Here is a 57,671-nt window from a genome sequence, read left to right as displayed (position 1 = left end):
CTGAGCCAACTCAACAAACCCTTGTACATCGTACCTGGAAACCACGATACCAAGTGGTCGGAGAGTGGTTGCAACAGTTTTCGAGCCATTTTTGGCGCTGATCGTTTTGTTTTTGACCATGCCGGATACCGCTTCATTGGATGCAGCAGTGGTCCCAATATGCGTATGGCGCCAGGTTTAGTGCCTCGGGAAGACCTGGTTTGGTTGGATTCCATCCTTAGTGCGACCCCTGCGACTCGGCCCATCGTTTTTGTCAACCATTATCCCCTCGATTCAGGTTTGGCCAATTGGTATCAAGTGTTGGAGAAATTGAAAAAACGCAATACCCAGGTAGCCCTTTGTGGGCATGGGCATCGCAACAAATTCCTGGACGCAGCCGGGATTCCCAACGTGATGGGGCGCTCCAATTTGCGCGCCAAGGATCCCGTGGGCGGGTACAACCTGGTCAATATCCAGTTTGATACCCTGTATTACGCTGAACGTCGCCCACTGCGCGCTCAGGCACCCGAAGGCATTCATGTGGTGGAAGCAGAAGGCGAAACCTTGCCCGTCTGGCACAAAGTATTCCTCTACAAACACCGCTACGAAAATACCGACCAGCCTCAGCCCGATTTTTCCATCAATGAAAAATTCTCCCAGGTCAAAACCATCTGGAAGTTTCAGGACAAAAGTGATGTGGGTGCAGGTATTGTAGCCAATGCTGAACTAGCCGTTTACCCCAACAGTGCTGGCCAAATAGTGGCGCTGGATGTAAAAACGGGCAAAAAACTCTGGCACTACACTACCCGTGGAAAAATCTTCTCCACTCCAGCCCTGGCTACTGATCGGGTGGTGGTGGCCTCTACCGATAGCACTGTGTATTGTTTGAACCTCAAAACAGGTAAGCTCCTTTGGAAAACTAAAACCGGGAAATCGATCGTTGCCTCACCTTTAATCGATGGAGACCTGGTGTATTTAGGGAGTTCTGAAGGCAAGTTTCGGGCATTAAACCTTAAAGACGGCAGTATCCGCTGGGCTTTTAACGGTGTCGTTGGTTTTGTGGAAAGCACTCCTTGTGTAGACGCAGAACGCGTGTACTTCGGCGACTGGGGTACCTTCTTTTATGCTTTGGATAAAAAAACGGGCAAATTCCTCTGGCGTTGGAGCAATGGGCAAAGTTCTCGCTTGTATTCACCTGCTGCCTGTACACCTGTTGTAGCGGATGGCAAGGTGTTCATCGCCGCACCTGATCGCTATTTTACGGCCCTGGATGCAGCTACCGGGAAAGAAATATGGCGGAGCAATTACGCCAAAGGCCGCGAGTCGATCGGCATTTCCAGCGACCAACAGGAGCTATACAGCAAAACCATGCAAGACTCACTGGTTGTTTTTGACTTAAAAGGAGAAAAAATCTGGAGCCTCAACCTGAAATTTGGTTACGAAATTGGCCCTTCACCCACCGTGGAAAAGGATGGTAAAATTTACATCGCCAGCGATAAGGGTGTGGTTTATGTAGTGGATCGGGAAAAACGACAACTGCTCTGGGCGCATAAATTGTCGAATGCCTTGGTCAATAACATCGTTCCCCTGGGCAATGGCGAAATTTTAACCACCACAATGGACGGTTGGGTAGCAAGATTGAAAGAATAATGAGCCAGGGGCAACAATTCCAAGGCATAAGTTCTATTTGCTGAGGTGCCTCTTCAGTGCCTTTGGTTTCTTAGGTGGTGAAAAAGAGAATCGTTTCTTCGTAGAAGGGACTTATTTTCACCACCTAAGAAACCGAAGGCACCGAAGAGGCACCTTAGGTTAAAACTTTACGGTGCGGGATCCGGTATCGCTGCATGTACCGCCTCAATCTCCCTCAACACCTCCGCCGACAAATTCACCTCAATGCTGTCGATATTCTCCTTCAACTGTTCCATGGTGGTTGCCCCAATGATATTGCTGGTCAAAAAAGGTCGGCTGTTGACAAAACCCAATGCCAACTGGGTCAGGCTGAGCCCATGGTTCTCAGCAATCTGCAAGTACTTTTCCACCGCCTCCAAGCACTGCGGACTATTGTAACGGGTATACTGCTTGAAGAGGTTGATCCGAGCTTTGCTTAAATCCTCGTCGGGGCGATTGAACTTGCCCGATAAACGACCAAATCCAAGTGGAGAATAGGCCAATAAACCCACTTTTTCCCGAATCGCCATCTCAGCCAAACCTACTTCAAACAGCCGATTCAGCAAATTATACGGATTTTGAATACTTGCTACCCGTGGCAGATTGTGCCGTTCTGATTCCTGCAAAAAGCGCATCAGGCCCCAGGGTGCTTCGTTGGAAAGCCCGACATGGCGGATTTTTCCAGCTTTGACCAATTCATCCAATGCATGCAATACTTCGTTGAAATTGTCAACCCAGGGATCGGTAGGGTCGTAGGCAAAGCCCCGTTTGCCAAACATATTCATTTTGCGCTCCGGCCAGTGCAGTTGGTACAAGTCGATGTAATCCGTTTGCAGGCGCTGCAAACTGCCCTCCAGAGCGGCATTGATTTGTTCCTTTGAAAAATTAAAAGGGCCGCGCTCCAATTGATACAGGCCAAAAGGGCCAGTTACTTTTGAGGCAAGGATAATTTTGTCCCGATTGCCGGTTTTTTTGAACCAGGTACCAATGATACGTTCGGTACTACCCTGGGTTTCTTTGCGGGCAGGAACGGAGTACATTTCGGCGGTGTCAAAAAAATTGATGCCGCGTTCCAGCGCGTAATCCATTTGTGCGTGGCCTTCGGCTTCGGTGTTTTGTTCTCCAAAAGTCATGGTGCCCAGGCAGATGGCACTTACCTGGAGTTCGGTTTTTCCCAGTTGTCGGTATTGCATAGTAGCTGTAGTGAATGGTTTTGTCGTAAAATTAGGCTTGAAAAGCCCTTATCAAACGCATCAATAAGAAAAAAGGATTAATTTAGTAGTGGGGCAAAAATAAGTGTTCATTTTTTTTGAGCCAAAGGATTAGATAAGGCACTTTAAATGAATCGTTTACTTATCTAATCCTTTGGCAAAATGAACACTTATTTTTTTATCGCCCCGAACATCTTTTTTAGTCCAGACACCTATATATAGTCCGATTCACTTGATCAACACCAAAGCCTATGTCCAACCAATTGAACTGTGTTACTTGCGGGCAACTCATTCTTGCTGAGGATGTCAATTTGCAAAACATGGTGGCCAAATGTCGCAATTGCAATGCTGTTTTTTCCTTTGCTCCTGCCAATGCAGATGCCTCTAGGTCGAGTATTTTAGAAACGGTTCAGGAATTGGTGAAGGAAGCCAATCGAGAGCAAAGCAGTACTCTGGGAAGACCCACCGATGGCCGAAAAATAGAAATGCCCAAAGGGGTAATTGCCGAGCACGATTTTGGAGAATTGCGCTTTATTATCCCCTGGCGGAATACGCGGCGTTGGGGCTTTTTTTTATTGTTTACGATTGTTTGGAATGCCATTCTCACGCCTTTCATTATAGTGGGCGTTGCTACCGGCGAATGGCGCATCTTGTTGTTTGCCAGTTTACACATCATTGTTGGTGTGTCTTTTTTACTTTATACACTGGGTTTGATGTTCAATAAAACCAGCATTGTGGTAACCAGCCAGGGGGTTGAGATCAAAAACGGGCCAATTCCTATCCCTTTTAACCCCAACCGCTTCATGGCTGTTCGGGATATCGAGCAGTTGTTTGTAGAGGAATACGTCCCTAGTAAAACCAATGGTCGGCCCGATTACACCTATGCGGTCACCGCATTGACCACCAGTGCCGAACGTCAGCGTTTGGTTGGGGGCTTTTCACAACCTGGGCATGCCTTGTATCTGGAGCAGGAGATGGAGACTTTTTTGAACATAAAAGACAAACCTGTTTATTGAACCCACAACTTTCGGTCGATCACCGTACTGCAATTGTCGATGCAATTTTTGGAATACCCTTGCTTTTCCACTATATTTAGCCTGTCTTTCCCAAAAATTTAACCAACTCAAAAATCCAAATTGCTATGGGATTTTTTAATGAAATCAAAAAAGTGTTGTTTGGCGCACAATCTTTAGGCAAATCAGCAGCCAACAAAGCTGTCGAAACTGCCAAAGAGGCTGGACAAGAAATAAAAGACCGCTCGGGAGAATTCGTCCATAAAGCAGAAGACTTCTTCAATGATGCCCTGGATAAAGTAGAAGACCTGGGCGCCAAAGTGATCGACAAAGCACAGGATGTGATGGGCACCAAAAAGGAACCAGAAACACCTCCAGTAGCTTCCACTCCTCCACCAACAAGTCCGCCTGTAGAAAGCATCAATGACTTGTTTGAAGAAACGCAAAAACAAACGACGCCTCCACCACCACCTCCAGTGACCAATCCAATTGTGGAGGATCGGCCCCTCAATTTCGATACCCTCGACAGCGCCGACCCTGCGGCTCCTCGGGAAAAAACTACTGCTGAAAAAATTGGTGCCAAAGTATTGGATACCACTCTGGAAGCGGGTAAAAAGGTAGAAGAAGTAGCTGCCAAGGCTGGTGAAAAAATACTGGACGTAGGTAGCTCCGTTTTTGAAACCATGAAAGAAGTGGCCGGAACGGTAGGGGAGAAGGTGATGGAAAAAGGCGGTGAAGTATGGGAAAAGGTGAAAGAAATGCAAGGCGAGGTCATCACCAGAACCGATGAGCTCTACGAAAAAGCCAAAAAAGAAGCCTCCTCGGAAAAACACCAAAACAGCATGGACGACCTCATCCAAAAAGCCAAAGAAATGGGCGACAAAATTGAGGAAAAGGCCAAAGACAAAGACCGCACTTTTATGGACGTAATGGACGACGCCAAAAAGAACGACCTCGGCAAACACGATGACTTTTTTGATAAAGCCAAACGTTGGGCCGATGGTGACAGTGCCGCTTTTTCAAACGAAACCAAAATCAGCAAAGACCCAGACTTTCAATCTACCAAAGGGAATAAAACCCATGGATTTGATGATGGGGACAATGATGGCAACGATCTGATCGATGATGCCATTATTGATGACGCAAAATAGTAAGGGCGCCCCCTTGTGGGCACCCCTGTCTGCAAAGAGCCCCCTGTGTGGGCGCCCATATCTGCAAAAGGGCGCCCACACAGGGGCGCCCCAACAACCATACCCATGCCTTCCAATCCTACTTCCTGGCAACTCCAACACTCCGAACCAGGCCCCGATCTCAAACTCTTCCAGGCGCGCTTCGATCACCTGACCAACCCGCGCAATGGCATCACCGAACGGATGATCATCCTCAACTCGCCCGATGCTGCCAATGTGGTTGCCATTACGCCCAATCAGGAATTGATACTGGTCCGCCAGTACCGGGTGGGCATCCGTTTTGAAACCCTGGAATTACCCGGAGGAATAGTTGACCCCGGTGAAGAACACCATTTTTCGGCCCAGCGTGAATTGCGCGAAGAAACGGGTTATGCCAGTGAAAATTGGACCTTTTTGGGCAGTATCCCTTCCAATCCCGTCTTTATGGATTCCTACATCCACCATTGGTTGGCCACCGATTGTGAGCCCAAGCATGCCATCGACTTGGATACCGGTGAAGCCGTCGACCTCGAACTCATGCCACTCGAAGAAGCCTTTCAGCGCTGGAAATCAGGCTTTTTTCAACATCCTCATACCGTAAACGGACTATTGTTGTATTTTCGTGACAGGTTTTAGGCAGCGAATCAGACCGCTGTCGGCTCTATTCAATCAGACCTGTTAAACTTGTGACTGAAAAAGAAATCATCGAAGGTTGTTTGCGGCAAAAACGAGAATGCCAACAGGAACTTTTTAAGCGTTACGCTGGAAAGATGTTGTCGGTATGTATGCGTTATGCCCGCCATCAGATGGAAGCGGAAGATGTTTTGCAAGACGCTTTCATCAAAATCTTCGATCATTTGCATCAATTTCAGAATAAAGGTTCCTTTGAGGGCTGGATTCGTCGGGTAGTGGTGAATACGGCACTAAAGACCTTTGACCGCAAAAGTTTTACACATGAGCAATATGGCCTGGACATTCGGGAGGATTTTTCCGCTGCCGAGCCCAGTGTTTTTTCCCAGCTCAGTGAAGAAGAGCTTCTGGGGCTGATTGCCCGCCTACCCGAAGGGTACCGCATCGTGTTCAATCTGTATGCCATCGAAGGTTACAGTCACGCCGAAATAGCGGACACCTTGGGGGTTCAAGAGAGTACTTCCCGGTCACAATTGGTGAAAGCCCGCAAGATGCTGCAGGCAATGGTCATGGAATTAGAGCATGTACAAAAAGTTACGGTATGAGTGAGCACAATCCACTGGATGATCTTTTTCGGGACAAGTTGTACCACCACAGCATGGAAACGCCTATGCACTTGTGGGTTGCACTGGACGCCCGAAAAACTGCTCAAGCGAAAGAATCCCGCCGCCGTTTGTTGGTCTGGTACCTGACTGCAGCTGTGCTGCTGCTCAGTTTGACCGGGGCCATTTGGATGTGGGCCGAGCAAATGGACAAGCAGCCAGAACGGTCCAAACCGCTGAAGCAGACCAATTCGAATGAGCCAATTGCTGCCATAAACCCCGCGTTGGAAACCCCGCAAGCGGAGATTCAACTTCAACCTGGTTCAGAAAAACAGCAACTGGAAGAAAAACTGTTGGAACAAAGTTTTGGCAATTATAAAACGGCGGTATTGATGCCCAACCTGGATAACCGGGCTGCTGCACAACTCAATAAGGCATCTAAGGAGCATGAGCATACCCCTTCAACTGCACCTGCTTTGAATCAGGATTTGAAAAACCAGGTTCCGGGAGAAAATCCTTCTACAATTTCGGTTACACCAAATTTGAATACCACTGCTTCAGCAGAACTTCCTGGGGAGCTTCAGGCAAAAAACACAGCCTCATTCGCAACTGAAGCAACAGAAAATATAGAAAATTTCAATCTCCTGGATTCACGCAACGCCATTGTAGCCTACCAGCCTGAACTTGGCCTGGATGGGGGCAAACCCTTGTACATGCCTAAAACCCGCGGCTGGCGAGTATACGGGGAGTTAATGGCAGGTATGGATGTGCCTACCAGAACTTTGGAGGCACGCGAACCAGAATTTGAATTGTACCGCCAGGCTCGTGAGCAAAGTGAGGCGGTCCAGAATGGCTATCGAGCCGCACTGCGCTTTTCCATGATTTCCATCGATGGCATCGCGGTGCGCAGTGGTTTGAGCTACAGCAAGCACCAGGAAACTTTTACCTACCAGCAACAAGCACAGCAGAATAATTTTCAAACCATTGATATTCCAGTTGTGCTTGGTTACGAGCGTAACAATGTGGGCAAGTTTACCCTTTCTGCCAATGCTGGAGTTTATCTGAATATGGCCTTCAATCAAAAGGGTAACTTTTTGTCGCCTGATCTGAACAAGGTGCTGGATTTTTCAAGCAGGACACCCGATGCTTATCCGGCTTTTCGCAATAATTTAGGCGTAGCCCTGTATGGAAGCATTGCGGCAAGTTATCCCATTACCCCCCGCTTGCGATTGGTGCTGGAACCTTATGTATTGCACCACACTGGTTCGTTTACGGCCAATGATTACGCCATTGATCAACGCTACCAAAACTGGGGCATCCAGGTAGGTTTGCGCAAAAAGATCAACAAGTACATTTATTTTGCTAAACCTTAAAAAAAGATTGGATCGGCGGGCAGCACATTTAAAGCATGCCGGGTCTTATTGTTGAAATGACCAGAAATCCACGTTCTTCGTGGTCTCATGAATCTGCTCATGGGTTTGTATTGATCTGACACCGAGATTTTTCTTCAACATGCAGCGGGCCGCCGATTCAGGGAACTGGATCGGCGGCCTTTTTTGTTGGAAAAAGACGGCAATGATTTTGACTTCCACTGAGAAAAGGAAACCAAAAGGACTTTTTTTTGTATATTTAGAGCATAAAATGTCCAACAATGCAACAAATAGTGCTGAATATCAAAGACAACTCTAAGCGGGAGTTTTTTAGGGAGTTGCTCAAGCAATTGGACTTCGTCGAAGTGGTAAGTGTCAAGGAGGAACCTTTTGAAAGTAGCAATCTGCTTGAAGGGATTAAAGCTTCATTGGTAGAAGTCGATGCTCATCTCAAAGGCGAAATTAAGTTGCAAACCGCAAAAGAGTTTTTGGATGAATTATGAAATTATTGTCACTGAAAATTTCAGAAAGCTGGCAAAATCTTTATCCAAAAAGCATCATTCTCTGAAGGTTGATTTAAGCAGGCTGATTGAAAGTTTAGAAAAGGAACCAAGTCAAGGTGTTTATCTTGGTAAAGATTGTTATAAAATTCGGATGGCTATTTCTTCAAAAGGAAAAGGGAAAAGCGGAGGAGCCCGGATAATTACCTGTGTAAAAATAGTATCGAATTCTGTCTTTCTGCTTACCATCTATGACAAATCTGCAACAGACAGTGTAACTGAGAAAGAAATTGACGATTTGTTAGCAGAAGAAGGCCTTACAGATGAAGCCTAACCAGATATAACTTGCCTATTATGCTAAAGCCTTTGATTACCATCTTTTCGATTTGGCTAGTATATATGTTGTATTCCATCTTGACTATTCCATTTTTAGTCAGGTTTGGAGGAGAAAGAACCATACGCGAGAAAATCACAATTTTTCTAATTAATGCACCATTGGAAACTTCTGATTCTAAATGGGTTTTCCCATTTTTAGCCATCAATGGCTTGTTTTGGGCACTTATCTCCTGGGCTGGCTTTATGCTGATTAAATGGATTATTGGCAATAAAAAGTGACCTAAATACCAACCTAAACCATTGTATTCGACTCTGATTTAGGTTGATATTCAAAGTTATACCTCCTCCCAAAACATCTCAATCTGTCGTCTCTGCAAATTCGTGCTCACGATTCGCACCTGAATCTCCTGACCCATCGTGAACTCCTTCTTGCTGTACACCCCGCGAATCCGCAAGCGGCCAGGGTCAATTTCAAAGGGTTCGTTCATCGTTTCAAAGCTCACCATACCTTCACAGCGGTTACCGCGTAGTTCCACGAAGATGCCCCGGTCGCCAATGCCGGAGATGAAGCCAGGGAAAACCTCGCCCAGGTGTTTGGACATGAATTCCACCTGTTTGTATTTGATAGATTCCCGTTCAGCGTCGGCGGCGCGGCGTTCTTGTTTGGATACATGTTGGCACATTTCCTCCAATTTCTCCTTGTTGACGCGGTGGGTGGCTTTCAAGTTTTGGAACAAAATGCGGTGCGCCAGTACATCCGAGTAGCGGCGAATCGGCGAAGTGAAATGGCTGTAAAAATCAAAGGCCAGACCGTAGTGCCCGATGTTGTCGCTCGAATATTCAGCTTTGGCCATGGTCCGGATGGCGATAGGCCCGAGGATACTCAAGGCTTCGTTTTCTTCGGCTAGCTGTGCCAGTTTGTTGAAGGAGCGGGCGATGTCTTTGGGCGTAGCCACGTTCATCTCGACACCCATTTGGCGAGCAAAACGAGCCAGTTCCTCCACCTTGTCGAGGTTGGGTTCGTCGTGTACGCGGTAGACGAAGGGGATTTCAGCGCCTTCTTTGGTTCCTTTTTCGGAAACATAAGTGGCCACCTCGCGGTTAGCCAGCAACATGAAGTCTTCGATCAACATGTGTGCATCCTTGCGCTCTTTGGTGAACACCTCGATGGGCACACCCGCATCGTCTAGGCGGAAGCGGACTTCTTCGGATTCAAAATTGATGGCGCCTTTTTTGAAGCGCTCTTTGCGGAGTTTGTGCGCAATTTTATTGAGCACTTTTAACTCATTGGCAAAGTCGCCTTCCACAGTGTCCAACACCTCTTGTGCTTCTTCGTAAGAAAAGCGGCGGTTGGAGTGGATCACCGTTTTGCCAAACCAACGCTCCACAATTTTTTCATCCTTGTCAAATGTAAACACGGCGGAGAAGGTCAACTTATCCTCGTGCGGGCGCAAGGAGCAAAGCTCGTTGGACAATTTTTCGGGCAACATCGGACAAACACGATCGACCAGGTACACCGAGGTGGAACGGGCCAACGCTTCTTTGTCCAGTGCCGTATTTTCATGCACGTAATGCGTCACATCGGCAATATGTACACCTACTTCCAGGTTGCCGTTGGGCAGGTAGAGGAAGGAGAGTGCGTCGTCAAAGTCGCGGGCATTTTCCGGGTCAATGGTGAAAGTGGGCGTTTGGCGCATGTCGCGGCGAATGGCGATTTCCACTTCCGGAATTTCTGTGCCCAGTTCCTCAGATTCTTTGATGACTTCGGGTGGAAACTCCAGGTTAAAGCCATTGTTGATCAGGATGCCCTTCATCTCGATGTCGTGCGATCCAGCCTTACCCAGCACGTAGGTCAATACGCCGATGGGTTGGCGGTATTGCCCGCCAGTCCAACTTTCGATTTTGACCACTACGCGGTCTTCGTCTACAGCATTCATGATTTTGGCGGGATCGACAAGAATCTCCAAGGAAGATGGTGGATCGGTGACCACTACGGCGTAACGGGGATGAATCCAGATGGTGCCCACAAAATGTTCGCGGGCGCGCTCCAAAACTTCCAAAACCTCTCCCTCTGGGCGGTTGCGCCCCCGGGGTACCCAGGCTTTGATTTTAACTTTGTCGCCGTGCAGGGCGGTATTCATGTTTTTGGCGGCCACAAAAATGTCGTCTTTTTGGCCTTCTACAGTCACGTAACCAGCACCCGAGCGGGTCATGTCCATGATGCCATTCAGCACTTTGCGGTCTTGCCCCAATAGTGCACCGCTGCTGCCGCGCAATTTGTATTTGAAGTCTTCTAACTCAATGATGTAGCCGAGCTTGACCAATTCCTGACAAGCATGAAGAACGGAATCCTTATTGTTGTCGATGTTGAGTTTTTTGGCAATTTGCTTGGGGTTCAAGCGTCTTTTTGGGTCTTTTTGAAAGAGAAGCAATACGTTTTTTTGCAAGTCTTTAGCGCTTAGTTTACGGGTGTCTTCTTTCCCTCTTTTAGGGTGTCTTTTTCTCATTTGGTTAAAGGGTTATAATCTGCCCTTCCGGCAGCAATTCTAGTTTTTGAGTGCGGGTACCGGAAGCGTCATAGTTGGTGTCACTTGTAGATTGTCCAGACACCATTAAAATCGTCCAATCTTCATCAATTGTAGCTACGGTGGTAGTCAACGCTTTTCCGTCGTAGAAAGTTCCAGCGATGACTTTTTTGTCAATGAGCTGAGCATCTTTACCCACAGTCAGTAATATGAATTGGTAGTTCATCAAGTGGGCAACCCAGTACACCACCGCATGAAAATCGTAGGTTTCCGGGATGCGAAAACAAGGAACGAATTCGGTGAACTCATCCACTTCATCTTCTTCAAGCGGGATCAGGTACTGCTCGATCATGCGTTGCGGGAAAGGCTCATTGCTTTGACTGAAAATGCGACTACTTTCATCGGTCAAAGTGATGGGCAATTTTACTTCCGGAAACTGTTCCAGAAAACCTGCAAGCGATATGTTTATTTCTTCTGCCATGTTAAAAATCGCGAGTTGATGCGACAAAAGTCAAAAAAAACAATTAAACATTTTGAATGCGTGTCTATTATTTAGACTCGTTCAAAATTAAAGTCAATGGGGTAACTTGCGTCACTCACTTTTGTGCATCTTGCCTCAAATATATAGCTTTGTAGATGTTTTAGGGGCGATAAAAAAATAAGTGTTCATTTTGCCAAAGGATTAGATGAGCAAACGGTTCATTTCAAGTGCTTCGTCTAATCCTTTGGCTCAAAAAAAATGAACGCTTATTTTCGCCCACTATTACGGCACAACACTTGAAAATCTTCATTGGTTGTTGCCGCCGCAAAAATACACAAAACACAAAACGAAAACACATGAGTTGGCTGACAAACACGCTTTCGCCAGTAGGACTGGGCTGGTTTGGCGGGTTCCTGACTTCTTCCATTGGTAAAAAAGTACTAATGGCGCTGACGGGGCTTTTCCTGATTTCTTTTTTACCCATTCACCTATTAGGCAATTTGTACTTGATGAGCAATGATGGTGGACGTGATTTTAATCTTTATGCGGAATTCATGACGCACAATAAAATCATTAAAACGGTTTCTTACACCCTTTACCTGTCCATTGTATTGCATGCCATTCAAGGTCTGCTCCTGTGGAGACAAAACGCCAGCGCACGTGGGCAAAATTACGCAGTAAAAGTTACCCGTGCTGTAGGTACCAATGCCCGTGCTGCTACGAGGATGGGCTGGTTAGGAACCATTCTGCTGGTATTTATCCTCTTGCACATGTACCAATTTTGGCTGCAGATGAAATTGGGCAACGTACCGATGGCTTCTTATGGTGGTGAAGTAGTAAAAGACCTCTACACGCCGGTGATGGTCGCTTTTGCTGACCCGATTTTTGTGGCCATCTATGTGGTTTCCATGGTTGTCATTGCTTTTCACCTATGGCATGGTTTCCAAAGTGCTTTCCAGACATTGGGTCTGAACCACAGCAAATACACACCTTTCATCAAGGCATTGGGACAAGTCTATTCGATTTTGATTCCGGCAGGTTTTGCGATCATTCCCATTTATGTATACGGAGACACCATGGGATGGTGGTAAAAACGGGTTTGAATGTGATGGTGTGAATGTGTGGGACTTTACGGAACTCAAAATTTCATCATCACCTGGAATGTTTTTGAACTGAATTTTTCCAATATAAATTAATACATCATGGCTCTTAATGGTAAAGTTCCAGCGGGAAATTTAACGGAAAAGTGGACAAAGTACCGCGCTTCCATGCCACTGGTAGCTCCCAACAATAAAAGACGCCTTGACATCATCGTAGTTGGTTCAGGTTTGGCGGGTGCTGCGGCTGCGGCTTCGCTGGGCGAACTGGGTTACAACGTCAAGTGCTTCACCTTTCACGATAGTCCACGCCGGGCGCACTCCATTGCGGCGCAAGGGGGGATCAACGCGGCAAAAAACTACCGCAACGACGGCGATAGTACCTACCGCCTCTTTTACGATACCATCAAAGGAGGAGATTACCGGGCACGCGAAGCCAACGTTTACCGTTTGGCCGAAGTGAGTGCCAGTATCATCGACCAGGCTGTTGCACAGGGTGTTCCTTTTGCCCGTGAATACGGTGGTTTGTTGGACAACCGTTCTTTCGGTGGGGTTCAAGTAAGCCGTACCTTTTACGCCCGTGGCCAAACTGGACAGCAGCTGTTGATTGGTGCTTACCAGTCATTGTCGCGCCAGATTTCCCTGGGCTCTGTGGAAATGTACAACCGCCACGAAATGCTTGACGTAGTATTGGTTGATGGCAAAGCCCGCGGCATCATTGCCCGTAACCTGCTCACAGGTGAGTTGGAGCGCCACGCTGCCCATGCGGTGGTTTTGGCAACGGGTGGTTACGGCAACGTATTCTACTTGTCTACCAACGCCATGATGTGTAACGTGACAGCCGCCTGGCGTTCGGTGCGTCGGGGTGCGCTGATGGCGAACCCTTGTTTTACTCAAATTCACCCTACTTGTATTCCGGTAAGTGGTGATTATCAATCCAAGTTGACCCTGATGTCAGAGTCGTTGCGGAACGATGGTCGGGTTTGGGTACCCAAAAAGCAGGAAGATGCGGCAGCGATCCGCTCTGGCCATAAAAACGCCCTGGACATCCCTGAAGAAGACCGCGATTACTTCCTCGAACGCCGCTATCCAGCTTTTGGAAACCTCGTACCTCGGGACGTAGCTTCCCGCGCAGCCAAAGTTGCTTGCGACGAAGGTTTGGGGGTTGCACCTACTGGCTTGGCCGTTTACCTGGATTTCTCCGCTGCCATCGAACGTTACGGTCGCTCCAAGGCCAACGTGATGGGTCTCCACAATGCTGATCACAAAACCGTGATCGAATTGGGTGAAAATGTGGTGGAAGAAAAATACGGCAACCTCTTCGCCATGTATGAAAAGATTACTGGCGAGAATCCGTACAAAATGCCGATGAAAATTTACCCCGCAGTGCACTACACCATGGGTGGCTTGTGGGTAGATTATAACCTGGAAACCAATATCCCGGGCTTGTTTGCAGCGGGCGAGTGCAACTTCTCCGATCACGGTGCGAACCGCCTTGGTGCCTCCGCCTTGATGCAAGGCTTGGCTGACGGCTACTTTGTATTGCCTTATACCATTGGTAACTTCCTGTCCAACGACATTCGTACGCCAAGGTTTGATCCTAATTCATCAGAATTTTTGCAGGCTGAAGCAGACGTAAAAGGCCGCATCGACAAATTGATGGACGTACAAGGCAAACAATCGGTAGAAAGTTTCCACCGCCGCCTGGGCAAAATCATGTGGGAAAAGTGTGGAATGGCGCGCAATGCCGAAGGCCTGACCGCTGCCCGTCGCCAAATCCAGGAGCTGCGCGAAGAGTTCTACAAAGACGTTTTTGTGCCAGGTAGCGCTACCGGGGATTACAATCCAGAACTGGAAAAAGCCCTGCGGGTAGCCGACTTCTTCGAAATGGGTGAACTGATGGTCATCGATGCTCTCAACCGCGAGGAATCCTGCGGCGGCCACTTCCGCGAGGAACACCAAACCGAGGAAGGGGAAGCCCTGCGCGACGATGCCAACTTCGCTTACGTTGCTGCCTGGGCCTACAATGGCTGGGATTCCGATCCCGTGCTGCACAAAGAAGAATTGGTCTTTGAAAATGTAGAGCTCAAGAGCAGAAGCTACAAGTAAAGTTGAGAAGGTTGAGGAGTTGAGAGGTTTAGAATGATATAACTCAATATCCTCCTTTTGTCTTTAACCTAAGCCAACCCACGGATTTATCCGTGGGAGGCCACCACCTCGCCCCACCCCACGAATTTATTCGTGGGACATGCGGGAGGGCGACAAAAAGATATTCCAATGGAAAACATGCATTTAAAACTTAAAATATGGCGCCAGGGCGGCAAATTCTCTAAAAAAGGAGAATTCGTCACTTATGAACTGGACAACGTCAGCGAGCACATGTCCTTTTTGGAAATGTTGGACGTGCTCAATGAAAAACTCATTGCCCAGCGCGAAGAACCCGTAGCATTTGAACACGACTGCCGTGAAGGCATTTGTGGTACCTGTTCAATGGTCATCAACGGCCATCCTCACGGACCTAACTCAGGAACGACCACCTGCCAACTGCACATGCGTTTCTTCCGCGACGGAGACACTGTAACCGTGGAGCCTTTCCGTGCGAAGTCTTTCCCGGTCATCAAAGACCTGGTCGTTGATCGCGCCGCTTTTGACCGCATCATCCAGGCAGGCGGCTTTGTATCGGTCAATACTGGCCAGGCTCAAGATGCCAACGCCATTCCGGTCTCCAAAGAATCTGCAACGGCTTCATTTGATGCAGCGGCCTGTATCGGTTGTGGTGCTTGTGTAGCTGCTTGTCCGAATGCCTCGGCCATGTTGTTTGTGAGTGCTAAGGTATCCCACCTGGCCTTGTTGCCACAAGGTAAGGTAGAGGCCAAACGCCGTGCCCTGGCCATGGTGAAACAAATGGACTTGGAAGGCTTTGGCAACTGCTCCAACGTAACAGCTTGTGAAGCAGAGTGCCCAAAGGAAATTTCGGTAGAAAACATCGCCCGCCTCAACCGCGAATACATCTCAGCAGCTTTTGCTTATGATGAAAAAGAGGAAAAAGGCGGCGGTGCAGGATAGCAAAATCTAAGCAAAGGTAGTTTTTTGACCGTAGATTGACAGAATTGCACCGTTTACCGAAAAAAAACTACCGTTCCTTTTGAAAAAGGGATTGCATTTAAAAAAATAAGGGTGTACATTTGTACTTTACAGTTGCCCTTCAGATATACGAATATCTGGTGATGCCCGGAGTTATCCCCTCCGGGTATTTTTATTTTACGGGTATTTTCAACACGATTGGCATTATTTTTTCCTTTACTTCCATACTGGAAAATTAGTCGGTCAGCTCCCAAATAGCTTCAACTTTTTATAGCCTTAAAGGAGCACTACCACTTCTTGGGATTTTCATTGACCGGCCTTGACATCTGGAACAACTGTTCCGGGTTTTACATCTACATTGTGATACACTGTGATTTTCCAGCCGTCTTTGTTTTTTACCATCACTTGCAAGAGCCGGGTACACAGTCGGCCTTTAGTGTCCAGATGGGTTCCTGGCGGCGCACCCTCCTTCGAAAATCCGGTGATCCACGTAAGCGTCTCCACTATGGCAACATCCGGACGCACAAACCGCAGCGACACTATGTTTTGACTCAATGTTGTTTTGTGAAATTTCCCTTTGAAAATTTCTACGTGTCTGTCCAGAAATGCTTGGTGTCCGGTGAAGAACATGCCCAGAATGTTGGTGAACGTGCCGTTCTCGGCAAACCGTTGCGAGTAAGTGACGGCATCTCCGTTGTTCCACGAAAAGACTTCTTCACGTAGAATTTCCTTGATAGCCGTTGTGTCTTCGTTATTTTGTGCCTTTGCCGCTGCTGAAAGCAAAGCCAGAAAAATGAAAATATATTTCTTGCAAAAAGTTAGTTGCATAAACCTGTTACATTAGATGGATAATGGAAAAAAAGTACGCTCACTCAATAACTTTTTACTGCCCCGGCAACGGCGGTATAATTTCGGTATTCTGAGACGCAATAATCAACCATTTACCGTTTTGTTTCTCCAGCACCCAGGTGAAGATGCCAAATCGTGGTGTACCATGTTTTATATGCCGGACTTTGTCGCCCGTTGTTTCCCATTCCACCCGTGCAGTGGCCAGATCGGGCCGGATAAACTTTACGTGTGTTGCTCTGGTTGTCCACACGCTTTCGGTGAACAAACTCTTATGCATCGCGGTATGCGCTTCCTTGAAGATGGCTTTTCCTTTCAGCCAGCCTCTGGGTCCTAAAACTGTAACGAAATCGACGTCTTCGGCCAACAGATCGGTCAGTGCGTCCATATCGTGCCGGTTCCAGGCATCCTGCCAGGCAGTTCCAAGGGCTTTAATGGCTTGTTCGTCGCCGGTCTGGCCAATTGCGTTTAGCACGCTGGTTGCCATAAAGAAAGAAATTAGTAAGTATTTCATAAGTTGAGAAGTTGTCAAATTTAAAATCCTTAAAAGAAATAGCAATCTATTTTTCGCATACGGTGTTGGCGTGCCGCCCAATCAGGAGCCACTTGTCGTTTTTTTTCATCCATACATTGGTAAACCGACGCTGAATCGTCTTTCCTGCATCGGGCGAATTACCTTTAGGTACCACCGATTCCGTTCCCATGACGAGAACCGTGTTGCCATGGATGATGACTTTTTGTACATCGCGGACAAACGAGGAATAGGTAAGCAAGCCTTGCCGAATAGTACCTTCGCTGGCTTTCACGATCTGATTGAATGGATTGTTGACCGTATGGTCAGCATCCCAGTTTTTTTCCATCGCGTCCAGATCACCGCGTAGCAGGTAATCCACCTGATCCTGCTCGAGTTTGCGGATTTCTTTTTCAATGGTTTCGTTGTTGGACGAAGTTGTATTTTGTGCAACAACCGTATTTGTCTGGCCGATTGTGTTGAGGGCGCTGGTTGCTACAAAGAAGGAAATGAGTAAGTATTTCATAAGTTGATTGGTTTTTGTAATTAATTGGTATTCAATAGAAAAAATAAAAAACCTTGCCGATCATCGAGTTAAAGCGATTGCTTTGTTTCACTAAAGCTATTGAACTTGGAAAGCCCCAAAAAGCTATATTGAGCCGTTGGGCCTGTCGGGCTACCAAGTGGGTGGGTTTGTTGAGCAAACGAGGAGAAAGTACACGAATCTGTAAATGAAGTTGGCTGTATTGCCTGGGTATCGCCAGCAAAAGGATTTAATCGTGTCCGAACAAACCCTTAAGTGCCAAATTATTGCCAGCGCAAGCGTCTAGAAAACTTTTTTACAAAAGTATCATGCTCAGTCTGGTTCGGCAATACTGATTTTTCATTAAATTGCTTCTGTAAGTTCAGGCAATCAACTCTCTTTGCAAAACAACTAAATACCAATTACAAAGCTAAAGCTATGGAAACCAACAATATGCCTGACGTGCCTCAACGCTGGTGGGACTATTGGCAGAGTCGTGCTGAATTGGCAAAAGATGAGGAATTAGCCGGGGTGTTAAAAAGATATTTCAACCCCGATATAATTTTTTGTACTGGGCAGTACTTTTTCGCGGTTATAGAAGGAACCCCTACGCTTAAAATAAAGCATCTCCAAGGCAATTTGGAGCAAATGACCGGCCAAGCGAAAGAACAATTCATAGGAAAATCCCTTATGGAAATACACCGGGTGTTGATTCCATCTGAAGATAGCCCGATTCTGTTGAGTTTCTCCCAATTTTGCATCAACTTTTTAAGTACTATACCCTCCGAAAGGCACAATCAAGTCAAGTTCAGTTTTTACTTCAATATTTTGCACAAAACTGGAAAATTGGTCCCGGTTATTCAACAGGATAGCATCTATACCAATGCCGAGGGTATACCCGAATATTGTTTTTCGTTTATCACGGACGTTTCGCATCTCAAAGCAAGGAACGACCTCGTGTTCACCATTTTGATCATTGATGAGCAAGGCAATCAGCAGTTCAAATGTTTTTCACCCAAGCAACTGGGTTTACAACTAGAAGTAAACGGATCGCTTACCGTCCGTGAACGCCAAATCATCAGTGGACTAGCCGAAGGCTTGACTAGCAAACAAATTGCAGTTAATTTGGGCATTTCTTTTCACACCGTCAATACCCACCGCCAGAATATGTTAGCCAAAACTGGTTGCAAAAGTTCGGCTGAATTGATCAAGTATGCCCTAGAGCATATGTTGATATAACCGTTCATTAGCTTATTCAAAGCCTTTTTATTTTATTGCGAATCAACGATTTTTTAACGGATGTTAAATGTTTTAATACTGCGTATTGCAATTGAAATTCGACGTTATTAGTACAAACCTTCACAAAAAAATCTCAATATGTCGAATCGAATTGCACTTACGAGTTTATGCTTGTTCATTGTCCTGACTGTTTTTGCTCAAAATGGCTCAAAATGGAAAATTGGGGTAAAGGCGGGATGGAACTACAGCGACCAACTGATGAGTGGCTCTCCTGAGGGAAATGATGAAACATTTAACAAATCAACGGATTGGTTATCGGGAATTCATGCTGGCTTAAGAAGCGAGTTGTTGCTTAAAGAATCCATTGCGTTGAATGCTGATCTGTTGTACAATCAAAGAGGATTAAAGACAATAATAAAGTACCCAACTGGGGGGACTTCATCCTTTAGCTCTAGCTCACATTATCTGAGTTTACCCCTTACCGCAGGTTTTAAGTTGATTGATCAATTATGGGTCGAAGCAGGTGGAGAAATAAGTGCCTGGTTGGATCAAACAGCACTTCTTGATGGGGAAAAAATTAATTTTTTTGATGATTCCGGGTATGCTGCAACCGATGTGGGCCTGATCGGAGGTCTTTCCTACCAATTTGGAAAGTGGATCAAACTCAGTAGCAGATATTACCGCGGATTGGGCAATGTGCAGGACATTACTTTTACCGATGCAAATGGCCAACCCATTGAAGATAAGGCCAAGTTAAATTACCACGGTGTTCAATTGTCGCTTACGGTTTTTCCTTTTTAATAAACCCTTTGGGAAACGCTCTCTCATTTTTGAATCAGGGGGGAATTTTTCTCCCCTGAATTAAACCATACAACAAACGGCCACAGCAATCAAACCGAAGTTTGATCACTTGGCCGTAAGTCGTGTGCATGGAATATATGACTGAAAATCCTCCCGGGTTACTCCTGCACAATGTGGAGTAAGCGGGCTATATTTTTGCAAGGTTTTCGTTTAACGGTACAAACTGCCACTATTTAGCGGTTTTGCTGGCTGGGCTGCCGCTGTTGGCCGAACGCCACCAAAATAGTAACGAATCCCTACCGAAAAATCCAAAGCATTGGTCCAGGTAACAGAAGTCCTGCTGATTTCCCCCACATTAATCTGGCTGTCACTTTTGGCGAAATTGTATTTTACCAGCGCTTCGAGCGCAATCCCGTCGCTGGCAAAAATGGTGAAGCCAGGTCCTACCCCAATCGACAACAAACTATTGTCGATGATTTGTGCCTCGTTGTTTTCTACAAATTGATTTCTCGAATTGCCAAAACCAACCGTGGCATCCAAGAAGTACGCCTTGTTTTCACCAGAAGGGATGTAATAGCGCATAAACGGGCCAAAAAGCAGATTGTCGTTTTCAGAGCGCACGGGAGCGGCGGCTACATCTCCTCCCAGATCCACGCCTGCCGTGCTGGTGGTTCTGAGCCAATCCATGCCAATACCCATTACAAAGTTTTGCCCCAGAAAATAACCAATACTGGGGGAAAGGTTGAATTGGGAAGCCCTGCCACCATCTCCCTGAACGGAGCCAGTGTTGGATTGAATATCAATGGATGATTTGGAGATAGAAAATCCCATGCTTGAACCAATCATAAAATTGCCCCGTTGAGTAGGATAAAAGTTTGATTGTTGTGCCAATAAGCCTCCAAATGCGATCAAGATCATAAAGAGGATGGCTGCGATAGTTTTCATTGTAAAATTTTTCATAGTATGAAATAGGAAGTTTGATTGCCCTTAAGGGGATTGATCTTAGCTGTAAAGGGCAAATACAATTTTAAGTTAGTTGCATTGTCCAAGTACCACCCAGATGATGATGAACACAACAATGGTCCCTAAGCAACCTCCGCCTAGTTTCATGGCACCATAGCCTGCGATGAGGCCTTTGAAAAGATTGTTCATAATTTGTATTTTTTGGGATTGTGAAACAGGCCTGCCCAATTCCTGAAACTTCACCATTCTGATGGGTTACAAGAAGAGGAAAAAGAGGGAGAGAAATCCCCTCCCTCTCTTTGGTACGTATTAACCTTTGGATTAGTCTTCTTCCGCACGTGTTGGTGCGATCAAGAAAAGTTTAGGCTACCGCGTTTTTGAGGCAGAGGGCAATGCCCATTCTTCTCTCTCTTCTTTTTTAGGGGTATGCACGTTTTTGTTTTCGAGATTCAGGGTATGGCCTGTTTCTTCTTTACTTCCAGAAGCACCATAGAGGCTCCCTACAATTCCAGTGATGGCGCTGCCCACTTCGCCAGCGTGCTGGCTACTAAAGTCAGCGATTTTTTTGCGCAGTTCAGCTCCTTTTTTGGTGCCATACAAAGCTGCTACTGCAGAGCCAACAGCTACACCGGCTGCTACGCGCCATGCGATTTTTCTTGCATTCATGTCATTCGTTTTTAAGGTGATGAGATAGTAAAATAGGCGTTAGCGCATGTTCAAGTTTTTGCGGAGGGAGGATGAACTCAAGAAGCTTAAACATGCGCTTGGGGCTAAATAAGCTTTCAGATGCAGTAAGATTTTAACCATTGCTATTGGCCGTGCTTTTGCTGCTTACCAGCACAACCACTCCGCCGATTAGTAGCACCAAACCTACTACGGGTGACCAGCGCACGGGATTGTTTTCTTTCTTTTCAATCTCCAGCGGACCAATGTCCACTACTTTTTCGCGCGTCACAAAATTGAATCCGGTGTACGCCATCATCACTATGCCAAGGATGACGAGGATAATTCCTAAGGGTCTTGATCTCATATGCTTTTGGTTTTTCGTTGGTGGTAAAAAAAGTTGGTTTTTTGGAGTTGGGGGTTTTCTCATAGTATGTTGCATCTATAGGATTAAAAAAACCTTGCCATAGGGTTTGGGGGAAAAACGGGAACTCTTTTCCCCAACTGAGGGACTATTTGTCCTTATTCGAGGTTTGAGCCTGGGACTTTGGGCCTTTTTCTATTTTAACTTCATCGCGATTCTTTTCTGCAAGGCTAACCGTCTGATCCTGGGTTTGAATTTCTTTTTTCTCAACAAAAACAGCATACTGATTGGGGCGAATCCGGCTTCCGTGTTTGTTGGCGTATACTTTGGTGAATTCTGCGCCGAAATAAAGGATGGCTGCCGAATAATATACCCACAAGATGATCAGGACCATAGCACCGGCTGCACCATATACCGATAGGGTAGAAGAGCGACTCAGGTAATAGTTGATCAACCATTTGCCCAACAAAAACAGCAGGGCAGTTAATACAGCTCCTACCATCACATCACGCCAATGAATAGTAGCGTCGGGAAGCACTTTAAAAATGATGGCAAAAAGCAAGACGACGGCTGCCATGTTGATGACATTGGAGATGATCCAACTCAACCAGGCAACGTCACCAAAATGCTGATTGACAAAATTATAGACTACTGACAACAAAGCGCTGAGCACTAAAGACACCAACAACAAAAAGCCAATGCCAATGATCAAGGAAAAAGAAAGCAAACGATTTTGGATGAATTTCAACCAGCTGCGTTTGGGCTTGGCTCGAATGCTCCAAATGGAATTGATGGAGTCCTGAATTTCCAAAAAGACACCTGTGGCACCAATTACCAGCGTGGCAATTCCGATGATGGTAGCCAGTGGAGTATTGCCCGAGAAATGGGCGTTGCTGATCATTTCCTGGAGTTGGATTGCTCCTGTAGTGCCCAGAAGGTCCTCAAATTGTGTGTACAAATACCCTTCAGCAGCCTCCTTGCCAAACCATAGGCTGCTGACTGCGATGACAATGATCAGCATGGGTGCCAGTGAAAACAAGGTATAGTACGCCAGTGAAGCGCTTAACTTCAGCGCATTGTCATTGCTGAATTCATAAAAAGACTGGTAGAGCAAATGAAAAAAATCCCGCAGGTTGAGCCAGAATCTCCGGATGACTTTGCTCAGGTATGAAGTAAGGCTGTTCATGTTGCTTGGTTAAATAAAAAACGCCCGAACGAGGGCATATACCGCGTATGGTTTATGTCCTCGTTTGAGCATTTTACAGTGGGGATTGAGCGGTTTATTTGTCCACTACCTCCTGCAGGCGGGCTGCTTCCTGAATGGCACGGTGAGCTGAGGTTAACGTTTGTTTGTGCTCCGCAATGCTTACCCGAATGTTGTCGGGCAGGTGGGCTTCCGTCTGCAATGCTTCATCGTAAGCTTTCAGCGCGGCTTCTTCACCATACGCACAGGAATCCAGAACAGATTTACGGTCTTTTCCCATTAACGTGGATTTGAAATCCATCCACACGCGAAACAGTTTGCCGCGCGTGGTCGAATCCGTTACAGGTTCGCCGCCCAAACCACGGATGGTCTGCTGCAGATCGCTGACGTACTTGCGGCTTTGACTGGCGTTTCGGTTAAACAGGGTACGCAAATCAATATCGTTGCCGCCTACTTCCTCGCTGGCTTTTTCATAACCAAAGACGCGGTCGTAGTTGATACTCACTAGTTCGTTAAGGGCCTGAACCAATTTTTCATTGTTTTGCATGATGGTTGATTTTAAATTGATCAATTGCGAAATACAATCACTCATTTAAATAGTCATGCACAAAAAGTAAGCCACCGGGTTGTGCGTAGTTTATGGGCAAAAAGCAGGTGCTTTTTCTACGCTATGGGCAAAAGTGGGTAAGCTGGATTCAAAAAAGAGAGGCTGTCCCCTTCCTTTCGTATGGAGACAGCCTCTTGCATCAAAAAAAATCCTGATTAAGCCTGTTCTTCTTTTTTCTCACTTTTGAGCATATCCAGCAATCTCAAGCCCAGCATGCCGCCGATGGCACCGTTGGCACCACCACCTTCGCCAGTGATGAGTACATCCGGGATGATTTTGACTTTTTCTTGCCCAATCGTTTCCATCACTTTCATTTTGGTAAAGTTGTCACCACCCATCGCTTCTACGGCGAGGCGGTAAGCTTCGGCACTGGACTGACCCACTGCCAGGGTCTTTTCAGCTTCCGCTTTACCCGTGATTTCAATTTTTTCGGCTTCGGCCTGGGCCATCAGCCTTACCTTTTCAGATTCGGCGGCGGCACTCATTTTGGTGCGCTCAGCATCGGCCGAGGCGATCATCTTGGTGCGTTCCGCTTCAGCCGAGGCGGCAATTTTTACTCCATTCGCTTCACCCGTCGACTTTTTTACGGCGGCGTCGGCGATGCGTTCGGCGATCAATACACCCTGATCGGCTTGTACGATCTGCTTTTGGATGTCGGCGATGGCGGTCTCTTTTTCGAGCGCCTGCCGCGTTTCCTGGGCCATTTTCTGGGTGTCGTAGGTCACCTTTTGTTCTTCGGCCAACTTACGGTCGGTCAGCGTTTTCATCAGCGAATCGGGCGGTACGATGTCACCAATCAGGGTATCTACCCCGTGTACGTTGTATTCCGAAAGCACCTGACCAATGTGCCTTTTGGCCGAATCCTGCCGCTCTTTACGCGAGGTCAGGAACGAAATCACATCAGCATCTTGCGCCGAGTTACGGAAGTAGTTACCAATGGTTGGCTCCAAAACCTGGCTGACCAGGTTGTGCATGCTACCAAAGCGGGCGATTACCTTGGGTGCCTCGGTGGCCGGGATGTGGATGATCTGCGACACGTCGAGGTTGAAGGGGAAACCGTCCTTCGAACGTACAGTGATGGTAGACAGGTGCTTGTCCAACATGTGTGACTCGGTGCGGGCGCTGGCCCAGTTGAGCACAAGGTTGGTGGTAGGCACCAATTCCACTTTATACAAATACTTATTAACGGGGTATTTACCAGGGCCGAAGGGTTCTGCCCAAACGCCTTTCTGGCCTCTGGACACAATGTTACCGTGACGGAATTCGTCGCCACTGAGGTCGACACCTTCTTTACCGTAGAAAGAGATGACTACCCCCACGTGACCGATCGGAATTTGCGTCATTTCATGTTCTTCAATTTGTGCAAACCAGGGGTTGAGGTTGTACGAACCGGCCAGGAGCACCTGCGGTTGTAAACCTTTGTTGCCACCGCCGCGCAAAAAGGCATCGGCGTCCTGGAAGTTGTTGTGGTCAGCCACTTCACGACCAGCGATTTGCCCAACCTCAATCGGCGCACCATCCAGGGTTGTGATGATGCCCAACATGTTTTCCTTGATTTGAGTCATCGGCGCGAGCACGATGTCAAACAGGAAGGTGTTGATCCGGTACACCCCGGTGGTGATGTAGGCAGTTTGACGGCCTTTTTGTCCACCGTTGCGGATGAAGGCGGCAGCATCCTGGTAGGCGTCGCAGTCGACGCGTTTACCCAAAATCGAGTTGGTCGGCAACTCATCACCGTCCTTGGCAATCAGCAAGCCGATCTGGCCGGGAGGAATGATTGTCAAAGGCTGCAATTCGATGTGGTATTGCCAAATCCAGTACCAGAAGTGAATCCCCGGGGCCAGGGTTTGAGCCTGGAAACCCGCTTCGCCATCCACCGCGATGATCCGGTTGGGCGGTAGTTCTTTCTTTTCGCCAAAAAGCGAAAACTTCAGGGTTACGAGTCCGATTTTGTCTTCCGGCACCAGAATAATCCCCAGTAGCCTGAACCAAAAACGGTAAGTGAGCAAAAAAATCAGTATGGCGAGGAAGATACTACCCCACCATAGTGCAACGATACCAATAGGGTTCATGTTAAAAATTTGAGTTTGTTGATTTTTGGTTTTGATGTCGTTGTAATTAGCAACGATCACAGGGCAAGTATGGGGGTGGAAAGGGTGGATTTGCTATTTTATTCGATGACGCGGGATTGGAAAGCGATGAAGGTGGGGGAAATGGGGGCTAGGGGATTTGGGTTTGTATATAGATTTGAAAGGATCGATTTATGATAGGCTGAAATTCTTGTTCTATTAATGGCAAAAGAATAGAATCAAAATTGGATATGATGTTGATGTATACGAATGAGTATTCAACACTAGGCTTTCTTCCTGCAAATAACTTTTTAAAAACAAGGTTCATTTGGCGTTGAAATTGATCAGGCGTAAGCGGTTCCAGAGGATTAAAAAGCTCAATCAATTGGTTGTTGAGTGCACGGAAAAATTGATTGATGATTGTTTGCCGCCGAGTTCTCAGTCCCTCACGGTTTAAATTGTAAACTTCAATGCTTATGTCACCACAATCACTTTTTCCATGCATGAATCCATCCTGATCCAGATATAGATGGTCTAAAGGATCTACTAATTCTGGATTCAATAAGAGAGGCATCTCGGCAAGCATGGCCTCGTGTAAAATCGAATAATGAGCGACATCGTTTGGATGGTTCAAAAGTCGAACTCCTGCAATTGGAAAGCGATTCCCTTTGGCACCTTTCCCATTACAATTTTGACAAGCTAAAAGGAGATTTGACCATTCATTTCCCAACCAATAGTAACCCTTGTGGATTTCGCCGATCTGCAAATCTTTTTTGTCCACATCCGCTTTAGGGCGATAATGTTCTACTTGTAATGGGGCGCTGTGGGTAATGGTTGATTCACAATAGGCGCATTTATGGTGATAAATCTCGGATAAGGCTGTTTTGACCGAGCTGTGTTTGTAATTCCTAACGTACATATTTCCGTCTTGTGCTGCAATGGCGGCAAGTGTTTGCTTTTTAGCACTCTTTTGGTTTAGATGACGTGGGATTGCTTCGAAATCCTTATGTACTTTGATCATTTCAATGCTTGCGCGAGCTTTTTTAAACGATTTTTGATTTTTTCATTTGCCATCGCTTCTTCGAAAGAGTCTTCAGTGAGTAAATCTTTCGGGCCAGCATTTGCCGTGGGGATAATCTCCTCAAAATCAAAAATTGGTGAAGTGAGCAAACTATTTGGAAGCAGTCTGGTTAAGTCAATATCTAATTTTTCAACCGTAATACCTGCCTCACTACTTTGATGTACCTTCAAAACCACACTCTCTTTGGGCGCACCTAAAAGTGGGATTGGGCTATGAGTGCTGGCGATGAACTGGATTTTTGGGAAGATTTCGGATAAAAGATTGGGCAGAGCTTTTTGCCAGGTGGGGTGTAGGTGGACGTCAAGTTCGTCGATGAGGGCAATGCCTTCGAGGTCGGATGGGTCTGATATTTCCAGTTGGCCTTCTAACAAACGAATCACCATGTCTCCTATCATGGCAATGATACTACGATTACCGGAAGCAAGTTGATTGAATGACTTAGGCGTTTCTATTTTATCTCCATTATCATCCTTTTCCCAATAGATAACCCTGTCTTTGACAACATCAATTTCGATTTCAAAAAGATTAGGCATTAAATTCAAAAGCAATTTCTTTAGGCTATGGACTATGGTTTTAAGCCGCTCAGCTAAATCTTTGTCTTTGGCAATTAATTCTTGTGAATTTGCACGATACGACCAGTTTTTGAATTCCGCTTCAATATTTAAAAGAGTAGCATCTGTTCCAAAAATGCTTTTTGAACGATAATACTTTTGTTCTATATTATCACCTGATTGCAAATTTTGAATAAGAGTTCGATTAGCACCATAAGCAACTACAGGTCTAAGTATTACTTGATAACCTGCAGAGGTTTCTGATACTGTTAGGTCGGGCAAAAATGATCTCACAAAGCCCCCTTGAATGAAAGAAAATTTATTATGTCCTGGAGCTATTTTTCCATTCTCTATAGGAAGTGTTTGTCCATCTTTAGTTTTAAGGCTAATACTTGACTTGAATTTACTCGCTTCCAAAATTGTATTTCCTTCTTTTTCACTCATTAACCCCACAAACAAAGCCTGCAACACGCTCGTCTTACCTCCTCCATTTTTCCCAGTCAAAAAAATCCATTTGGTATCAGCAGGAATACCTTCCACGGAAGCATTTTTGATGCCTCGAAAGCCTTCGATGTTGAAAGAGGTGATGCCAAAGCTGGGCCCGCTGTTCATACTGGTCAAATTTTCCACCAAAATACAGGCTTTTCTGGAAAAAGGAAATGGGTTAGGGTAGGGATGAGGAAAGTTGAGTTCCAAAATGAACTTATTCGGCCGAGCACTTCGGTTAATTTCTACCGAGGAATAGCTATTTTTTCCTCATCCATACATCATACTCCCCATCCAATTCATACCAAGGAATATCATCCGGGCCGCTCACATTTTTTAATTTCCACAAGCTGAGGGTATTGCCCTTTTTTTGCCAGACCAGGGGCATTTCTCCTTGATCCGAAATAAAATAAACCATATTGCCCTGGTCGGTTGCGTTGAGATTGCCACCTACGGCGGTTTCAAATTTGGTGTATTTGCCAAGGCCACTTACTTCGCCATTCCCCTTCAGGGCGATGGGGGTGGCAGGGTCCGACTTGCTGCGGTAAGTCCCCGCCAGGTATTCTGCGAGATAACGTACAGAAAGCCCCCGTGGATCGCGGCTGGGGTGCTTTATGGGTTTGAAACGAACTTTTTGATTGTCGAAAATACCCGATAATTCAATCTCATCCTTCCCAACTAAACGAATACTCAGTCGGGCATCGTCCCCAAATCCGCTGGTGATTTCGATGGTTTTGTCGTCAACGATTTGGTAGGCACAAAGCATGGCATCACTTTCACAATTGACAATCAACACAGAGTCTTTGAAGCGAAAGTGCAACTCCATACATTGTGCCCGCCCAATGGAGTCGCTGTCGCTGGCAACCGCATTGAGGAAGGCATTGGATAGCCAGTAGGTCTGTTGTAGGAAGGCTGGAGAGGCCGTTTTGTCTCCAGGCTTAGCACTTGGTTGACAAGCCGAGAAGAGCACCAAGCTAAGCAGGCTCAGCAAAAGGTACCATTTTGTTTTGACCATCATTAAAAGCTTAAAGGGTTAATACTTCCTCCTCTTCCGCCACTCCTCCAGAATATTCAAATCCTGTTCGTTTTTGATTAGACTATGCAAATGAGGAGGAAGTTGCTCTTTAAGGTCAGTTTCTGCCAAAGCACTGGCGGGCAATTGTTCAAACAGCAAAAGACTGATCCAGTCCAATAACTCGCTGGTGGAAGGCCGCTTTTTTAACCCTGTCACTTCGCGGAGGGCATAAAATAGTTGCAGGGCATTGTTGAGCAGTTCCTCGCGGATATTGGGAAAATGGACATGGACGATGTCCTGCATGGTGGCCTTATCGGGAAATCGGATGTAGTGAAAAAGGCAACGCCGCAGGAAGGCATCGGGTAATTCCTTTTCATTGTTGGATGTGATGATGACGATGGGGCGGTTGACGGCTTTGATGGTTTTTTGCAACTCGTACACATAAAACTCCATCCGATCCAGCTCCAGCAACAAGTCATTGGGGAATTCGATGTCCGCTTTGTCAATTTCGTCGATGAGCAACACCACGGATTCCTCGGCGGTAAACGCTTCCCAGAGTTTGCCTTTTTTGATGTAATGGCTGATGTCGTCTACCCCTTCCTTGCCCAATTGGGAGTCGCGCAGGCGTGATACTGCGTCGTACTCGTACAAACCCTGTTGAGCCAAGGTAGTCGATTTGATGTGCCAGGTGAGCAATTTTTTGCCCAGGGCATTGGCGATCTCGTGCGCCAGGAGGGTTTTACCCGTGCCCGGCTCCCCCTTTACCAACAAAGGCCGCTGGAGGTAAATGGCTGCATTGACCGCAATTTGTAATTCGGAGGTGGCGACGTAAGTGGATGTTCCTTGAAAAGACATAGCAGTTTGTTTGAGGTTCCCAGTTTCCATGGTTTCTGACTTTCAGGGTTTTGGACACCCTTAGAATGCAGGAGACTAGGAACCCTAAAAATAAGTGCAGTTGGTGACTTACACGAAAATATTTTATGTGCACTAGGAAAGAATATTTTTTTTACATTTGGAATGAATTGAGATTTTTCATTTGTTTTGTTGCACTGCGCAAAATGCTAACCGAAAGACCAAATAGCACATGGAAAGTAGAATAGCAGAAGCTCCAACTGCAGTCAGTCCTGAAGGAGAGCCACTTGTTGTGAAGCTGAGACGCGGCTTCGATGTTCACTTGTATGGGGAGGCCCCCAAAAAAGTCCATGCTGAGGTATCCGTAAATCGATTTGCTGTACAGGCACCCAACTACCTGGGCTTGGCACCTATGCCCAAGTTGATGGTAGAAGTGGGGCAGCATGTTTTGGCGGGTGAAGCTTTGTTTTTTGACAAAAATCGACCGAATGTGCTTTTTGTCGCGCCAGTAAGTGGCGAATTGATTGCCGTCAACCGAGGCGAGCGACGAGCGATTCAAGAACTGGTGATTCTGGCGGATAAAGCCATCCAATACCACACTTACGACAAGATTCCGAGCCTGGACGCTTCACGCGAGGAGCTCTTTGCTTTTTTGCAGGAAAGTGGGGCATGGCCCCTATTTCGCCAGCGACCGTACAACCTTCTGGCCGACCCTGATGCGGTACCTAGAGATATTTTTATCTCCACTTTTGATACTGCTCCTCTGGCACCTGACCTCAATTTGGTGGTGAGTGGCCGTGAAGCTGCTTTTCAAAAAGGCCTGGACGTATTGGGCAAACTGACCACTGGCAAAGTTTACCTGGGTTTGGATGCACGTGGCAACGCGGTGTCCAGCGCTTTTAGCCAGGCAAGAGGGGTGCAAAAGGTGGGTTTCAAAGGCAAACACCCCGCTGGAAATGTAGGGGTTCAAATCCACCACATCCGCCCAATTCGCTCCAAAGAAAAGGTTTGGACTTTGGGCGTACAGGAAGTGATCACCCTGGGAACCCTGTTCCTGGAAGGCAAATACGACGCCTCCCGGATTGTCGCTCTGACGGGCTCTGCGCTCGAAAAACCCACTTACGTATCCACCTATGCGGGGGCAAATATTGGCGATCTGCTCAAAAACCAGGGTGTAGCTGAAAATTCCCGCATCATTTCGGGAGATGTGCTTTCGGGCAAAACCAAAACTGTTGAGCAGTTCCTGGATGTTTACGACGATCAAGTCAGTGTCATTCCGGAAGGCAATGAATATGAAATGTTTGGCTGGCTGGCACCACAAAGTGCAAGACCCTCTACTTCCCGCACCTTTTTTAGTGGTATTTTTCCCTTCGGCTGGATTTACAATGCCACCACCAATACCCGTGGCGAAAAGCGCGCCTTTGTCGTTACCGGGCAGTATGAAGAGGTATTGCCGATGGACATTTATCCTCAACACTTACTGAAGGCCATCATTACCAACGATATTGAGAAGATCGAAGGCTTGGGCATTCACGAAGTAGTAGAAGAGGATTTGGCACTCTGCGAGTTTGCTTGTACCTCCAAACAACCCTTGCAAAAGATTCTGCGCGAGGGTATTGACATGATGATTAAAGAAGGGCTATAGTCATGAAAGAAAAAATAATCAGTCTTTTCAAACGTATGGAGCCGGACAAGGAGAAATCTCCCCTGTTGCACACGGCTTACGACGCATTTTTTACCTTTGCTTTCACCCCGAACCACGTCACCAAAGATGGAGTACACATCCGCGATGGGATGGACCTCAAGCGGACGATGGTTACAGTGGTGATTGCTTTGCAACTCTGCTACCTCTGGGGAACCTTGAACATTGGTCACCAGCATTTCGCCGCATTGGGCATGTACCAAAACCTGATCCTGGAAGGTTTTCACCTGAAGTTGTTCTACGGTTTGGTACAATTGTTGCCGATCTGGATCGTATCACACGTGGTGGGTCTGGGGATTGAATTTTATTTTGCGGCACGCAAAAAACATGCGGTGGAAGAAGGTTTCCTGGTGACAGGTGCCTTGATCCCATTGATCATGCCTCCCGATATTCCTCTGTGGATTCTGGCTTTTTCCATTGCCTTCGCCGTCATCATCGGCAAAGAAGCCTTTGGCGGAACGGGAATGAACGTGGTCAACATTGCTTTGCTGGCGCGGGTTTTTGTGTTTTTTGCCTACCCTGGTACCATTTCTGGCGACGAAGTATGGGTGTCTGGCCTGACCAAGGCTGGCCCTGGTGGAGTGGCCGATTATGGCTGGTTCCACCTTAGTGTACTCAATCCCATTTTTGAATCCTTTGGTTGGGACACCTTTCAACAAGGATATGCCGTTATAGATGGGTATTCCGGGGCTACCCCGATGGCTCTGGCTGCCAAAGGTGGCTGGGCTGCGGTGATGGAACATTACACGCCTGGACAAATGTTTTGGGGCTTGATTCCCGGATCAATTGGTGAAACCAGCAAACCCTTTATCATTATCGGTGCCTTAATGTTGATTGGTGCAGGTATTGCCAGCTGGCGCATTATGGTATCCATGGTTTTGGGGATGGTGACAATGGCTCTGGTTTTCAATATGTGGGGATTCAATGCCTACATGGAAATTCCCTGGTATTACCATTTCTCAATGGGCAGCTTTTTGTTTGCCATGGCTTTTATGGCGACAGATCCCGTTACTGCTGCTTCGACCAATCGAGGTAAGTGGATTTACGGGTTTATGATCGGCGTCATTGGCTTGATCGTGAGGGTGATGAACCCGGCTTATCCCGAAGGCTGGATGTTGGCCATCCTGTTGCTCAACGTATTTGCACCGCTGATCGATCATTTTGTATTGCAGTCCAACATCAATAAACGAATGAAGCATGTACAGTAACCGCTATATCACGATCTATACCCTGATCATGACTCTGGTCGTATCGGTGGTACTCGCTTTTACCGTTACGGGGTTAAAACCTTTTCACGATGAAGCTGAGGCCATCTTTAAAAAACGCGATATCCTTGGTGCAATTGAAGGGCAATTGCCTAAAAAACTCGCGGACATGAGCGACGAAGAGGTGTTGAGCTTGTTTGACTCTAAAGTGGAACAAGTGGTGATCGATGCCAAAGGAAAGAAGCAAGAAGGTGTTAAAGCTGAGTCGGTGGATATGGCCGCTGAGGAAAAAAAACCTGAAGCAGCGCGTCAATACCCATTGTTTATATTCAATGGCGAACAAGGGAAAATTTACCTGACTTCGGTACGAGGGAACGGACTTTGGGATAAAATCTGGGCATACGTGGCCATCAAAGACGATTTGAACACCATCGTGGGTGCCGCCTTTGGACACGTAGGCGAGACGCCGGGTTTGGGTGCTGAAATCAAGGACAATCCCAATTTTCCGAAACAGTTTGAAGGAAAACAATTACTGAATGACCAAGGAGATTACGTTTCAGTCAAAGTGGTAAAAGGTGGTGCCAAAGATCCATTGCATGAAGTGGACGGTATTTCAGGTGCAACCATTACTTCTGTAGGCGTATCCGAAATGATGGTACGCGGCCTGGAAGTATATCTCCCTTATTTGCAAGCGCAAAAAAAATAAAGACCTATGGCTGAGACGATGACCAAAGAGGTCAAAGAAAAAGAAGAGCTGGAATGGTTTGGGCCCAAGGAGCGCAAGCTGATCACCGACCCGCTCAACGATGACAACCCGGTAACCGTACAAATCCTGGGCGTTTGCTCGGCATTGGCGGTAACCACCATGGTCAAACCTGCTTTGATCATGGCTGTATCGGTAACCTTGGTGACGGGTTTTTCCAATCTCGTTATCTCGCTGATGCGCAATGGCATTCCCAAACAAATCCGCATGATTGTCCAATTGGTAGTCATTGCATTTTTGGTAACGGTGGTTGAACAGGTACTCAAAGCCTACAGCTATCCAGTATGGAAACAATTATCGGTTTTCATCGGCCTGATCATCACCAACTGTATTGTGATGGGGCGTTTGGAGGCCTATGCCATGGCGAATCCACCCTGGCGTTCCTTTCTGGATGGCATCGGCAATGGAGCAGGGTATGGCTTTATCCTGATCGTCATTTCAGTGATTCGGGAGTTTTTTGGACGTGGTGCCATTCTAGGCTTTAAAATCCTGGGTGCAACGGACGAATTTTTACTCAATACCACCAAACATTGGTGGCTGAGTTGGTACCAGCCAAATGGCTTGATGGTACTGCCAGCTTCTGCTATCTTTTTGGTGGGCATCATTATTTGGATTCAACGTGCGCGCAATCCAAAACTGGTTGATGTATCTTGATCAATTAGTTGAGAAGTTGAGAAGTTGAGAAATTTAGGCTACCGCAGCGACTGATGCACTGGCCATCCCTCAACTCCTCAACTCCTCAACCCCTCAACTTTTTCGATATGGACAATCTATTAAATGTCTTCATCAAGTCCGCCTTCATTGAAAATATGGTTTTGGCCTATTTCATTGGGATGTGTTCCTTTTTGGCGGTTTCTAAGTCGGTAAAAACGGCGATAGGTTTGGGTGCAGCGGTAATCTTTGTACTGGCGCTCACCGTGCCCATTAACTGGGTGATCAGCGAATTGATCCTAGGCCCCAACGGAATTTTTAAAACCGACCTGACCTTTTTGCGCTTTATCCTGTTCATTGCCAGTATTGCTGCTTCGGTTCAATTGGTGGAAATGGCGGTGGAAAAGTATTCACCTTCCTTGTACAATGCTTTGGGGATCTTCTTGCCACTCATTACGGTGAACTGTGCAATTTTGGGCGCAGCCTTGTTTATGGTGGCCCGGTCTTATAACTTTTCTGAATCGGTGGTGTATGGCATCGGTTCGGGGGTTGGTTGGGCCTTGGCGATTGTGGCTATGGCGGCCATTCGGGAAAAAATCCGTTACTCCAATGTTCCTGCACCACTTCGGGGCTTGGGGATTGCCTTCATCCTGACTGGATTAATGGGGATGGCCTTTATGGCGCTGATGGGGATTAACCCGGCAACGTATATGCAATAGGTAATCAGCTGTCAGCTATGAGCTATCAGCATGTAACCTTCAAATTTTTACTAAAATGATCCTACTTTTCAACATACTACCGATCGTTTACGGTGCCATTGCGTTCACTGCCGTGATCATGTTGCTGACTTTTGGGTTGATTTATGCTCAAATGAAGTTGGTGCCACAGGGGAATGTCAAAATCATCATCAATGGGGATGACGAAAATCCGGTATTGGTTTCACCGGGTTCTTCCTTGTTGTCCACTTTGTCGAACCAAAACCTGTTTTTGCCTTCCGCATGTGGAGGCGGGGGCACTTGCGCCATGTGCAAATGCTGGGTAGACGATGGCGGTGGCGACGTTTTGGCGACGGAATTGAACCACCTCTCCCGGCGTGATGTAGCGGAACACAAACGCCTGGCCTGCCAGGTGAAAGTGCGCCAGGATATGAAAATCCGGGTGCCAGAAGAGGTGTTTGGCATCAAAAAATGGGAATGTGAGGTGATTTCCAATTACAATGTGGCCACTTTTATCAAGGAGTTTGTGGTGAAATTGCCAGAGGGAGAACACATGGAGTTCGAATCAGGTGGTTACATCCAAATTGATGTGCCAGAGATCGAGTGTGATTTCAAAGACATGGAAATCACTGCCCATCCACGTTTGACCGACCGCGCTCCGGATTGTTACCAACCGGATTGGGATAAGTTCAAATTGTGGGACTTGAAAATGAAAAACCGTGAGGAACAATTCCGGGCTTATTCGATGGCCAATCACCCGGCGGAAGGCAACATCATCATGCTCAATATCCGGATTGCAACGCCACCTTGGGATCGGGCAGCAAACAACTGGATGAAAGTGAATCCAGGGGTTTGTTCTTCCTACATCTTTACCCGCAAACCGGGCGATAAGGTAATGGTTTCTGGCCCTTACGGCGAATTCCACATCAAACCGACCAAAAAGGAAATGGTATACATCGGCGGCGGGGCAGGTATGGCTCCGCTGCGCTCGCATATTTTCCACATGTTCCACACCGAAAAAATGCGGGATCGGAAGGTGTCGTATTGGTACGGTGGTCGTTCGGGAAAGGAATTGTTCTATCAGGATGATTTTGAAGCGATTGAGAAGGAATTTGACAATTTTAAATTCCATATCGCTTTGTCTGAGCCGCTTCCCGATGAAAACTGGACGGGCTACAAGGGCTTCATCCACCAGGTATTGTATGAAAACTACCTGAAGAGCCACCCCGAACCTGAAGAAATTGAATACTACATCTGCGGCCCTCCCATGATGCTTTCGGCAGTGCAAAAAATGCTGGGGGATTTGGGGGTTCCAGATGAGAATATTGCTTATGATGATTTTGGGGGGTAGGAGTTGCAGAAGCGACCTATTTTCACAAAGAACACAAAGGACACAAAGGCGGCACAAGGGCACAAAGTTGGACGTTGACGACGTTTCACTGAGTGTACTTGGTGCTGCCTTTTTTTGGGCTAACTAAGGTTAAAAAGAGTTGGCTTTTTGAAATATTATTGTTTTTTTTGTAAGACAAACAACCCACTGTAATGATAAAATTTAAAACTCCACAGCCTATCCAGGCCATTTTTTTTTACGCTCTTCTTTCCTTTTTAGGCTCTTGCTCAAATGACAAAACACCAATTACAGCGTCAACTGATCCCACGATCAATTCTGCTCAACTTTGGCTAACAAATCAAATTGAGCAAAACGACCAGATGAAGAGTTGGCATCGTACTTTTTCTCCCCAATTTGAATGGGGTAAGGCGCAGCTGGTGGTTTCTCCAACCCAAGACAGTATCATTGAAATCCCCTATCAAACCCAGCAAAAATACAAATATGGGGTTGGCCCGGCGGGCAACAAAGGGGAATATGGTATTTCCAAATACATTGAAGCACATGCTACCAGAATGGCCATTTCAGTGCATCACAATAAGTATTCGGCGCGTTTGATGCATTTGTTTGCGGATACGATGATGCTTGGAGACCAGAAAACTTTTTACCCAGTTGATTCTTTGCAAAAAATCAATTTTGCCAATTCCTTTCAAGCTAATCCAAATTTTGCGGTTTTGATTGGCTACGCAAACTTTAAAGCAGCGCTTAAAACTTTGAAATATTTTGAGTTAGGGGAATTAAAGCTGCGAGGTAGAACAATGTCCAAATACATTGCAGAAGAATACCCACAGCGGACGGAATGTACACAGATTGAAATAATGGTGGTTGAAACGCCTCAATGGAGTGCGAAAGGATGGGGGAATGGGGTAGATTGGGACTTACCGCCTGTACACGAATTTATGGTTTCTTTTGGAAAGTGTGAGATAGATTATTCAGATTGTAAACCATCCAAGGAATCAGTTGAGACGCATAAATATTACCAGCGTTTAGCAAAAAAAACGCCAAAGGGCTGTGATTTTGTGCCGAATTGCTGCGACAAATTACTAGCTGAAGTCCTATTTCAAAAGCCTGATGAATTGTTTCCCACTCAGGTAATGCTTAGTGTTGATCTATGTATCAATGAGGTGGGTGCAAAAAAGAGGGAACCTATAGTGATGATAGCCTATGCTAAAGGGAACATTAGTATTGAGAATCAACGTATAGAACTCATTGAACAGAAAAAAATAGGTGCTTGTGGTGTTGAGTTCACCTATCGAATTGCTGTAATGGTAGTCCGTAAAATCAAGGGTTTAAGTGAAGAGCGAAAAGAAGTGGTCAAAGAGGTTTCTTTTTTATTTGAAGCTGAATAAAATATCTAATAAATATTCCCAAATATGCTGAAAGAGATTGGTATTCTTTTTGTGGCTTCTTTCTACCTTATTGCTTGCCAGCACAAAGAGGCAGTACCTAAGTTTCCATCAGATGACAGGGCCTTTTTTTTTGACTATTCAGCACTTAGTCATTTGAATTCCAGTATAGTGCAAGTTTATTCAAAACGAACAATGACGGCGAATAAATATGTCCAACCAGGCCTAATCTTTACCAAGGTTCAGCAAGATACCATCAAAAAAATCATCAGGCTTTCCCGTCAAAAACTTCCTGAAACTTACATTGACACCATAATGCATAGCTATGGTTTTCCAGCATGGGACAAGGGCTGTTTATTGGCTTCTATTGACTCGGGTAGTTGGTTGTATTATGTCCCCCTGATCAGAAAGAATGGCCGCCGAATGAATGGTTTTTTGGGTCTTCGTTTTGAAAACTACCGTCTTTTATCCTCTAGAGTATGCGATAGAGACCTGCTAGAACAGTTCAACTTTTCTGATACCGATGAAGAGGAAGCTAGATTTAGCGTACTGTTGCATGTTTTGACCAATGCGCTAAACTTTAAAGCCTTTGAAAGCCCAGTATTTCGATGGGAAGAGCATTTTTCAGAGCAAGAACTACCGAGAATGAAAAATAGCCTATTGAGAGATGGATTTGACCTGAGTAGGCCTATGTTTGTATTTATTCATGTTACAAATGCATGTTATGCCATGCACTTTTTTCAAGGCAAGCTCAATGGGGGCTTAAACCTGAGTTGCGTGAATTATGAAGATTGGCAGCAAATTATTTCTGCGGATGGCTCAAGTGCTCCGTTTCTAGTCTTGCCTCTTTCTGACTATGAAATGTTACAATAAATTAACACTACGATGCCCTATTTCTAATGTCGCCAATCAGGTAAACCGTCGAAAAAAAATAGTAAATCTATGATTTATGCAAGCTAGATTGCATATTTGTGTCGCATTTTTGAAACCGGCTAAAAATCAAGTCCAACCTACACTGCCATCAGGCTGCCCCAAATGGAGGAAAGCGGTAAACACATTCTGTAAACTTGTTTTGTCCCAAAACCTAAAATGGTCTGTAACAACACAGACTAATTCTACGACTGTTATTTTATCAACCAAATAAATCATTTATGAAGCTTTTGCATTTTACACTCACAGGAATGCTGTTGTTCGTAGGGCTTTGCCTTGGGGCGCAGACCACAGTCCGAGGGGTCATTACCTCGGCTAAAGGCGGTGAGCCATTGATTGGCGCAACCGTGGTAGTCAAAGGCACTACAGTAGGTACCACTACTGATGTTGATGGAAAGTTTGAGTTGCAAGCTGACCCATCCAAGGATGTGCTTTCGTTGAGTTATACGGGCTTCACTTCGCAGGAGGTTGTGCTGAATGGTCGCACCACTGTTAACCTTCAGATGGAAGAATCCATTGCGCTATTGGGCGAAGTCATCGTAACTGCTTTTGGTGAATCGACTCGTGAGAAATTTACGGGATCAGCAACGACCGTAGGTGCTGAGCAAATTGCCAAACGCCCGATCACAAACATTAGTCAGGCGATAGCAGGGGCTGGTTCCGGAATTCAAACTACCGTTGGTGGTGGTCAACCAGGTTCTACTCCGGCCATTCGTATCCGCGGTTTTGGATCAATTTCCGCATCCAACGCCCCATTGTACGTAGTAGATGGTATCCCTTATGATGGAGCGATTGCCAACATCAACCCAGATGACATTGAAAACATTTCTATCCTGAAGGATGCAGCCTCTACGTCTTTGTACGGCTCCAGAGCGGCCAACGGGGTGGTGATGATTACGACTAAAAAAGGAACTGCAGGGAAATCACAAATCAATGTGAAGTATACCCGTGGTACTTCCGAGCGTGGTTTGCCGGAATACGACCGCTTGAATGCTGCACAGTACTATCCCTACATGTGGGAATCTTACCGCAACAGTTTGATGTCGCGTACGGCAAGTCCATTGACATTGGAAGCAGCCAGTGCGGACGCTAGTGCTAAGATTGTAGGATTGTTAGGTTACAATGCTTACAATGTACCTGCTGCTGATTTGGTGAGCACTGCTGGGGTGTTGAACCCTAGCGCACAACTGATCTTCAAAGAAGAAGACCTGAACTGGGAAACGCCAATTATCCGGGAAGGTGTACGTAATGAATTGAATGTCAACCTCAGTGGCGGGGATGCGAACTCTAATTATTATGCCTCTTTTGGCTACCTGGACGACAAAGGCTTTTTGATTCGTTCGGATTATAAGCGCTACAATGCACGTTTGCAATACAACAACCGTTTGAAATCCTGGGTTTCATTTGGGGTGAATTTAGCCTATAACAATACCACTTCTAACCAGGATGATGCCGGCGGAAATACCTCGTTCGTGAACCCCTTCTTCTTTTCCAGAGGGATGGGACCCATTTATCCAGTTTATGCCTATGACCCGAAAAATCCAGGTCAGTATTTGCTGGATGCCAATGGCAAGCGCCAGTACGATTTTGGGAACTTGACTGCTTTGGGTTTGCCCAGCCGCCCGCAATACGGTGGCCGCCATGCTCCTGCTGAAACGGAGTTGAACCAGAATTTTTTCCGCCGCAACTTTTTCAGCGGACGTACCAATGCTGAAATTTCCTTCCTGAAGGATTTCAAATTCAAGGTTAATTTCGGTGCTGACTACAGCAACACCAACGGTAATACTTATGGTAACCCAATCATTGGTGATGGTGCTCCAGCAGGACGTGCAACCATTGACTTTACCAATCAGTTGACCCTTAACCTGAATGAGCAGCTGACGTACAAAAAAACGATTGGAGTACACAGCATCGATGTTTTGGTGGGTCATGAGAACTATGACTACCGCGACAACTTCCTGACTGGTTCCAGATCACAGCAAATCCTGGACGGAAACATTCAATTGGTCAACTTCACCACCACGACCGACCTGAATTCAGGTGCAGACTTCAACCGCCAGGAAGGATACTTTGCCCGCATCAACTACGACTTCAACAACAAATACTTCTTCACCCTTTCTGGACGCAGAGATGCGAGCAGTAAATTTGAAAAAGAAGTACGCTGGGGAACCTTCTTTGGGGCCAGTGCGGCTTGGCAAATCCACAATGAAGCGTTTTTAGATGGATTAAACTTCATCAGTAAACTTAAATTGCGGGCTTCCTACGGTCAAACGGGTAACAATGGTGGCATCAGCTTTTATGCCTGGCAACCCTTGTACAACCTGGGCTGGAACAATGCGACTGAAGCGGGTATCCTGCAAGGTAGTTTAGGAAACCGTGTATTAAGCTGGGAGTCAAACAATCAAACGGATGTCGCTTTGGAGTTTGGATTCTTCAAAAACCGTATTTCAGGTACGGTGGAGTACTTCAACCGTGAGTCGGATGACTTGTTGTTTGCTGTACCTCTACCCCTCTCTTCCGGTACTGCTTCACAGACCCGTAACATTGGTGCCATGTTCAACCGTGGATACGAATTGGAGCTCAACATTGTTCCAGTTGAAACGAAAGATTTTTCTTGGGAAATCAGTTTCAACTCTACTACTTACAAGAACCAAATTACCCGGATGCCAGAGAGCACCAAAGAAATCATTTCTGGCACCAAAAAATTGAAAGTTGGGACATCCATTTATGATTACTGGTTGCGCGAATGGGTTGGTGTCAACCCAGCCAATGGTAACGCTGAGTACCGGGCCATCAACTTTGTCGCGACTAACTCACGGATCACCGAAACTGGCGATACCCTTACGACCAGTATCAACAATGCTCGTTTCCGTTACAATGGTTCTGCAATTCCTGATTTTACAGGCGGTTTGACCAATACGATTGAGTACAAAGGTTTTTCTTTGTCGGTATTGTTCATCTACCAGATTGGTGGTTTGATTTATGATGCTGCTTATGCGGGTTTGATGTCCTCCTCTGGTTATGGTGCTTCCAAACACGTAGACGTATTGAAGCGCTGGCAAAAACCTGGCGACATCACCGATGTACCACGTGCGGATTTGGGTCGTTCGGTTGATTTTGACGGTGGATCAGACCGTTGGTTGACTGATGCTACTTCACTGAACTTGCGGAATATCTCTCTGACCTACTCCATCCCTTCTAGCCTTGCCAAAAAGGTTAAAATTCAAGGCGCACAAATTTTTGCGAGTGCCGAAAACCTGGCCTTGTGGAACAAGCGCAAAGGCATGAATGGTTTGGATAGCTTTGATGGTGTTACGGCCAATACCTATTCTTTCTACCGCAACTTTGTAGGCGGTATTAACTTAACTTTCTAAAACCAGCTAAATATGAAAAACTATAAATTTCTCTTCATATCGGCATTGTTCCTGAGCATCGCTTTGAATTCCTGCAAGGAGGATTATTTGGACACAAAACCTACGGGTAGTGTTGATGCGGGCTCAGCTTATGCGACTACCAAAAACGCCAAGGCTGCCATCAATGGCATTTATCGCGCCATGATGGTGCGTTACCAGGGCTCTCAGGGGCATTCCGGTTACCCTGCGCTCATGATCATCAATGATGTAATGGGTGAAGATTTGGTATTCCCCAATGCTTCAAACAACTGGCACTTTGCGGAGCAACGCTGGTTGTCGCACCGCAGTGAGACCGGAACGATGGCGATTTTTCCATACGAAATGTACTACCGCCTGATTGGCAATGCCAACGTGGCAATTGCCAATATCGACAATGCCGTAGGTACTCCTGCTGAACGTGATCAGATCAAAGGTGAGGCACTCGCGATTCGTGGGTTTTCCTATTTCCATTTGATTCAGTACTATGGCAAACGTTACGATGCGACTGCCAAACCAAATAGCACACTGGGCGTTCCATTGGTATTGGAGCCAACTCAGGAAGGTTTGCCTCGCTCAACGGTAGAAGAAGTATATGCACAAATCAACAAGGATTTGGCCGATGCTTATGCCCTGTTGACTACTGCTCGTGCGGCAAAATCACACTTCAACAAAAACGTGGTACGTGGTGTACAGGCTCGGGTGGCTTTGGTACAACAAAACTGGGCTACTGCTGCTACTTATGCTGCCGAAGCACGCCAAGGCTTTGCATTGATGTCTATCGCGCAGTACCAGGAAGGTTTCCAAGATGTATCAAATCCAGAATGGATGTGGGGTTTTGACCACTTGGAGGACCAATCCGAGTTTTTTGGTGGCTACCACTCTTACATCTCTTGTAACTACAACTCTACCAACATTCGTGCGACACCTAAGACGATCAATAAGTTAATTTATGATCTAATTCCAGCTACTGATGTACGCTCCAAAATGTGGGTAAAAGCGCCAACTGCTACCAACTCTATCGCACCTCCTGGAGGCATTAGAGTGCCATACATGACGCAAAAATTCCGTTTGCCGGGTACACCAAGTACGAGTGTGATGGGTGATGTACCATTCATGCGTTCTGGGGAAATGTACCTGATCGAAGCAGAGGCCAAAGCGCGTGGTGGCGATGATGCTGGCGCGGCAAAGGCATTGTTCGAAATGGTAAGCAAGCGGGATCCATCTTATGTATTGTCTACCAAAACGGGTGCCGAACTGATCGACGAAATCATGTTCCAACGTCGGATTGAGTTGTGGGGCGAAGGTCACCGCTGGCTAGATTTGAAGCGTCTGAACTTGCCATTGAACAGAAATGGAATCGGTCACCTGCCTGCTGTAGCTATTTTGTTTGAGGTTCCTGCTGGCGATGTACAGTGGCAGTTTCTGCTGCCACGTCGGGAGTTGGATTCAAATCCGGCTGCGGTGCAGAACCCATTGTAAGTTTAACTATTCTCCTGGTATTCCTGGATTAGCCAATCACGGTTGATCCGGGAATACCACCACGAAAAAAGCCAGGTTGAACATTCAGCCTGGCTTTTTTCGTTTATATAAACTGAGATTAACTCCAGTTGAATATCAACTCGACTTCCGCCGTTCAATCTCATCCCGAATCTGGGCGGCCTTCTCATAATTTTCTTCATCCAGCACTTCATCCAACATCCGCGTCAGTGCCTCGGTGGAGTAGGAGGCTAGTGGGTTGTCGGACATTCCGGTGGAAGGAGCGGCAGCAAACAATTCTTCATCCTCGTCACTGCCTTCAGTATCTTCTAGGACTACCCCGGCAGCATCCAAAATAAACTCGTAAGTATAGATTGGGCAGTTGAACCGAACGGCCATGGCCAGGGCATCGGAAGTGCGAGAGTCGACCTCGGTTACATCTCCATCGCGCTCACACACCAGACGAGCATAAAAAATGCCATCGAGCAAGTTGTTGATGATGATTTCTTTGAGGTTGATGTTGAACGTCTCCAGGGCATTTTTGAACAGGTCGTGGGTGAGTGGGCGGTTGGGGGTCATTCTCTCCATGGCCACAGCGATGGCCTGCGCCTCAAAACTGCCAATGACAATCGGTAAACGGCGGGCACCTTTTTTTTCTCCCAGCACTACTGCGTAATTGTGGGACTGGGTAACGCTATGGGAAAGTGCAACTATGTCCAACTCAATTTTTCTCATCGTTTGGGCTTAAATACAAGATACCTGTTCAACAATGTAACCTAGCCTAAAGTTGATTTTAAGGCTAAAGCGGCGCGAAGATAGGAAATCGATGGGAAAAATCCAAATGGGTTTTTGGGGGTCACAATTGTTGGAACAAAAAAGGGATCCAATTGTAGCGAAAACAAAATCAATGAAAAAACCGCTACATTTGAACCCCTTTGTGAATAATACAACACTAAAAGCACAGTGCCATATTGTGAACAAAATCAGATGGAATAATGCGTACTATCATTGTGCAAAATCAATAAACTTGGGAAAAAGTGCAGCCCGGAGGCTGCACTTCGGATTTACGGCAACAAGTATTAAGATGGAACTTACATGGAAGGATCTTCTTCCTTTTCTGTTTGTTCTTATGACAAAGTAAGGGGAAAAAATAGGCGCAATAGATGTCATTTTGTAAACAAAAAATACATATTAGAATCTGAGGTTTAATTGGATGTAAAAATAGCAAACAATTGATTTGTAGGTTTTTGGAAGGACAATGGCTGTCTCTTAAAATACTTTTCCTCATTGCCTCATAAGCAAGACTCTTTTTATCACTATCCCATCCAAAAACTCAATTTTAACAAAATAAATTCCAGCGCCCACTTCTTGGAGCGTCGTTTGGATGTTACCCTTCAACATTTGCTGAGCTGGCATTTTTTGGATAAGCGCTCCATACGCATTAAGGATTTCAGGGAATACCTCCATACTTTGGGGAAGGTCAAAAGTAATGTTAATCACCCCATTCGTCGGATTGGGGGACACCCTAATCTGTGCTGCCAAAGGATGTTCACTAATCGAACTCAAAACCACCTTTGGAACAGCAACAACCGAACTAAGCCTTACACATTGATTTTGATCCGTTACTTCCAATTGGTAATTGCCACTTCCAGCCTTGACCAAATTTTGAGCGGTACTCAACGCTTGCCCTTCCCGTATCCACTTATAGCGGTAGGGGGGAGTACCGCCATTTACGGTAACTTCTATGGCACCGGTATTTTTTGAACTGGTGTCGGCTTTGATGCTTTTTACCTCAATTTTAATGGAATCGGGTTCTGTCAAGAGGGCGGAAAACTCCTGAGCACAGCCTGATCCTGAATTCAGCGTGACTTTGTAAGACCCTGCCTTCAGGTCTGTTCTGCGGCTGCCTGTTCCGCCGTCTGACCAGCGATAGCTGAGGTTGCTGTAACCCGTTTCGATGATTTGGATGTTTACAATGCCATCACTTCCTCCTTTGCAGGAAACATTTTTTTCCACCGGATTAGCAGCCAGACTGAATGCCGGGTATACAGACAAAGTGATGGGCGTACGATTTTCGCTGACACATCCAGCACTGCTTTGTGCTTCCACATAATAAGTGTACACCCCAGGCTGGCTTACTTTGGGTAAAAACCGGGTTGCATCAACGGCGGACAACAATTCATTGGCACTATTGTACCAATTGGTCGTTACGCCTGCTTGAGGCAGCACCGATAGGAGCGGTGCCAATTGACCAAAACAAACCCCCACTTCGGATTTGACAGGAACTGGTGCGCTGGGCCGAGCGAGAACTGTGATGGTTTGAGTCAGTGGTTTTACTTCACAAACGCTTTCATTTTTGGGCGTAACCGTAAGGGTATACTGGCTTGAACCCGTTTTTAACTCTTTCACCTCGATTGCCGAAGCCGATGAACCATTGCTCCAAGAATAAATGTAGTCGGATAAACTCCCGTTGTTGACGCTGGCACTCAGGGTAATGGAGCTACCTGGACACAAAGTGGTGGCTTGACTGGCCACAATGCTGGCTGCAAATGGAACACATTGTTTCTCCTGCAGGAGGACTTCGCTGCGGTATTCTGGAGTGCCGACGGAGGTTAAAATCAATTTCACCGGATCGCGAGGTTTTCCACTGCTGTTTTTGGTGATGGATAGTTTAAGCTCGCTTGCTTCAGCCGGGTAGCTACTTTTGGGGTCAATGATCTTGATGTAATCTACGGCTGGTTCTACTTTGACCCTGAATCGAACATTGGTCTTTATTGAGATCGATTGGGTGATGTTTTCATTGGGGTTGATGATCAATTGGCGGATATTCGGCGAAAAATGCCGGGGCCGAATAAAGCGGAATGCCTGGATCAGGCTTGCTCCGCCAGGTTTGTAAAGCCCTTTGGCGTTGACTGCGTTACTGGGCGATGGAGCTGCATAATCTGGCAGGACCTCCTGGATGAATTGTTGGTCTTTGTCATTGGTTTCAAGCACGATAAAGATGGAGTCCCGGTCTCTGAAGCCACATTTTTGGGCGTCGCCCAAAGAATCCATTTTTAGCTCATCCATTTTCATTTTTTCCTCAACAGAGTTGGGATCCCAATTCTTTTCAACCGCGCGGGCCTGTGGACTCAATTGTTCAGGAAAAATGTAGAAGCGATCACTTGCCGTTAGCAGATTGGCGGTGGCTTTTTTAACGATTTCCAGGCTATGCCCTTTCCTTTTGCTGGGTACACAATTGGAATTGAGCAGATCGTAGGCCAGGAAAAAAGGCGGAACGCTTGCCTGGCGGGTATTGATGCTGAGGCTGAATTCAGCGTTTTCGGCGGCAAGGTCGTTTTTGTCCACAATCAAAAAATAGGTGCCGGGGCTGAGCGGAAAATCTTTAATTTCTCCACTTCCGCCCTCAATTGAGGTTTGGGTGTAGTCCAGGCAGCCTTTTCCACACCTATAGCCATAGAGGAATAGCCCCATCGCCGCTTTGGAACTAAAGGATATGTTGACTAAAACATTGGATGACACCGTAAATTGGAATTCCACATCCTCACCCTGATAGGTACGTGCACCGCTGTAACAGTTGCTATACCCATTGAAACCATTGCCCCCGATGCTGAAATCGTTCTTTTTGCCGCTTACTGAGCGGGTAATGTTCGTGTTCAGTGGAATAGATTCAGGGTTGGATTCGCACACGCCCCTGGGCGTAATGCTGAAGGTATAAGGCGTGTTTTGGGCATCCAGGATGACGACATAATAAAACCCTGCGGCACTTGGGCCTAAGTCCAGGGAGCCATTTTGGGTAAAACCCAGACAACTTGTCTTTGCGGTAGAATCACAACGCAGGATAAAGCCACGAATGCTTGAGGTGCCGTTGCTGGCGTTCAAGGTCAACACAATTGGGCTTTGCTCCTCTTCATTGTTGAATAAAAAAACATCGGCATACAGTCTCTTTCCCCCCGATGTAAAATTGTTAAACGCCTCTTTTACACATGGATCCTCATAGAGCAAAATGGGCGCGACCTCTGAACGCGACAATTCATTGGAAAAAGTAGTCCCCCTAGAGATAAAAGCCCCACCGTAATCACAAATATGGGTGCAAGCCTGGGTAAATTGAATGTCCAACGAAAACTTATAGGCATCGGCCCCCAAAAACTGATCCACCACGGCGTAATAAGTGCCGGGATTGAGGAAAACGCTGAGTGCTTCACTGCCACTTCCTCTGGTCACACTTGCTCCAACCGCGTCTAAGTTGTCACAATTGTTGAGCACAAACAGGCTCAGGTCTTTGGGCCTGAGTTCACCGGGTTGACTTACGCTTAAGGTAACATTTTGGGATTCAAAGACTTCGAAGGAATAAATTTTCTCAGGCCCCGAGTGCCCTGGGTAAAACTTTTCAGGGGCGTTTTCTTGCCGAACCCGGTAAAGACCCACTTTGCTGCGATCTTTGGCGGTAGTGGTGGTGGTGCCTACCGTTGGAACAGTACAGTTTAACGCTGTCAATCCGTTGCAGGGCAGGTCCCCACAAGAAACATCCAGGGAAAACTCCCCCGAAGTATAAAACTCCTGGGAGTCCACAATCAGGTAATAGGTGCCGCTTCCAAGCTGCTTGCTGAACAAATATTTGCTGCCCTTGATGGCGGAATTGGAGGCTTGGGCAAGGCAGGTGATCTCGTAACAGGTTTCGTCTACTTGCACCAAAAACAAATCAAATTCTTTTTTGCTGCTGGTGTCTACATGTAAACCTACCTGGATGTTGGCCCCAGGACTAAGCTCAAGTGCGTAAATCTTTTCTCGCCCGGAATAGACTTTATTCAAGCAATTGGGGTATTCGTCAATCAGGTTGAGTGCATTATCCAGGTTTTCTTTGACTTTGTATTCCCCACAGCTGATGGAAGAAATAGAGCGTTGACAAATATTGTCGGTACAAGTCAGTTTGAGTCGATAGCTCCCGACTGCATCGGCTAGTTTTGCATCCACTACGATGTAATAAGTGCCTGCTTCGAGTGATTGTACGATCTGCTCTTTTCTGGTACCTGAGCTACTGTAGGCCAGGCAAGCATCGGCGCTCAAGACGCAGGAACCCAGCAAAAACAAATCCAGATCGACCCCCGCCTCGGCAATTTGTAGAGAAATGAAGACGTTTCGTGGTTGAATCAAAGTGAATTTGTAAACCCGCTCTCTTGCTGCAAAAGTACCCCCTTCGCTGCACTGATAATTGCTGCTGAGGCTGGTTTCAAAATCGGTGCTGTCCCTGTAGGTGATGTCGCAGGCAATGGTTCTCGCTTTGGTGCAAATAGCGGTTTGTTGACCACGCAGGGAGCTAGCAGCAACAAAACAGCAGAGGATAGCCAGTAAGTGTAGTCTCATAGTGTGGTGGCGTAAGTAGGCTTGATTAAAAAACGCGGGAAGGGAGGATTTGTGTTGGAGAGGAGGGAGGATTTTTTGTTTTTGAAGGGCAACACAAAAAAGGGATCCATTTGCAGCGGGAACAAAATCAATAAAAACCGCTACATCTGGATCCCTTTGCGAATAATACAACACTAAATTTGTAGTGTCGTATTGTGAACAAAATCAGATAAAATAAGGAGTTCTATCACTGTACATGGTTAATAGACTTGGGAAAAAGTGCAGCCCGGAGACTGCACTTCGGATTATCGGCAAGAGGTATTAAGTTGGAACTTACATGAAGGATGTGCTTCCTTTTCTGTTTGTTCGTAAGGCAAAGTAAGGGGGAAAAGATATTGATATAGATGTCGTTTTGTGAGAAAAAAAGATAGAGAAGATTTAATGTTTTTGACTGAATTTTTTGAAATAAAAATTTGATTTTAAAAAAATTAGATATTGAAAGAGTGCCCAAAAATAAATAAGAGAATCTGACTACATTTCATCCTTGGCAAAAAGAAAATGGGCGGAACCCTAAAAAGGAGCGGTCAATGGGAGGAGGGTATTGCCCGTCGAGCCGACGGGCAATACCTTGCGGACTTGGGAAAACCCAAAGCACTAAAATCTAAACCGTGCCCCCAGCATCACATTCCTTCCCGCCATCGGATACAGCCCCTGATCCACTGCCCCTTGCCCGGCATAAATGTACCGATACGACCAGGCATTGGAAGAATACATTGCATTGAACAAATTATTCACCCACAAACTCAACTCCAACTGCCGTAGCAATTGCCCTTTATGCTGGTATACAACCCGCAAGTCGCTGAATGAATAAGCCTTCAGCGTATTGTTTACATCGCCTGAATTGTCGATGAATTGCTGGCCGACGTAGCGGGTTAGCAAAGACAGGGTCAAACTTTGTTTCTCCGTCCAAGTACCTTTCTGGAACGGCGAAAAAGCCAATTCTGCACCCGCGATCAAATTGGGTGAAAGCGCTAAATCCGCCTGCTTACGTACAAACTGCTGCTGACCCAGCCAGTTGAAGTCGGCGTCGTAGTCGTCGAGGAATTCGGTGAAGCTGACAATCTTGTTGCGGCTAAAGGCAGCATTACCCTGGACACGCAACATTGCATTCAATTGATAGCCACCACTCAGTTCAAGTCCCAGGCGGTAACTTTTGGGGATGTTGATTTTGATAGGGGCTCCCACATCGTTGATCTGCCCGGTGATGGCCAGTTGGTCACGGTAGTACATGTGGAAGAAGGCCAATTCCAGCGCGCCTTTTTTGCCCGCGTATTTGTAACCCAATTCGGTGTCGTACAAACGTTCTGGCCGGGGTGTATTGGGCAAGGCGCTCAAGTAATCGTCCCGATTGGGCTCCCGATTGGCCACTGCAAAGGAGCCATACCAGGTGCTACGGCTGTTGGGCAGGTAGCTCAAACCAAACTTGGGGTTAAAAAAGCTCAGGTTATCCTCCAGGCTGATGTCGCGTTTTTGGCGATCATTGCCTTCCAGTGTATAATTGATCGTCCGTACTTGCAGGTCAGCGTAGGCATACAAACTGCGCGCCAATTGGTAATTGAGCTTGGCGTATACGTTGAAATCTTTTTTCAAAGAAGTGCTTTGGTAAAACTTGTCCCCCGGCACATAATCGCCAGAAAATTGCAACCAGGGCAGTTTGCCGTAGTGCCGTCCGTCGTAAATGTTGTAGCCGCCCCCGAGGCTGAAATCAACCTTGCCTTTGTTGTAGGTTAAAGCATATACGCCGCCGTAAAAGTCGTTGTCGAGCCAGAGTTGCCGCACCAAATCGGTTGTTTCGATAGAGTCATTGGGGGCTTGAAGGTTGTAGTCGGCGAAAGACTCCCCGGCCTTGTACTGCTCGTAAAAGCCCAGCCCACGGGTGTAGTGCAGGGCCAAATTCAGGTTCCAGGCCGGAGCGATGCCCCGGTTAAAAATGAGTTGGTAATGGGTTTGGCGGTAATTGTCTACTTCGTTGTGGTAAGGCTCGCCGGGTTTTTCGGTACCAGCCGAGTTGTAGGTGCGGGTAGCCGGATCATTGATCAGGTTGGCGGGTACGCCATTCCAGGCCTGGTAAGTGATTTCGTGGCCAGAAAATACATTCAAGCGCAAGAGTTGCTTTTGGCCGGTCCAGGCAGCTGACACAAAATAGGAGTTCAGATCAGAACTCGCCCGATCGATGTAGCCATCAGAACTGATTTTGGACAAACGCCCATCTACACTGAAACCACTCTTGAGCAAACCCGTCCCGAACTGCACATTGCTGCGCAAGGTATTGAAGGAACCCACTGTCCCATTTACCTCCGCATAGGCATCCTGATTGACTTTGGCGGTATTGAGGTTAATACTTGCCCCAAAGGCTGCCGCGCCATTGGTAGAAGTACCTACTCCGCGCTGAATTTGCACATCGTTAGTAGAACTGGCGAAATCCGGCATATTGACCCAAAAGGTTCCCTGCGATTCGGCGTCATTCAGCGGGATTCCGTTGATGGTCACGTTGATGCGGGTAGCGTCGGTGCCCCGGATGCGAATGCCGGTGTAGCCAATGCCCGTGCCAGCGTCGGAAGTGACCACAGCGGAAGGGGTCCATTGCAAGATAAAGGGTATATCTTGCCCCTGGTTGTTTTTGCCAATTTGTTCGGCGTTCAAATTGCTGTAAGTCATCGGCGTTTTGCGGTCAGAGCGGGTACTTTTGACCACCAAGGCATCCATGGAGTAGGTTTTTTCGCTCAGCACAAAAGTCATTTCCTGGGTGCTGCTCAAGTCCACCGTTTCCACCAAATCCTGATAGCCTACGTAACTGATGACCAGTTGATACGTTCCGGCAGTAAGATTGGGTAAACTAAATCCGCCAAAACGATCAGTGGTGGTGCCCCTTTTCAGGCCTTCCAACCAAACATTGGCCCCAGCCAAACCCTGACCAGCAGCATCGGTAATTTTTCCGCGCAAACTCACTTGCGCCCAGGCACTACTGCTCAACAGGCAGAGCAATGCCAGCATCAAAACATTGGATTTCATAAAAAAACGTTGGCCCATAATGTTTGTCCAATCGACCCACGAATTTATTCGTGGGAGATTTAGTTATGGGGAGTTAGCCCATGAATTTATTCGTGGGGAGTGACCCATGAATTTATTCGTGGGAAATCACCAGCCGAGGGGTTCGACGGTGTAATACCTTCGTGCACCTGGGGCTTGCCGCTAAGCAAGTTTGTCGAAGGTGCTCATTTTCCTCTCCAGAATTACCTGGCAGGTTCAATGGGTATGATCTCAGCCCGTTTGGTTGGGCACCCCAAATGAGAATAAAAATGGGTGTGGGTGTGAAGTGTGATCGTGTGGGTGTGATCGGGCAACCCTATGTGACTACCCTATGCCTGAGGTTTCAGAGCGCCAACCCACGGATTTATCCGTGGGAGGCCACCTCTCGCCCCAACCCACGAATTTATTCGTGGGTAAGACGTGGGTAGCGACCTGAAAGCCAACGATCGGCCGCAAAGCTAAGACTTTCCTCCTAACCTGCAAATCCTAAAAACCGATCTACACTAGAAACCGCCAAAGCCAGCCGTTGTTCGAACTCCAACCCACTTATTTCAAAAAAGTTGGCATTCATGTCCTCCAATGCCTTCAAATACCGCTGGTACAACTCATCCCGATTATTCGGGTTTTCGCGCAGTGGATCTGGTTCCCAGGGCAAATCAGGTTTGCACAACAAAAACAAATCGTAGGGATGCAAGTGCAATTGCCGTTCAATCCAGGGGTGGCATTCCTGAAAACGCACCTCCGACCAGATTTTGATCACCAACAAGTCCGTATCACAAATCAACAAACGTTTGGCATCACGCGCATAGGCGAGCTCCCAGCTGTACTGACCCTTGGCGATTTCGAGTAGGTCGGCTTCATCGTACCCAGGGCCATGTTTTTCAAGGTAAAGGCGTGAAAATTCAGGCACGTAGGCCGTTTTGTAATGGGCAGCAAGCGCTTTGGCCAAGGTGGTTTTGCCAGCTGATTCGGGACCAGTGATGCCTATTTTTAACATCGGTTTCGATTGTGAGAGACCAAGTTAAGAAGAAAAGTTGAGGAAGGTTGAGGGAAGTTGAGGGAGGTTTAGGCTACCACAGCGATTTTGACAATGTCCTTGTCTAAGCCACTGCGTTAGCCTAAACCTCCCTCAACTTTTTTCCCTCCTTATTCGTTTTGATCGTACATTTCAAAAAAAAATTACGACTGTGCAAGACATCGAACCATACTTCCGCTGGCGGGATGACTACGTGGCTGCTGAAGACGTCAATTCGCCCTTTTACGGACGCGAGTATAGTGAGTTTTATTACACCAATAAAATTTACAACTATTACATTCACCCTCAATGGGACACCATTGGCTCACTGACCCTGTACCTGAAAGTCTTGTACGCAGACTACGATGAGGGCTACGCCATCATCGAAATGATTGGTGAATGGAACGACTGCCTTTACGACGACAGCATCTACCTCAAACGGGAACTGGTGGATTACATGATCGAAAAAGGCATTTACCGCTACATTTTGATCTGCGAAAACGTGCTCAATTACCACAGTGGTGACAACGACTACTACGAAGAATGGTACGAAGACATCAAGGACGAAGACGGCTGGATTGTGGTCATCAACTCCCTTCAGCACGTTTATGAAGAAATGAAGGACAACAAACTCCAATATTACCTTAACTTTGGCCCCGAATTCAACAACATCAACTGGCGGCCTTACAAGCCCGGCGACATTTATTACATCCTGGATAAATTGGTCAACGGACGAATCAAGCAGCTGCCACAAGGGTGGGACCTTTTAGAATAGAAACAAATTTATGCACCGTTCCGGTTTTATCAATATCATTGGCCATCCCAATGTGGGCAAATCCACTTTGATGAACGCATTGGTGGGCGAACGTATGTCCATCATCACCAACAAGCCCCAAACGACACGCCATCGCATCATCGGTATTTTGAGTGGCGAGGATTTCCAAATGGTGCTTTCCGACACTCCTGGCGTAGTCGAAAAACCCGCCTACAAGATGCACCAGGCCATGAACTCCTTTGTGCAGTCTACCTTCGAGGATGCTGACCTCATGCTCTTGGTGACCGACGTGCTGGAAGAGTACAAGGCAGGTGATCAACTCCTGGAACAATTGCGCCGCCAGACCAGCATCCCTATGTTCGTCGTGCTCAACAAAATTGACCTGGTTGACGAAGAGAAACTGGAGCAGTTGAAAACATTTTGGGCCGAACAATTGCCGCAAGCCCAGGTGATTCCCATTTCGGCTTTGAAAAAAATCAGCACTGATTTGTTGCTGAGCACCTTAAAAGAAAACCTCCCCGAAGGCCCGGAATATTACCCCAAAGATCAACTGACCGACCGCCCAGAGCGCTTTTTTATGAGCGAAATCGTCCGGGAAAAAATCATGACCCTGTACCATCAGGAAATCCCTTATGCTACGCAGGTGATCATCGAGGAGTTTAAAGAAGACCAAACTGTGGGGGGCAAAGCGATAGCCCGGATTTCTGCCACCATCTTTGTAGAACGGGACACCCAAAAATCTATCTTGATTGGCAAAAATGGGGTGTCGATCAAAAAACTGGGCATGGAAGCCCGCCTGGATATGGAGAAGTTTTTGGAAAAAAAGGTCTTCCTGGAGCTCTTCGTCAAAGTGAAAGACAACTGGCGGAATGATGATTTTTTTCTGAAGCAGTTTGGGTATAAGTAAGCAAAATATGCTGAATGCTCAGGCGTTATAAACAAGACATTCAAACTCATAACTACTAACAACCATAATCCTATGTACAAGTTTCTATTCCTGGCGCTTGCCTTAAGCCTGAGTTTTGCTTGCGATAAAGCCAGCAGCGATGATGATGTCACACCCGGTGATACGGATGTAGTATTGTTTTCCGGTGCTTTTAAAAATGGTGCCCACGCCACTTCCGGCACGGCCAAACTAATCAAAGACAAAGACGGTAAGAAATTCCTGCTGCTCGAAAATTTCAAATCTGATCCAGGCCCAGATGTTCGCCTTTACCTCTCCAATGACTTGAAAGCTAGCGATTACACTGAAATCATCAAAACACCAGCCAATGGCAATTTACGCCTCGCAGTACCCAATACGACTAAGGATAGTCAGAAGTTCGTTTTGGTGTGGTGTGAGAAATTTACGGTGTTGTTTGGGTCGGCTGAGTTGAAGTGACTTCCTGAAAGTTTAGTACGTATGGTTTGTCTTTACCAAGCGGGCAGAATAAGTACGCATATTTCCGTTTTGGCAGTCAGGCTGTTACAACACAGTTAACGATAATTAAATCACAAAACAAGATGGCATATGTGGATTATTTTAGCTGTAATTATTTTAGTAGTCCTACTCCTAAGTAGAACAAGTTTTGAAATTCGTGATGAAATTGAAATCAACGCATCAGCCGACAAGGTTTGGGCGACAATTGTTGATTTTGAAAATTATAAAAATTGGAACTCACAATTAACATTTTTGGGTGGTACAGTACAACCCAACGGAAAACTTCATTTAAAACTCGCAGCGGCAGGCGCAGAACCATACGAGTTTAAACCTGACATTTCCTACTGGCAAGAGAAGAAACGATTTGCTTGGATTGCAAAAACTGGACTTCCCAGAATTTTTGATGGAGAACATTTCTTTGAACTAAAAGACATGGGAAACGGAAAAACATTACTTACGAATAGAGAAGAATATAGGGGGATTTTATCACAATTATTTAAACAACTTCCCATGATGAAAACAGCACCTGACGGATTCAAAAAGATGAACTTGGAACTCAAAAATTATATAGAAAGGCAGTAAAAATTACAGTTAATACACCGACAACAATGAGAAAGATAATTGCTTTATTTTTTGCCCTATTGAGCATAATGAGTTGTTCTTCTGTACAAGACGACGAAAAGCAAGAACACATTGACACCATATTCGACGAAATGGAACTTCAAGGAGTAGACATTAAAAAACCGCTGCTTTATGGTTACTACTTTTACGACATACTTTAAGGCTTGCTTCAATATTGACGCAACTTGTTACGACATTGAGGAGTATCAAAAGTCAATTGACCTACCAAAAAGCAGCAAAACTTGACCCCAAGGACCAACACTAGAAGCTATCCTAATATCCGTTTATAGAGTGGCAAGGTTTTGGAAAATCAACAAAGAACAAAATTGTAAAGATGGAATCAAGCAAAGAAACAATCAACATGGACAAATTGGAAATAGACAATGTTTCAAAGAGGTTCTTTGGATTATTCACCAACACCAACCAAACACAACCAGATCTGTCCGCAATCTATACAACGTGTATACCCGAATGTATCATTATTAAAAAAATGGAAGCTACAGAAATAATTTACACACTGGAAAGCTTTATTGCACCAAGGAAAACAATACTTTCTGATGGTACGCTTACCGAATTTGAAGAACATGAGATTGCCGGAGAAACCACAATAATTGGAAATATTGCCCAACGCTATTCTCGTTACCAAAAAAGTGGCTATTTAAACGGCAACTACTTTAAGGAATACGGCCATAAGTTTTTTCAATTTGTAAAAACCCAAAATGGTTGGAAAATAAATTCATTGATTTGGGAAGATGATAGACCTTGACGCGTAAAAAAGGCGACCAAGGGGGAAAATAGAATGAGTTAAATCGAAACTATTTGGAACACTCGTGTTCGTAGTATATCTTTATCAAGTAAGCCTAAAAAGTGCGCATATTCTCGTGTTAGCCATCATTGTAAACAGAACGCATAAAATGGAAATAGGAAGACGAAAAATGAAAGTTCATAAATCACTATATGAGCTATTTGGACGCGAAACAACTAGCCTTGACCTTCTTCTCATTCTATTTGGCTCAATTACCTTGACAATTGCCGCACAAATACTTTGTTTGGGCATTGAGCTGCCTTTAACAAAAAAAGTCCTGCTTGCGTTTTTAACTTTAGACATAGGTGGAGGAATTATTGCGAATTTTACAGATGGCACCAATAATTACTACGCAGAAAGTGTAAAAAGGCGATACCTGTTCATTGCCATTCATATTCTACAACCTTTGATTTTGAGTTGGATTTTTCCGAATGACTTTTACAGTATTTTCTCTTTGGCGATTTATGCTTTAGCTAGTTCATTTATCATAACTAGTATTAAGAAAACCGGAAATCAAAAAACTATAGCTGCAACTATGTTGTTAATTGGTGTTGTATTGATATTTTTATTTAATTTTTCGAGCCAAGCACTTCAATTGATTTTGCTTATTTATTCGGTAAAATTGATTTTAGCGTTTTCAGTAAATTGGACCAATTAAAATTAATACAATGGAAGTTGTTTTAAAACCGATAGCGACGGTGAAAAACTCAAGAAAAGAACCAATAGATGATTATTGGGAAACAATCATAGCTGATATTGAACTTGCAGACCATATCCCTACAGAAGCCTTCGCCAGTATTTCCGATTTCTCACATCTTGAAATTATTTACTATTTTGACAAAGTAAAGGAAGACGACATTGTTTTTTCAGGGCGGCCAAGAGGCAACCCAAACTATCCATTAGTTGGTATTTTTGGGCAACGCAAAAAAGATAGACCAAACCAAATTGGGCTTACAACAGTTGAACTATTAGAACATGACGGCAGAACATTAAAAGTGAAATTTCTTGACGCTATTGATGGAACTCCAATCTTAGACATCAAACCAGTTTTCAAAGAGTTTCAACCGAAAACAGAAATAAGGCAGCCTATTTGGGTAGCTGACTTAATGAAAAAATATTGGAAATAAAAATAACATTTCAGTCACATATGGGTAGTGGCTTTTCGGTAAGGGAGTTGGAGCGATACCGTCAGTTTTACCGAATCTTTCCAAATACGTCCGCACTGCGGACGCAATTCAGTTGGAATTGCTATCGGGTGTAAGAGAAACACGAACCTCAAGCATGTGATGGTGTGATATTAGCTGTTTTCGGTGCTGTTTGGGCGGCTGAGTTGAAGTAATTTAGTGATAAATATTTTGTTTTGTCATTGTTTTTTCTTGATTTAGAAATAAATTTGTTGAAAAAAATTGGCAAAGGACATTTATCATGATGTGGTACGGGAAGCCCTGGAAAAGGATGGTTGGATGATCACCCATGATAGCTTCCCATTTAAAGTGGGGGAGGTAGGTTTTTTTATTGACTTAGGCGCAGAAAAACTACTTGTCGCAGAAAAGGGCTATGAAAAGATTGCGGTAGAAGTCAAATCTTTCATTAA

Annotated in this window: 51 protein-coding genes, 1 pseudogene and 1 riboswitch (1 of these 53 only partly in view); of the genes and pseudogenes, 32 read left to right on the top strand and 20 right to left on the bottom strand. The window is 46.0% G+C overall.

Going from position 1 to position 57,671, the window contains the following annotated elements; all coding sequences use genetic code 11:
* Positions 1 to 1,629, top strand: partial view of a PQQ-binding-like beta-propeller repeat protein gene (locus ACO08K_RS07900; RefSeq protein ID WP_421795847.1) — the 3' portion only. It extends 243 nt beyond the left edge of the window; the window shows 1,629 of its 1,872 coding nt (coding positions 244–1,872); its start codon lies off the left edge, out of view; the stop codon is at positions 1,627 to 1,629.
* Positions 1,630 to 1,796: 167 nt separating this feature from the next.
* Here ACO08K_RS07900 and ACO08K_RS07895 read toward each other — a convergent pair whose 3' ends face one another.
* On the bottom strand, positions 1,797 to 2,840 hold the full coding sequence (locus ACO08K_RS07895) for an NADP(H)-dependent aldo-keto reductase (protein WP_421795846.1): 1,044 nt from the start codon (positions 2,838 to 2,840) through the stop codon (positions 1,797 to 1,799).
* Positions 2,841 to 3,109: 269 nt separating this feature from the next.
* Between ACO08K_RS07895 and ACO08K_RS07890 the strand changes: the two genes are divergently transcribed.
* The 7 genes from ACO08K_RS07890 to ACO08K_RS07860 all read left to right on the top strand — a co-directional run bounded on the left by ACO08K_RS07890 (position 3,110) and on the right by ACO08K_RS07860 (position 8,476).
* A complete protein-coding gene (locus ACO08K_RS07890) occupies positions 3,110 to 3,874 on the top strand; it encodes a hypothetical protein (RefSeq protein ID WP_421795845.1) in 765 nt (254 codons plus the stop codon).
* Positions 3,875 to 3,999: 125 nt separating this feature from the next.
* Positions 4,000 to 5,022, top strand: a complete 1,023-nt coding sequence (locus tag ACO08K_RS07885) for a hypothetical protein (RefSeq protein WP_421795844.1) — start codon at positions 4,000 to 4,002, stop codon at positions 5,020 to 5,022.
* 105 nt (positions 5,023 to 5,127) lie between these two features.
* Entirely contained in the window at positions 5,128 to 5,676 is a 549-nt protein-coding gene (locus tag ACO08K_RS07880) for an NUDIX hydrolase (protein WP_421795843.1), read from the top strand.
* A 50-nt stretch (positions 5,677 to 5,726) separates the two neighbouring features.
* A complete protein-coding gene (locus ACO08K_RS07875) occupies positions 5,727 to 6,275 on the top strand; it encodes an RNA polymerase sigma factor (protein WP_421795842.1) in 549 nt (182 codons plus the stop codon).
* Positions 6,272 to 7,645, top strand: a complete 1,374-nt coding sequence (locus ACO08K_RS07870) for a hypothetical protein (RefSeq protein ID WP_421795841.1) — start codon at positions 6,272 to 6,274, stop codon at positions 7,643 to 7,645. Before ACO08K_RS07875 ends, ACO08K_RS07870 begins: the two co-directional genes overlap by 4 nt.
* A 278-nt stretch (positions 7,646 to 7,923) precedes the next feature.
* The gene (locus ACO08K_RS07865; RefSeq protein WP_421795840.1) at positions 7,924 to 8,145 is read left to right on the top strand and encodes a hypothetical protein; all 222 of its coding nucleotides are present in this window, start codon (positions 7,924 to 7,926) and stop codon (positions 8,143 to 8,145) included.
* Positions 8,135 to 8,476, top strand: a complete 342-nt coding sequence (locus ACO08K_RS07860; RefSeq protein WP_421795839.1) for a type II toxin-antitoxin system RelE/ParE family toxin — start codon at positions 8,135 to 8,137, stop codon at positions 8,474 to 8,476. The genes ACO08K_RS07865 and ACO08K_RS07860 overlap by 11 nt, the downstream gene beginning before the upstream one ends.
* 337 nt (positions 8,477 to 8,813) lie before the next feature.
* Here the strand turns inward: ACO08K_RS07860 and rnr are convergent, their stop codons facing one another.
* Both rnr and ACO08K_RS07850 read right to left on the bottom strand, forming a co-directional pair.
* A complete protein-coding gene (rnr, locus tag ACO08K_RS07855; RefSeq protein WP_421795838.1) occupies positions 8,814 to 10,985 on the bottom strand; it encodes a ribonuclease R in 2,172 nt (723 codons plus the stop codon).
* Positions 10,986 to 10,989: 4 nt separating this feature from the next.
* Complete coding sequence (locus tag ACO08K_RS07850; protein ID WP_421795837.1) at positions 10,990 to 11,484, bottom strand: hypothetical protein; 495 nt, start codon at positions 11,482 to 11,484, stop codon at positions 10,990 to 10,992.
* 356 nt (positions 11,485 to 11,840) lie between these two features.
* On the opposite strand from ACO08K_RS07850, the gene ACO08K_RS07845 reads away from it, so the two are divergent.
* The 3 genes from ACO08K_RS07845 (at position 11,841) to ACO08K_RS07835 (ending at position 15,647) form a co-directional block, all read left to right on the top strand.
* Entirely contained in the window at positions 11,841 to 12,575 is a 735-nt protein-coding gene (locus ACO08K_RS07845; RefSeq protein ID WP_421795836.1) for a succinate dehydrogenase cytochrome b subunit, read from the top strand.
* A gap of 111 nt (positions 12,576 to 12,686) precedes the next feature.
* The gene (locus tag ACO08K_RS07840) at positions 12,687 to 14,690 is read left to right on the top strand and encodes a fumarate reductase/succinate dehydrogenase flavoprotein subunit (protein ID WP_421795835.1); all 2,004 of its coding nucleotides are present in this window, start codon (positions 12,687 to 12,689) and stop codon (positions 14,688 to 14,690) included.
* Between the two features lie 168 nt (positions 14,691 to 14,858).
* Positions 14,859 to 15,647, top strand: a complete 789-nt coding sequence (locus ACO08K_RS07835; protein ID WP_421795834.1) for a succinate dehydrogenase/fumarate reductase iron-sulfur subunit — start codon at positions 14,859 to 14,861, stop codon at positions 15,645 to 15,647.
* Positions 15,648 to 15,971: 324 nt separating this feature from the next.
* On the opposite strand, the gene ACO08K_RS07830 is transcribed toward ACO08K_RS07835, so the two are convergent.
* The 3 genes from ACO08K_RS07830 to ACO08K_RS07820 are packed head-to-tail and all read right to left on the bottom strand — an operon-like array spanning position 15,972 to position 17,548.
* Positions 15,972 to 16,493 carry an SgcJ/EcaC family oxidoreductase gene (locus ACO08K_RS07830; RefSeq protein WP_421795833.1) on the bottom strand — a complete coding sequence of 174 codons (522 nt, stop codon included), beginning with the start codon at positions 16,491 to 16,493 and terminating at the stop codon, positions 15,972 to 15,974.
* Between the two features lie 55 nt (positions 16,494 to 16,548).
* A complete protein-coding gene (locus ACO08K_RS07825; protein WP_421795832.1) occupies positions 16,549 to 17,025 on the bottom strand; it encodes an SgcJ/EcaC family oxidoreductase in 477 nt (158 codons plus the stop codon).
* A gap of 46 nt (positions 17,026 to 17,071) precedes the next feature.
* Positions 17,072 to 17,548, bottom strand: coding sequence for a nuclear transport factor 2 family protein (locus ACO08K_RS07820; RefSeq protein WP_421795831.1), 477 nt, complete (start codon positions 17,546 to 17,548; stop codon positions 17,072 to 17,074).
* A gap of 435 nt (positions 17,549 to 17,983) precedes the next feature.
* Here ACO08K_RS07820 and ACO08K_RS07815 point away from each other — a divergent pair, with 435 nt between their 5' ends.
* On the top strand, positions 17,984 to 18,784 hold the full coding sequence (locus tag ACO08K_RS07815) for a LuxR C-terminal-related transcriptional regulator (RefSeq protein ID WP_421795830.1): 801 nt from the start codon (positions 17,984 to 17,986) through the stop codon (positions 18,782 to 18,784).
* A 138-nt stretch (positions 18,785 to 18,922) separates the two neighbouring features.
* Complete coding sequence (locus ACO08K_RS07810; RefSeq protein WP_421795829.1) at positions 18,923 to 19,585, top strand: outer membrane beta-barrel protein; 663 nt, start codon at positions 18,923 to 18,925, stop codon at positions 19,583 to 19,585.
* A 210-nt stretch (positions 19,586 to 19,795) separates the two neighbouring features.
* Here the strand turns inward: ACO08K_RS07810 and ACO08K_RS07805 are convergent, their stop codons facing one another.
* The 10 genes from ACO08K_RS07805 to ACO08K_RS07760 all read right to left on the bottom strand — a co-directional run bounded on the left by ACO08K_RS07805 (position 19,796) and on the right by ACO08K_RS07760 (position 29,443).
* Entirely contained in the window at positions 19,796 to 20,530 is a 735-nt protein-coding gene (locus ACO08K_RS07805; protein ID WP_421795828.1) for a hypothetical protein, read from the bottom strand.
* Positions 20,531 to 20,914: 384 nt separating this feature from the next.
* Entirely contained in the window at positions 20,915 to 21,214 is a 300-nt protein-coding gene (locus tag ACO08K_RS07800; RefSeq protein WP_421795827.1) for a YtxH domain-containing protein, read from the bottom strand.
* A 133-nt stretch (positions 21,215 to 21,347) separates the two neighbouring features.
* On the bottom strand, positions 21,348 to 21,578 hold the full coding sequence (locus ACO08K_RS07795; protein WP_421795826.1) for a hypothetical protein: 231 nt from the start codon (positions 21,576 to 21,578) through the stop codon (positions 21,348 to 21,350).
* A 145-nt stretch (positions 21,579 to 21,723) separates the two neighbouring features.
* A complete protein-coding gene (locus ACO08K_RS07790) occupies positions 21,724 to 22,761 on the bottom strand; it encodes a YihY/virulence factor BrkB family protein (protein WP_421795825.1) in 1,038 nt (345 codons plus the stop codon).
* Positions 22,762 to 22,855: 94 nt separating this feature from the next.
* Positions 22,856 to 23,371: a ferritin-like domain-containing protein gene (locus tag ACO08K_RS07785; RefSeq protein ID WP_421795824.1), complete on the bottom strand. Its 516-nt coding sequence runs from the start codon at positions 23,369 to 23,371 to the stop codon at positions 22,856 to 22,858.
* A 170-nt stretch (positions 23,372 to 23,541) separates the two neighbouring features.
* Complete coding sequence (locus ACO08K_RS07780; protein WP_421795823.1) at positions 23,542 to 25,458, bottom strand: SPFH domain-containing protein; 1,917 nt, start codon at positions 25,456 to 25,458, stop codon at positions 23,542 to 23,544.
* Between the two features lie 148 nt (positions 25,459 to 25,606).
* Positions 25,607 to 26,476: an HNH endonuclease gene (locus ACO08K_RS07775; RefSeq protein ID WP_421795822.1), complete on the bottom strand. Its 870-nt coding sequence runs from the start codon at positions 26,474 to 26,476 to the stop codon at positions 25,607 to 25,609.
* Positions 26,473 to 27,783 (bottom strand): AAA family ATPase, encoded by a 1,311-nt coding sequence (locus ACO08K_RS07770; RefSeq protein ID WP_421795821.1) that lies wholly within the window; start codon positions 27,781 to 27,783, stop codon positions 26,473 to 26,475. Before ACO08K_RS07770 ends, ACO08K_RS07775 begins: the two co-directional genes overlap by 4 nt.
* 49 nt (positions 27,784 to 27,832) lie before the next feature.
* The gene (locus ACO08K_RS07765; protein ID WP_421795820.1) at positions 27,833 to 28,588 is read right to left on the bottom strand and encodes a hypothetical protein; all 756 of its coding nucleotides are present in this window, start codon (positions 28,586 to 28,588) and stop codon (positions 27,833 to 27,835) included.
* Between the two features lie 18 nt (positions 28,589 to 28,606).
* Entirely contained in the window at positions 28,607 to 29,443 is an 837-nt protein-coding gene (locus ACO08K_RS07760; RefSeq protein ID WP_421798299.1) for an AAA family ATPase, read from the bottom strand.
* 229 nt (positions 29,444 to 29,672) lie between these two features.
* Between ACO08K_RS07760 and ACO08K_RS07755 the strand changes: the two genes are divergently transcribed.
* The 10 genes from ACO08K_RS07755 (at position 29,673) to ACO08K_RS07710 (ending at position 43,011) form a co-directional block, all read left to right on the top strand.
* Positions 29,673 to 31,085 carry a Na(+)-translocating NADH-quinone reductase subunit A gene (locus ACO08K_RS07755; protein ID WP_421795819.1) on the top strand — a complete coding sequence of 471 codons (1,413 nt, stop codon included), beginning with the start codon at positions 29,673 to 29,675 and terminating at the stop codon, positions 31,083 to 31,085.
* 2 nt (positions 31,086 to 31,087) lie between these two features.
* Positions 31,088 to 32,350 carry an NADH:ubiquinone reductase (Na(+)-transporting) subunit B gene (locus ACO08K_RS07750; protein ID WP_421795818.1) on the top strand — a complete coding sequence of 421 codons (1,263 nt, stop codon included), beginning with the start codon at positions 31,088 to 31,090 and terminating at the stop codon, positions 32,348 to 32,350.
* Positions 32,340 to 33,053 carry an NADH:ubiquinone reductase (Na(+)-transporting) subunit C gene (gene nqrC / locus ACO08K_RS07745; protein ID WP_320029395.1) on the top strand — a complete coding sequence of 238 codons (714 nt, stop codon included), beginning with the start codon at positions 32,340 to 32,342 and terminating at the stop codon, positions 33,051 to 33,053. The genes ACO08K_RS07750 and nqrC overlap by 11 nt, the downstream gene beginning before the upstream one ends.
* Before the next feature lie 6 nt (positions 33,054 to 33,059).
* A complete protein-coding gene (locus ACO08K_RS07740; protein ID WP_320029394.1) occupies positions 33,060 to 33,764 on the top strand; it encodes an NADH:ubiquinone reductase (Na(+)-transporting) subunit D in 705 nt (234 codons plus the stop codon).
* Between the two features lie 107 nt (positions 33,765 to 33,871).
* Positions 33,872 to 34,480, top strand: coding sequence for an NADH:ubiquinone reductase (Na(+)-transporting) subunit E (gene nqrE / locus ACO08K_RS07735; protein ID WP_320029393.1), 609 nt, complete (start codon positions 33,872 to 33,874; stop codon positions 34,478 to 34,480).
* A 55-nt stretch (positions 34,481 to 34,535) separates the two neighbouring features.
* Positions 34,536 to 35,828 carry an NADH:ubiquinone reductase (Na(+)-transporting) subunit F gene (gene nqrF, locus ACO08K_RS07730; RefSeq protein ID WP_421795817.1) on the top strand — a complete coding sequence of 431 codons (1,293 nt, stop codon included), beginning with the start codon at positions 34,536 to 34,538 and terminating at the stop codon, positions 35,826 to 35,828.
* Between the two features lie 191 nt (positions 35,829 to 36,019).
* Positions 36,020 to 37,213: a hypothetical protein gene (locus ACO08K_RS07725; RefSeq protein WP_421795816.1), complete on the top strand. Its 1,194-nt coding sequence runs from the start codon at positions 36,020 to 36,022 to the stop codon at positions 37,211 to 37,213.
* Between the two features lie 24 nt (positions 37,214 to 37,237).
* A complete protein-coding gene (locus tag ACO08K_RS07720) occupies positions 37,238 to 38,083 on the top strand; it encodes a hypothetical protein (protein ID WP_421795815.1) in 846 nt (281 codons plus the stop codon).
* A gap of 278 nt (positions 38,084 to 38,361) precedes the next feature.
* Positions 38,362 to 41,514 carry a SusC/RagA family TonB-linked outer membrane protein gene (locus tag ACO08K_RS07715; RefSeq protein WP_421795814.1) on the top strand — a complete coding sequence of 1,051 codons (3,153 nt, stop codon included), beginning with the start codon at positions 38,362 to 38,364 and terminating at the stop codon, positions 41,512 to 41,514.
* 12 nt (positions 41,515 to 41,526) lie between these two features.
* Entirely contained in the window at positions 41,527 to 43,011 is a 1,485-nt protein-coding gene (locus tag ACO08K_RS07710) for a RagB/SusD family nutrient uptake outer membrane protein (protein WP_421795813.1), read from the top strand.
* 135 nt (positions 43,012 to 43,146) lie between these two features.
* Here the strand turns inward: ACO08K_RS07710 and ACO08K_RS07705 are convergent, their stop codons facing one another.
* The 4 genes from ACO08K_RS07705 to ACO08K_RS07690 all read right to left on the bottom strand — a co-directional run bounded on the left by ACO08K_RS07705 (position 43,147) and on the right by ACO08K_RS07690 (position 52,438).
* Complete coding sequence (locus tag ACO08K_RS07705; protein WP_320032597.1) at positions 43,147 to 43,743, bottom strand: bifunctional nuclease family protein; 597 nt, start codon at positions 43,741 to 43,743, stop codon at positions 43,147 to 43,149.
* A gap of 549 nt (positions 43,744 to 44,292) precedes the next feature.
* Positions 44,293 to 48,372, bottom strand: coding sequence for a T9SS type A sorting domain-containing protein (locus tag ACO08K_RS07700; RefSeq protein WP_421795812.1), 4,080 nt, complete (start codon positions 48,370 to 48,372; stop codon positions 44,293 to 44,295).
* Positions 48,373 to 49,005: 633 nt separating this feature from the next.
* Positions 49,006 to 51,423, bottom strand: a complete 2,418-nt coding sequence (locus tag ACO08K_RS07695; RefSeq protein WP_421795811.1) for a TonB-dependent receptor — start codon at positions 51,421 to 51,423, stop codon at positions 49,006 to 49,008.
* A gap of 191 nt (positions 51,424 to 51,614) precedes the next feature.
* Positions 51,615 to 51,707: riboswitch (TPP riboswitch) on the bottom strand.
* A 206-nt stretch (positions 51,708 to 51,913) separates the two neighbouring features.
* Complete coding sequence (locus tag ACO08K_RS07690; protein WP_421795810.1) at positions 51,914 to 52,438, bottom strand: AAA family ATPase; 525 nt, start codon at positions 52,436 to 52,438, stop codon at positions 51,914 to 51,916.
* Between the two features lie 190 nt (positions 52,439 to 52,628).
* On the opposite strand from ACO08K_RS07690, the gene ACO08K_RS07685 reads away from it, so the two are divergent.
* The 9 genes and pseudogenes from ACO08K_RS07685 to ACO08K_RS07645 form a co-directional block, all read left to right on the top strand.
* The gene (locus tag ACO08K_RS07685) at positions 52,629 to 53,231 is read left to right on the top strand and encodes a hypothetical protein (RefSeq protein WP_421795809.1); all 603 of its coding nucleotides are present in this window, start codon (positions 52,629 to 52,631) and stop codon (positions 53,229 to 53,231) included.
* 10 nt (positions 53,232 to 53,241) lie between these two features.
* Positions 53,242 to 54,138, top strand: a complete 897-nt coding sequence (gene era / locus ACO08K_RS07680; protein WP_421795808.1) for a GTPase Era — start codon at positions 53,242 to 53,244, stop codon at positions 54,136 to 54,138.
* Between the two features lie 72 nt (positions 54,139 to 54,210).
* Entirely contained in the window at positions 54,211 to 54,612 is a 402-nt protein-coding gene (locus tag ACO08K_RS07675; RefSeq protein ID WP_421795807.1) for a DM13 domain-containing protein, read from the top strand.
* A 129-nt stretch (positions 54,613 to 54,741) separates the two neighbouring features.
* Complete coding sequence (locus ACO08K_RS07670; protein ID WP_421795806.1) at positions 54,742 to 55,233, top strand: SRPBCC family protein; 492 nt, start codon at positions 54,742 to 54,744, stop codon at positions 55,231 to 55,233.
* A 26-nt stretch (positions 55,234 to 55,259) separates the two neighbouring features.
* A complete protein-coding gene (locus ACO08K_RS07665) occupies positions 55,260 to 55,433 on the top strand; it encodes a hypothetical protein (protein WP_421795805.1) in 174 nt (57 codons plus the stop codon).
* A gap of 173 nt (positions 55,434 to 55,606) precedes the next feature.
* On the top strand, positions 55,607 to 56,038 hold the full coding sequence (locus ACO08K_RS07660) for a DUF4440 domain-containing protein (protein ID WP_421795804.1): 432 nt from the start codon (positions 55,607 to 55,609) through the stop codon (positions 56,036 to 56,038).
* 115 nt (positions 56,039 to 56,153) lie between these two features.
* Positions 56,154 to 56,735: a hypothetical protein gene (locus ACO08K_RS07655; protein WP_421795803.1), complete on the top strand. Its 582-nt coding sequence runs from the start codon at positions 56,154 to 56,156 to the stop codon at positions 56,733 to 56,735.
* 10 nt (positions 56,736 to 56,745) lie between these two features.
* A complete protein-coding gene (locus tag ACO08K_RS07650; RefSeq protein ID WP_421795802.1) occupies positions 56,746 to 57,204 on the top strand; it encodes an SAM-dependent methyltransferase in 459 nt (152 codons plus the stop codon).
* 336 nt (positions 57,205 to 57,540) lie between these two features.
* Positions 57,541 to 57,657, top strand: a pseudogene (locus ACO08K_RS07645) (element excision factor XisH family protein); the annotation flags it as partial.
* Positions 57,658 to 57,671 lie beyond the last annotated feature (14 nt).

Source organism: Haliscomenobacter sp., from assembly GCF_965225875.1.
GTDB lineage: Bacteria > Bacteroidota > Bacteroidia > Chitinophagales > Saprospiraceae > Haliscomenobacter.
The sequence above is the reverse complement of the archived record's forward strand: the minus strand, read 5'-3'. Positions and strand labels throughout refer to the sequence as shown.

Excerpts from the sequence above, each read along its gene's own strand:
- ACO08K_RS07820 (WP_421795831.1), bottom strand. The coding sequence starts at position 17,548 with ATGAAATACTTACTCATTTCCTTCTTTGTAGCAACCAGCGCCCTCAAC.
- ACO08K_RS07755 (WP_421795819.1), top strand. The coding sequence starts at position 29,673 with ATGGAAAGTAGAATAGCAGAAGCTCCAACTGCAGTCAGTCCTGAAGGA.
- ACO08K_RS07715 (WP_421795814.1), top strand. The coding sequence starts at position 38,362 with ATGAAGCTTTTGCATTTTACACTCACAGGAATGCTGTTGTTCGTAGGG.
- ACO08K_RS07805 (WP_421795828.1), bottom strand. The coding sequence starts at position 20,530 with ATGAAAACTATCGCAGCCATCCTCTTTATGATCTTGATCGCATTTGGA.
- ACO08K_RS07790 (WP_421795825.1), bottom strand. The coding sequence starts at position 22,761 with ATGAACAGCCTTACTTCATACCTGAGCAAAGTCATCCGGAGATTCTGG.
- ACO08K_RS07860 (WP_421795839.1), top strand. The coding sequence starts at position 8,135 with ATGAATTATGAAATTATTGTCACTGAAAATTTCAGAAAGCTGGCAAAA.
- ACO08K_RS07815 (WP_421795830.1), top strand. The coding sequence starts at position 17,984 with ATGGAAACCAACAATATGCCTGACGTGCCTCAACGCTGGTGGGACTAT.
- ACO08K_RS07895 (WP_421795846.1), bottom strand. The coding sequence starts at position 2,840 with ATGCAATACCGACAACTGGGAAAAACCGAACTCCAGGTAAGTGCCATC.
- nqrF (WP_421795817.1), top strand. The coding sequence starts at position 34,536 with ATGATCCTACTTTTCAACATACTACCGATCGTTTACGGTGCCATTGCG.
- ACO08K_RS07705 (WP_320032597.1), bottom strand. The coding sequence starts at position 43,743 with ATGAGAAAAATTGAGTTGGACATAGTTGCACTTTCCCATAGCGTTACC.
- ACO08K_RS07665 (WP_421795805.1), top strand. The coding sequence starts at position 55,260 with ATGAGAAAGATAATTGCTTTATTTTTTGCCCTATTGAGCATAATGAGT.
- ACO08K_RS07700 (WP_421795812.1), bottom strand. The coding sequence starts at position 48,372 with ATGAGACTACACTTACTGGCTATCCTCTGCTGTTTTGTTGCTGCTAGC.
- ACO08K_RS07785 (WP_421795824.1), bottom strand. The coding sequence starts at position 23,371 with ATGAGTGATTGTATTTCGCAATTGATCAATTTAAAATCAACCATCATG.
- ACO08K_RS07885 (WP_421795844.1), top strand. The coding sequence starts at position 4,000 with ATGGGATTTTTTAATGAAATCAAAAAAGTGTTGTTTGGCGCACAATCT.
- ACO08K_RS07835 (WP_421795834.1), top strand. The coding sequence starts at position 14,859 with ATGGAAAACATGCATTTAAAACTTAAAATATGGCGCCAGGGCGGCAAA.
- nqrC (WP_320029395.1), top strand. The coding sequence starts at position 32,340 with ATGTACAGTAACCGCTATATCACGATCTATACCCTGATCATGACTCTG.
- ACO08K_RS07830 (WP_421795833.1), bottom strand. The coding sequence starts at position 16,493 with ATGCAACTAACTTTTTGCAAGAAATATATTTTCATTTTTCTGGCTTTG.
- ACO08K_RS07775 (WP_421795822.1), bottom strand. The coding sequence starts at position 26,476 with ATGATCAAAGTACATAAGGATTTCGAAGCAATCCCACGTCATCTAAAC.
- ACO08K_RS07725 (WP_421795816.1), top strand. The coding sequence starts at position 36,020 with ATGATAAAATTTAAAACTCCACAGCCTATCCAGGCCATTTTTTTTTAC.
- ACO08K_RS07710 (WP_421795813.1), top strand. The coding sequence starts at position 41,527 with ATGAAAAACTATAAATTTCTCTTCATATCGGCATTGTTCCTGAGCATC.
- ACO08K_RS07670 (WP_421795806.1), top strand. The coding sequence starts at position 54,742 with ATGTGGATTATTTTAGCTGTAATTATTTTAGTAGTCCTACTCCTAAGT.
- ACO08K_RS07690 (WP_421795810.1), bottom strand. The coding sequence starts at position 52,438 with ATGTTAAAAATAGGCATCACTGGTCCCGAATCAGCTGGCAAAACCACC.
- ACO08K_RS07825 (WP_421795832.1), bottom strand. The coding sequence starts at position 17,025 with ATGAAATACTTACTAATTTCTTTCTTTATGGCAACCAGCGTGCTAAAC.
- ACO08K_RS07800 (WP_421795827.1), bottom strand. The coding sequence starts at position 21,214 with ATGAATGCAAGAAAAATCGCATGGCGCGTAGCAGCCGGTGTAGCTGTT.
- ACO08K_RS07795 (WP_421795826.1), bottom strand. The coding sequence starts at position 21,578 with ATGAGATCAAGACCCTTAGGAATTATCCTCGTCATCCTTGGCATAGTG.
- ACO08K_RS07760 (WP_421798299.1), bottom strand. The coding sequence starts at position 29,443 with ATGTCTTTTCAAGGAACATCCACTTACGTCGCCACCTCCGAATTACAA.
- ACO08K_RS07810 (WP_421795829.1), top strand. The coding sequence starts at position 18,923 with ATGTCGAATCGAATTGCACTTACGAGTTTATGCTTGTTCATTGTCCTG.
- ACO08K_RS07675 (WP_421795807.1), top strand. The coding sequence starts at position 54,211 with ATGTACAAGTTTCTATTCCTGGCGCTTGCCTTAAGCCTGAGTTTTGCT.
- ACO08K_RS07845 (WP_421795836.1), top strand. The coding sequence starts at position 11,841 with ATGAGTTGGCTGACAAACACGCTTTCGCCAGTAGGACTGGGCTGGTTT.
- ACO08K_RS07890 (WP_421795845.1), top strand. The coding sequence starts at position 3,110 with ATGTCCAACCAATTGAACTGTGTTACTTGCGGGCAACTCATTCTTGCT.
- ACO08K_RS07750 (WP_421795818.1), top strand. The coding sequence starts at position 31,088 with ATGAAAGAAAAAATAATCAGTCTTTTCAAACGTATGGAGCCGGACAAG.
- ACO08K_RS07650 (WP_421795802.1), top strand. The coding sequence starts at position 56,746 with ATGGAAGTTGTTTTAAAACCGATAGCGACGGTGAAAAACTCAAGAAAA.
- era (WP_421795808.1), top strand. The coding sequence starts at position 53,242 with ATGCACCGTTCCGGTTTTATCAATATCATTGGCCATCCCAATGTGGGC.
- ACO08K_RS07840 (WP_421795835.1), top strand. The coding sequence starts at position 12,687 with ATGGCTCTTAATGGTAAAGTTCCAGCGGGAAATTTAACGGAAAAGTGG.
- ACO08K_RS07765 (WP_421795820.1), bottom strand. The coding sequence starts at position 28,588 with ATGGTCAAAACAAAATGGTACCTTTTGCTGAGCCTGCTTAGCTTGGTG.
- ACO08K_RS07740 (WP_320029394.1), top strand. The coding sequence starts at position 33,060 with ATGGCTGAGACGATGACCAAAGAGGTCAAAGAAAAAGAAGAGCTGGAA.
- ACO08K_RS07865 (WP_421795840.1), top strand. The coding sequence starts at position 7,924 with ATGCAACAAATAGTGCTGAATATCAAAGACAACTCTAAGCGGGAGTTT.
- nqrE (WP_320029393.1), top strand. The coding sequence starts at position 33,872 with ATGGACAATCTATTAAATGTCTTCATCAAGTCCGCCTTCATTGAAAAT.
- ACO08K_RS07870 (WP_421795841.1), top strand. The coding sequence starts at position 6,272 with ATGAGTGAGCACAATCCACTGGATGATCTTTTTCGGGACAAGTTGTAC.
- ACO08K_RS07720 (WP_421795815.1), top strand. The coding sequence starts at position 37,238 with ATGCTGAAAGAGATTGGTATTCTTTTTGTGGCTTCTTTCTACCTTATT.
- ACO08K_RS07780 (WP_421795823.1), bottom strand. The coding sequence starts at position 25,458 with ATGAACCCTATTGGTATCGTTGCACTATGGTGGGGTAGTATCTTCCTC.
- ACO08K_RS07695 (WP_421795811.1), bottom strand. The coding sequence starts at position 51,423 with ATGAAATCCAATGTTTTGATGCTGGCATTGCTCTGCCTGTTGAGCAGT.
- ACO08K_RS07660 (WP_421795804.1), top strand. The coding sequence starts at position 55,607 with ATGGAATCAAGCAAAGAAACAATCAACATGGACAAATTGGAAATAGAC.
- ACO08K_RS07850 (WP_421795837.1), bottom strand. The coding sequence starts at position 11,484 with ATGGCAGAAGAAATAAACATATCGCTTGCAGGTTTTCTGGAACAGTTT.
- rnr (WP_421795838.1), bottom strand. The coding sequence starts at position 10,985 with ATGAGAAAAAGACACCCTAAAAGAGGGAAAGAAGACACCCGTAAACTA.
- ACO08K_RS07880 (WP_421795843.1), top strand. The coding sequence starts at position 5,128 with ATGCCTTCCAATCCTACTTCCTGGCAACTCCAACACTCCGAACCAGGC.